The sequence below is a fragment of the Cupriavidus gilardii genome, from assembly GCF_013314895.1.
Lineage (GTDB): Bacteria > Pseudomonadota > Gammaproteobacteria > Burkholderiales > Burkholderiaceae > Cupriavidus > Cupriavidus gilardii_C.
Genome location: NZ_JABTYE010000006.1, coordinates 170,722 through 228,392, shown reverse-complemented (window position 1 = coordinate 228,392; position 57,671 = coordinate 170,722). Strand labels below are relative to the sequence as shown.

Sequence of the window (57,671 nt, the reverse complement as noted above, 5' to 3'; positions counted from 1 at the left end):
CACTGCGCTGCCCGGACGCAGGTTCTGCACGCCCTCGACCACCACGCGCGTGCCGGCCGGCACGCCTTCGACCACCGCCGCCGCGGCGGTCGCCGCCAGCATCTTGACCGGCATCGCCCGCACCTTGCCGTCGGCCTGCACCGCATAGACGAAGCGGCCTTCCGGTCCGGTGACCACCGACTGCGGCGGCACGGACACCACGCCCGTCAGCGTCTGCACCACCGCCTCGACCCGCGCATAGGTGCCGGGCCACAGGCGCTGGGCCTCGTTGTCGAATTGCGCCTTGACGCGGATGGTGCCGTACTGCGGATCGACGGTGTTGTCGACGAAGGTGATGCGGCCCTGCACCGGTTCGGGATTGCCGTCGTTGGGCTGCGCAGTCACCGGCACCGGACCGCTGCGCAGCGCGTCGCGCAGCGCGGCGAGCTGGCGTTCGGGCAGCGTGAAGGTGACCGCGATCGGCTGAATCTGCGCGATCGTCACCATCGGCTGCGCCGCGGTCGGCAAGACCAGCGAACCGGGAAAGACGTTGATCACGCCGGTGCGGCCGCCGATGGTGGCGCGGATCGCGCCGTAGCTGACCGCGACGCGGCTCGCCTCGATCGCGGCCTGGTCGGCTCGCACCGTCGCCTCCAGCGCATCGACCTTGGCGCGCGCGGTATCGACCGCGCTGCGCGAGATGAAGTTGCGCGCGACCAGTTCCTCGCTGCGCGCCAGGGAGCGGCGGGCGTCGGCCAGATCGGCCTGGTCGCGCAGCAGCTGGGCGCGGGCGCGGGCCAGATTGGCCTCGTCCATGCGGGTATCGAGCGAGAACAGCAGATCGCCGGGCTTGACGGTCTGGCCTTCGCGGATATGGACGGTGCGGACGGTGCTGGAGACCTGCGGGCGGATCTCGACGGTCGACAGCGCGGTCACGTTGCCGTTGACGCTGACCTGCAGCGGCACGTCGCCCTGTCGTGCCAGCGCGGTGGTCACCGCCACCGGCGCCGGGCCCTGCGCCTGCGGCCTGGCGGCGAACCACGTCTTCCATACGTACCAGCCGGCGACCGCCAGCAACGCCAACAATGCCAGCGCCAGCCAGGGCGACACACGACTTCTGCCGGTACCCATGGCCTGGCTCCAGTTGCTTTCGACGAAGCCTTTGGCCTGGTCGATACCCTTCGATTTCATGCGAGGACCCTCTGCTGCCCCGCGCTGGTGCGCGGGTTCGCTCCCTTTTTTCGTCGTGCCCACCCGGACGACCGCCGCCGGCTTCTGGGAACCGGTGGGCGGCCGGCCGCCCCCAGTGGTACCGCCTTGGCGCCGTATCTGGCAAGCGTTGGCAGACGCGTCTGTATTACAAACGATTACAGGAGAGGGGCCGTCTTTGTATCAGGGATCAAACATTAGCAGAAAACGGGCCCGGGCGGCCGGGGCCGGGGGTGCGGCCGGGGGTCGGCCCAGGAGGCGTCCGATCCCGGGCCGTGCGAAGCGCCACGCGGCGCCTTGCAGCAGCAGGGCGCGCTCAGGCCTGCTGCGGCGCCTGCCGGCGCAGCCAGCGGCAACCGAGGGCGCGGGCGCGCGCCGACAGCAGCAGGGCGCCGAGCATCAGCGCGGCCGCGCCCCAATGCAGCGCCTGCGCGCCGGTGGTGGCGTAGATCGCCGCGCCGACCATCGCGCCGATCGCCTGGCCCAGATAGATCGACGAGGAATTGAGCGAGATCGAGACCGCCGCCCGCTCCGGCGCCAGCGCGACCAGCCGCGCCTGCTGCGCGCTGTTGGTGGCGAAGCCGCCGATGCCCCACAGCATGAAGATCAGCACCAGTGCGATCGGGCCGAGCCCGGTCAACGGCCACAGCAGCATCGCCGCCAGCGAGGTGCCCAGCGCGACGTGGACCACGCGGGCCGGCGTGGCGCGGTCCATGCGCGCGGCCGCCACCACGTTGCCCAGCACGCCGCAGGCGCCGTAGGCCAGGAACATCAGGCTCAGCGCGCCGCCGCTGACGCCGTGGACGTCGCGCAGCATCGGCGCGATATAGGTGAACATGGTGAACATGCCGGCCGACGACACCATCGTCACGCCGACCACCATCAACAGCGGCGTATGGCGCAGCACCGCGCCCCAGGCCGCGCGCCCGACCGGCGCCACCATCAGCCCGCGCGGCAGCACCCGCCACAGCGCGATCGCCACGCCCAGCGCCATCACGCCGACCACGCCCATGCTGACGCGCCAGCCCAGCGTCGTGCTGATCCAGGTGCCCATCGGCACGCCGACCACGCTGGCCACGCTCCAGCCGAGGAAAACGAAGCTGATCGCGCGGCCGCGCAGCTTCGCATCGACCAGCAGCGGCAGCGTGGCGGCAGCCTGCGGAGTATAGATGGCGGCGCCGATCGCCGTGACGAAACGCAGCACGACCAGCGCGCCGAAGTTCGGCGCCAGCGCCGAGGCCAGATGCAGCGCGCCATAGAGCGCGAGGGCGCCCACCAGCAGCAGGCGGCGGTCAATGCGCGAACCGAGCGTGGCGAACAGCGGCGCGCCGACGCAGCAGGCCAGCGCAAAGGCCGAGACCAGCTGGCCGGCGGTGGCGGCGCTCAAATGGAAATCGCCGGCGATGTCGTTCAGCATGCCGGTGACGATCATCGCGCCGGTGCCGATGACGAAATTGCCGACGCAAAGCGTCAGAAGCCTGGGATCCATGATGGGACGCGAGGGGAGATGGCGGCAGGGGACCGCCCGCGAATCCCGGCAGTGTAGCGGTTTTGCGCCGATCGGGTCGGGCGCCGCCGCGGCCGCGGAGATCGCCCCGGACCGAGGCCGAGAACGGCGCCTAACGCGTCAGCGCGGGCGTCAGCGCCTTCGGATTGACCACGCTGCCGTGCTCGCCGGACAGCACGTCGAGGATGTTCTGGAACGCGGTGCGGAAGTACAGCTCGTAGCTGTCGCGCTCGACATAGCCCAGATGCGGCGTGCAGATGCAGTTCTCCATCCGCAGCAGCGCGTGGCCCTGCAGGATCGGCTCGGACTCGAACACGTCGACCGCCGCCATGCCGGGCCGGCCGCGGTTGAGCGCCGCCACCAGCGCGTTTTCCTCGACCAGCTCGGCGCGGCTGGTGTTGACGAACAGCGCGGTCGGCTTCATCGAGGTCAGGTCGGCCAGCTTGACGATATGGCGGGTCTCGTCGTTCAGCCGCAGCAGCAGCGACAGCACGTCGCTGTCGGCGAACAGCTGCTCCTTCGATTCGGCCACCGCGAAGCCGTCCTCGCGCGCGGCCGTCTGCGAGGCCTCGCGGCCCCAGACCAGCACGTTCATGCCGAAGGCGCGGCCATAGCCGGCCACCAGGCGGCCGATCTTGCCGTAGCCCCAGATGCCGAGCGTCTGGCCCTTGAGCACCTGGCCGAGCCCGAAATTGGGCGGCATCGTGGTCGATTTCAGACCCGACTGCTGCCAGGCGCCGTGCTTCAGGCTGGCAACGTACTGCGGAATCCGCCGCTGCGCCGCCATGATCAGCGCCCAGGTCAGCTCGGCCGGCGCGACCGGCGAACCGACCCCTTCGAGCACCACCACGCCGCGGTCGGTGCAGGCGTCCACGTCGATATGGCTGCCCGCGCCGCCGACCCGGCCGGTCTGGCTGATGATCTTCAGCTTCGGCAGCTTCTCCAGCAGCTGGCGCGTGATGCGGGTGCGCTCGCGGATCAGCACCACGGCTTCGACATCGGACAGGCGCGCCGCCAGCTGGCCCACGCCCTTGACGGTGTTGTTGAACACCTTGACGTCATGGCCCTGCAGCAGCTGGAAGCAGGCCAGCTTGCGCACGGCATCCTGGTAGTCGTCGAGAACGGCAATTTTCATCGTCGGATTCGGTGAGCGGTTCGGTGAGCGGTTCGGTGAACTACGGTGAGCGGCCCGATGACCGATGGCGGTGCAATTGACGCCGCAACCCGGTTGGTACGCGTGCCCACAGACCGGCATGCGCGCGGCCAGTAAGGTTGGCCACCAAAGTGCTGCGACAAGCCATGGCGACACGGCGTTCCGACCGGTTTTCGCGCCGCCCGCTTGCTGCAGAGCAAAAAACGGAGGACGACAGCGGTGGTATCCTTGCCGCCTTCGGTGACGTCCCGGATTGTCGGTCGAGCCTGGCTCCCGCAACCGGGTTGTCGCCGGACAAAGCTTGACTGGCACCCGCTGCGACACGTCCGCGGGAAAACCGCCACTGTAGCGCAGCCGCAAGGCCCGCCGCGATCGATTCCCGACTGGATCGCGCCGGACTTGTAACGGGATGTGACGGTCCCGAGCGAGCGTGGTCCACACCGACCACCGTGCGGGCGCCATGCGGGCAGAACGCCCGCCCCACATGCGGAACCGCTTTCACAAGAAGTGGTCCCTCAAGCATGCGGCCATGGCAGGCGTTCTCGTCGATTCCGCGTTTCATCCGGTTTTTCAGAGCGCGGCCCCGGGCCAGGCTTTGCCAAAGATTTCTTTTTTGCTTTGGAGTACCACCATGAACCACCCCACCATGCAAGGCACGCCGGCGCTGAACGTTCCGGCCTGGGTCAAGCACCAGAAGCTGGTCGCCTGGGTCGCCGAGATCGCCGCGCTGACCAAGCCCGACAGCATCTACTGGTGCGACGGCTCCCAGGAGGAATACGACCGCCTGTGCGAGCAGATGGTCGCCGCCGGCACGATGAAGCGGCTGAACCCCGCCAAGCGCAAGAACTCCTTCCTCGCCCTGTCGGACCCGTCCGATGTCGCGCGCGTCGAGGACCGTACCTTCATCTGCTCGCAGAAGGAGGAAGACGCCGGCCCGACCAACAACTGGATGCCGCCGGCCGAGATGCGCCAGACCCTGAGCGGGCTGTTCGATGGCTGCATGCGCGGCCGCACGCTGTACGTGGTGCCGTTCTCGATGGGGCCTCTCGGTTCGCCGATCGCCCACATCGGCGTGGAGCTGTCCGACAGCCCGTACGTCGCCGTCAACATGCGGATCATGACCCGCATGGGCCGCGCCGTGTATGACGTGCTGGGCGCCGACGGCGAGTTCGTGCCGTGCGTGCACACCGTCGGCAAGCCGCTGGCCGCCGGCGAGAAGGACGTGCCGTGGCCGTGCAACCCGACCAAGTACATCGTCCATTTCCCCGAGACCCGCGAGATCTGGTCGTTCGGCTCGGGCTATGGCGGCAACGCGCTGCTGGGCAAGAAGTGCTTCGCGCTGCGGATTGCCTCGACCATGGGCCGCGACGAGGGCTGGCTGGCCGAACACATGCTGATCCTCGGCGTGACCTCGCCCGAGGGCAAGAAGTACCACGTCGCGGCGGCGTTCCCGTCGGCCTGCGGCAAGACCAACTTCGCGATGCTGATCCCGCCCAAGGGCTTCGAAGGCTGGAAGGTCACCACGATCGGCGACGACATCGCCTGGATCAAGCCGGGCAAGGACGGCCGCCTGTATGCGATCAACCCGGAAGCCGGCTACTTCGGCGTGGCCCCGGGCACCAGCGAGAAGACCAACTTCAACGCGATGGCGACGCTGAAGGAAAACGTGATCTTCACCAACGTCGCGCTGACCGATGACGGCGACGTCTGGTGGGAAGGCATGACCCGCGAAGCGCCGGCCCATCTGATCGACTGGCAGGGCAAGGACTGGACGCCCGAGATCGCGAAGCAGACCGGTGCCAAGGCGGCGCACCCGAACGCGCGCTTCACCGCACCGGCCTCGCAGTGCCCCTCGATCGACGCCAACTGGGACAACCCGGCCGGCGTGCCGATCGACGCCTTCATCTTCGGCGGCCGCCGCTCGACCACGGTGCCGCTGGTGACAGAAGCCCGCAACTGGACCGAAGGCGTCTACATGGCCGCCACCATGGGTTCGGAAACCACCGCCGCGGCCGCCGGCCAGCAGGGCGTGGTGCGCCGCGACCCGTTCGCGATGCTGCCGTTCTGCGGCTACAACATGAGCGACTACTTCGGCCACTGGCTGGAACTGGGCAACAAGCTCGAGGCTGCCGGCGCCAAGCTGCCGAAGATCTACTGCGTCAACTGGTTCCGCAAGGACGAGGCCGGCAACTTCGTGTGGCCGGGCTTCGGCGAGAACATGCGCGTGCTGTCGTGGATGATCGACCGCGTCGAAGGCCGCGGCCAGGGCACCGAGCACGTGTTCGGCACCTCGCCGCGCTACGAGGATCTGCGCTGGGAAGGCCTGGACTTCTCGCCCGAGCAGTTCCAGAAGGTCACCTCGATCGACCGCGCCGCCTGGGAACAGGAACTGGCGCTGCACGAGGAGCTGTTCACCCAGCTCAAGCACCATCTGCCGCAGGCGCTGTCCGAAACCAAGGACGCGCTGGCCAAGCGGCTGGCGGCTTGATGCGGTAGACGCCTGACTTTCGCGCTTGCCTTCGGGCAGGCGTCATCCGAAATGACGAAGCCCTCGCTATTGCGAGGGCTTTCTTTTTGTCTTCTACGCCTGTCGGAACATGGATTAGCCCCGGCCGTCGCGATCGGCATAGCCGCCTTCCTTCTGGCTTCGGATGGCCACCACGAGAACCATGTCCATGGCTTCTACATAGTGATACGCGGCAATGTAGCCATGCGAGCCCCGCCCGATCACAAGTTCGCGTATATCGTCATCGACTGGCCGCCCCATCAGCGGACTGTGTGTCAGCACTTGCAGCGCCTGGACGATTTCGCCAATTCGCGCCTCGGGATTCGGGACGTGATGGCGGTCGAGGTGAGCAACGATCCGATCGAAGTCATCCGTCACCTCGGATGCAAGTTCGACGCGAGTCATTGCTATCGGACCAGCTTCCTGGGCAGCGGGCGTGGTGGCAGTTTCCCTGCGGCCCGTTGTTCCATATAAGCGCGCATGTCCTCCCACGCAATGGTCTTGCCGGTGGCGATTATGTTGGCCAAGCGCTTCCGCGCTTCGTCGTGAAATTCGGCACGACGTTCTTCCTGGGCAGTCTTTTCTGAAATGGCTTGGAGTATGAAGTTGTGCGGCGTCGTACCCGCACGTTCCGCGGCGCGTGCAATTCGAGCTTTCATTTCTTCGGACAAACGAATGGTGGTAGTCGACATGGCAGCCTCCGTTGGTTTTCCGACTGTAGCACAGACGTGCTACTCGACGAAGGAAGCGGGGCGCCAAGGGGTGAAGCCTATGGAAGGGCACGCACTATGGCTATCCAGAAACGCCGACGTTATGACTTTTCGGCCCCTTCCCCCAACTGCTCCACCGCATACTTGACCAACCCCGCGCGCCCCTCGATGCCGAGCTTGCGTTTGAGGTTGAGCCGATGCGTCTCCACCGTGCGCACCGACACGCCAAGGGACGCCGCGATTTCCTTGTTGGCCAGGCCGCGGCCGATGCCGTTCAGGATGTCGCGTTCGCGCGGCGTCAGTGCATCGAGCGGATGGGCGGCCGGGCCTTCCTCGATCATGCGGCGGGCGATGCGGGCACTGTAGAAGACGCGGCCCGCCAGCACCGCGTCGATTGCGGCCAGCAGTTCGTCGGCCGGGGCGTCCTTCAGCACGTAGCCGCGCGCGCCGGCGCGCATCGCCTGCCGCACGTATTCGAGGTTGTCGTGCATCGACAGCATCAGCACAGCGATCTCGGGATGGCGCTGGTGCAGCGCGTCGGCCAGCGCGATGCCGCCCATGCCGCGCATGCCGATATCGGTGATCACCAGGTCCGGCAGCGCATCGGGCCGGCAGCGCGCCAGCCAGGCCAGCGCCGCTTCGCCGTCGTCGGCCTCGCCGACCACGGTCAGCCCCGGCTGCAGTGCCAGATGCATGCGCATGCCGTCGCGCACCAGCGTGTGGTCGTCGACCAGCAGCACACGCGCGGGACGGTAGGGTTCGGAGTAGGAGCTCATCGGGACAGCGGGGAAGAGTGGGACGGGGCGGCCGGCGGCGCCTCCGCCGTGCTGGCCGGCGCCGGCGTCTCCGGCGTCTCCGGCGTCTCCGGCGTCTCCGGCGTCTCCGGCATCTGCAGCGTTTCGGGGGCGAAGGCCGAGGCCGGCAGATAGGCGCGGATGCGCGTGCCGCCGGGCGCGGAGTCGATATCGAACTCGCCGCCCAGGCTGGCGATGCGCTCGCGCAGATTGCGCAGGCCGATGCCGCCGCGCGGGTCGCGCTGCACGCGCTCGAGATCGAAGCCGCTGCCGTCGTCCTGCACCACCAGCGCGACGCCGGACTCGGCATAGGACAGCGTCAGTTCGACGCGCCGCGCATTGGCGTGGCGCTCGACATTGGTCAGCGCCTCCTGCGCGATGCGGTACAGCGCGGTGGCCCCCTCGTCCGACAGCGGCCGCGGCACGCCGTGGCAATCGATATCGATGCGCAGCCCGCTCGCGCCCTGCATCTCGCGGGCCAGATGCTGCAGCGCGGCCTGCAGGCCCAGGTCGTCGAGCAGCGCCGGCCGCAGGTTGCGCGCGACGCGCCGCACCTCGTTGAACACCGTCTCCAGCCGGTTCAGCGCCATGCCTAGCACCGGCGCCACCGCCGCGCCCTCGGTCGGCGCCTGCGCCAGCCGGTTCAGCGCGGTCTCCAGCACCAGCTTGACCGACACCAGCAGCTGGCTGACGCCGTCATGCAGTTCGCGCGACAGCCGCGCGCGTTCGTCCTCCTGCGAGCGCACCACGCGCTGCGCCAGCTGGCGCAGCTTGGCGTCGGCCTCGCGATGCTCGCTGATGTTCAGCGCCAGCCCGCCCGCGCCCACCAGCAGGATGCTGATCGCGGCGATCGCGCCGATCCACGCCAGCGTCGCGCGGATATCGGTCTCGGCGCGCGTGTCGAGCTCGCGCAGCGTCGCCTCGACATCGTCCAGATAGATGCCGGTGCCAAGCATCCAGCCCCATTCCGGCACCGCCACCACGTAGCCGAGCTTGGGTGCCAACTGCCGGGTCGACGGCTTCTCCCAGCGATAGCGCACCGCGCCGCCGCCTGCGCGCGCCGCCGCGATCAGCTGCTGGATCGGCAGCGCGCCCTCGGGATCGCGCAGATCCCACAGATCCCTGCCGATCAGGTCCGGCTGGCGCGGGTGCATCAGGTTGCGGCCCTGCAGGTCGTACAGGAAGAAATAGCCGTCGGGACCGTAGTCCAGCCCCGCCAGCGCCTGCATCGCGGCCTGGCGCGTGGCCTCGTCGTTGCGGCCGGACTTCACCAGCGGCGCGATCGCACTCTGCGCCAGCTGTACGTAGTGGCGCAGCTCGGTTTCCTTGCTTTGCAGATAGGCCGCCTCGACCAGCGCGCGCTCGTGGCGGACCAGCGCGGTGGCCTGATAGTGCACGGCCAGCGCGATGCCGAGCATGGCGATCGCCAGCGGCGCGACCGCGAGCAGCAGGATCTTCTGGCGGAGTTTCATCGTGACCAGGGTAAACACGGATGCCTGGGAAGCGGCCTCTGACCGTCCCGTTGCGTAGTACTACGCAGGATCGCTGCGTAGTTACGCGCTTGTGCCTCGATTGGCGGGTGTCAATACTACACGCCGACGCGCGACCGGCTCCGAGAGCCAGCGCCGCGTCATTCGCAACGGGATGCGCCAGTGCCCAGCACCGGCGTATCGCCCCGCCTGCCAGACAAGATCCGGACCGGAAGTCGAGGGACCGGGCGCCGCTGACATCTGGAGACAGCTTGCCCCCGATCGCCCGCCATTCGCCGCCCGACGGCGCGCGTGCCGCCGTGCGCGCCCCTCGGTCCACCGGCCTTGTTCCCCCGCGGGCTTTGTTCCATGTGGTCTGAGGAGACCTTCACTATGAATCGCATCGGGCAACACCTGATGTGGCTGGCCGTCGCCGTGCTCGGCGCGTTCGCCTTCGCCACCGTTGCACTGTCGCGCGGCGAAGCCGTCAGTGCCTTGTGGATCGTGGTCGCCGCGATCTGCATCTATCTGATCGCTTACCGCTACTACAGCCGCTTCATCGCCGACAAGGTGATGCAGCTGGACCCCAAACGGATGACGCCGGCCTGGCGCCATAACGACGGCCTGGACTACGTGCCGACCAACAAGGCGGTGCTGTTCGGCCACCACTTCGCCGCGATCGCCGGCGCCGGGCCGCTGGTCGGACCGGTGCTCGCCGCGCAGATGGGCTACATGCCCGGCATGCTGTGGATCCTGGCCGGCGTGGTGTTCGCCGGCGCGGTGCAGGACTTCATGGTGCTGTTCATCTCGACCCGCCGCGACGGCCGCTCGCTGGGCGATCTGGTCAAGGCCGAGATGGGTACGGTGCCCGGCATGATCGCGCTGTTCGGCTGCTTCATGATCATGATCATCATCCTCGCGGTGCTGGCGCTGATCGTGGTCAAGGCGCTGGCCGATTCGCCGTGGGGCACGTTTACCGTGGCGGTGACGATCCCGATCGCGATCTTCATGGGCATCTACACGCGGTACATCCGCCCGGGCCGCATCGGCGAGGTGTCGGTGATCGGCTTCGTGCTGCTGATGCTGGCCATCGTCGGCGGCCAGTACGTGCACGAGAGCGCCACGCTGGCGCCGCTGTTCACCTTCGACGGCAAGGCGCTGACCTGGATGCTGATCGGCTACGGTTTCGTCGCCGCGGTGCTGCCGGTGTGGCTGCTGCTGGCCCCGCGCGACTACCTGTCGACCTTCCTGAAGATCGGCACCATCATCGCGCTGGCGGTCGGCATCCTGATCGTCGCGCCGGAACTGAAGATGCCGGCCTTCACGCAGTTCGCCGAAGGCGGCGGTCCGGTGTGGTCGGGCAACCTGTTCCCGTTCCTGTTCATCACCATCGCCTGCGGCGCGGTGTCGGGCTTCCACGCGCTGATCTCGTCGGGCACCACGCCCAAGCTGCTGGAGAACGAGACCCACGCCCGCTTCATCGGCTACGGCGCGATGCTGGCCGAGTCGTTCGTCGCGATCATGGCGCTGGTGGCGGCCTCGGTGATCGAGCCGGGGGTGTACTTCGCGATGAACAGCCCGGCGGCGGCGATCGGCACTACGCCGGAAGCGGTCGCGGCGGCGGTATCGAACTGGGGCTTCGTGATCACGCCCGACGTGCTGGTGCAGACCGCCAAGGACGTCGGCGAAAACACCATCATCTCGCGCGCCGGCGGCGCCCCGACGCTGGCGGTGGGCATCGCCCACATCCTGCACCAGGTGGTCGGCGGTCAGGCCATGATGGCGTTCTGGTACCACTTCGCCATCCTGTTCGAGGCGCTGTTCATCCTGACCGCCGTCGACGCGGGCACCCGCGCCGGCCGCTTCATGCTGCAGGATCTGCTGGGCAGCTTCGTGCCGTCGATGCGCCGTACCGACTCGCTGCCGGCCAACCTGATCGCGACCGCGCTGTGCGTCGGCGCCTGGGGCTACTTCCTGTACCAGGGCGTGGTCGATCCGCTGGGCGGCATCAACACGCTGTGGCCGCTGTTCGGCATCTCGAACCAGATGCTGGCCGCGGTGGCGCTGGTGCTCGGCACCTGCGTGCTGGTCAAGATGAAGCGCGGCCGCTATGCCTGGGTCACGCTGCTGCCGACCGTCTGGCTGCTGATCTGCACGCTGACCGCGGGCTGGCAGAAGCTGTTCCATGCCGACCCGAAGATCGGCTTCCTGTCGCACGCCAGCAAGTTCAGCGAGGCGATCGCCCAGGGCACGGTGCTGGCACCGGCCAAGACGATGGAGCAGATGCACCGCATCGTCTTCAACGACTACCTGGACGCCGGCCTGTGCGCGCTGTTCATGGCGGTGGTGCTGTCGATCGTCTACTACGGCCTGCGCACCGGTCTGCGCGCGGGCGCGCAGGCACGGCCGACGGCCCACGAGACGCCGTTCGAGCCGCTGCCCGCGGCGGCCTCGGCACAGCGCTGAGCGCCGTCTGTCTTGCCCGCCGTAAGGTCAACCCACGCAGAGGAAGGAACGCCATGCTGGATCCGCTGAACAAGATGGGCCAAATGGGCCGCTACCTGGGCCAGTCGCTGCGGCTGATGGTCGGGCTGCCCGACTACCAGACCTATGTGGCCCATATGGAAAGCACGCATCCGGACCGCGAGCCGATGAGCTACGAGGAGTTCTTCCGCGAGCGCCAGGAGGCGCGTTACGGCGGCGGGCAGGGCAAGTGCTGCTGAGCTGCCAAGCCTGCCGGGCGGCGGAAATCCGGTGTCGCTGATTCGAGGCCACCGGGTTCCGGCGTTCGGAAGGCGACAAGCTGTCAACATCTCAAAGGCTGCCCACGGGCAGCCTTTGTTGCGTTTCTGCAGCATTAATAAAGGCTTACAGGCGGTTACAGCAATGTCTGTGCCCAAAATCTACACTTGCATCACAGTTTGGCAACCAGAGGAAAAACACTATGTCTCGCCGACTCGTTCGCAATATGACCGTGGCCCTCGCCCTGGCGGCATCGACGACGCTGCCTGCATTCGCGAGCGACATGAATAACGCACTGGGTGGCGCCCTCGGCGGCGTCGCCGGTGCAGCCGTCGGAGGCGCACTGGGTGGTTCCACCGGCGCCGTGATCGGCGGCGCGGTGGGCGGTGGCGCCGGCGGCGCGATCAGCTCGAATCGCCGCGAGCGTACCGGCGCCATCCTGGGCGGCGCGCTCGGCGGCGGTGCGGGTACCGCGGCGGGCAACGCGATGGGCGGCCGTGGCGGCGGCCTGATCGGCGCGGCCCTGGGCGGCGGCGCTGGCGCGGCGCTGGGCGGCAACGTGTCGCGCAGCAACTCGTACGCCAACGACCGTGACCGCTACTACCGCGATCGCGGCTATCACAAGAGCAAGTACAAGAACAAGCACCGCCACCACCGCCGCGGCCATCGTGATTGGGACGATTGATCGCAGGGGTAGTGCACCCTGACAGCCAGTTCGACGGGCCGCGCAAGCGGCCCGTTTTTGTTTTGCGGCGGCCAACGTCCGGTTGTTCCACCTCCGCGCGCGACAGCGCCGGGCCGCCGTAAACGACGATGCCCGTGCCGAGGCACGGGCATCGGGGCCGCTGGGAAGCGGTCCTGGGGGAGGCAGACTTAGCGGGCGGCGCCTTCGGTGAAGACGTCGAACTTGCCCTGGCGGGCACCTTCGGTGAACACGTCGAACTGGCCCTGGCGTGCGCCTTCGCTGAACACGTCGAACTGGCCGGTCCTGGCGCCGTCGGTGTACGGGTCGAACTTGCCGGCCTTGGCGAAGGCGGGCGCGGCGGTCAGGGTGGCCACGAGAGCGGTGGCGGCGGCGGTCAGGGCAAAGCGGGAGATCGTCATGATGTGTCCTTTCTTCTGGTCGGGAGGACGTCCGCGGCGGCTTGGTTTCGCTGCAATGCGGCATCCGATGACTGCATATTAGGCATTTCCCTTATATGAATAAACGTTACCGCAAACAATGATTAGTTCTATAAAGAACAACAAAAACCCCAAGCTGTGGAAAAATGGGGAAGAAAAAAGGGAGACTGTGCAATGGATCGGCTGCAATCGATGCGCGTGTTCGCCAAGGTCGTCGAGCTGGGCAGCTTCGCCCGTGCGGCGCAGCAATTGGAAATGTCGAACGCGGTGGTGACCCGCTATGTCGCGGACCTGGAGAGCCATCTGGGTACGCGGCTGCTGAACCGGACCACCCGCAGCCTGTCGCTGACCGATGCGGGCGAAACCTATCTGCAGCGCTGCCAGCAGATCCTCGAGGACGTCGAGGAAGCCGAGTCGGTGGTGACGACCCGCAGCCAGTCGCTATCGGGCACGCTGCGGATCGTTACGCCGGTGATGTTCGGGCTGCATCTGTTGCCCGACATGCTGGCGCGCTTCCAGCAGATGTATCCCGACGTGGTGTTCGATGTGCTGCTGTCGGACCGCAGCATCGATATCGTCGAGGAGGGCCGGGACGTCGGCATCGTGCTGTCCGACCTGGGGCTGGGCTCGCATCTGGTGGCGCGGCCTCTGTTGTCCGCCGAGATCATCCTGTGTGCCTCGCCCGGCTATCTGCGCGCCCACGCGCCGCTGCGCCATGCCCATGAGCTGACGCAGCACCGCTGCATCGCCATGCGGCTGACCAATGCCGAGCATGCCTGGACGCTGTCCGGTCCGGAAGGGGAGGTGACCGTGCCGATCCGGCCCGGTCTGCTCTGCAGCAACGCCGAACTGGCGCACCAGGCGGCGCTGGCCAATCTCGGCATCGCGATGTTGTCGTCGTACCTGGCGCGGCCCAGTATCGAGGCCGGCCTGCTGGAGCACATCCTGCCGCAATACCAGCTGCCGCGCCGCGACATCAGCGTGGTCTATCCGAGCCGCAAGTTCCTGCCGACCAAGGCGCGGGCCTTCATCGACTTCCTGCTGGAAGAAGGGAAGAAGAAAAGCGCCGATGGGGCGGGTGGGGCCCCCGGCGCCGCGAGCGCGGCTGTGGCGGGCAACTAGGCGCACAGCCAGGCACGCAACGCTGCGGGCCGAGCGCCGAAGGAGGAAGTAGAACCGAGGACGCCGTGTGCCGTCCTCGGCCCTTCGGCCTCCCCTTCAGCCGATCCTTGGTCTTATTCGCTCGCGCTGGCCGCCGTCTTGGTACGGGCCGTCTTCTTGGCCGGCGTCTTGCTGGCCGCCTTGGCCGCGACCTTGGTGCCCGTCTTTGCCGCCGCGGTCTTGCTCGCCGGCTCCGCGGCGTTGGCGGCCGTCTTCGTGGCCGTCTTCGTAGCCGTCTTGGCGGCCGTCTTGCCAGCCGCCGTCTTGGCGCCAGGCTTCGGCTCGCGCACCTCGAACTCGAAGCCGATCTTGCCGTCCGGCTGCTTGACCAGATAGGCCTTGAAGTTGCGGCCGGTACGCGACGACTTGAAGCCGGTCAGCAGGTCGGTGCGGCCCTGGTCCAGCAGCTTGCCGATCTGCTCGCGCGAGATCTCCTGCTGCAGGATGATCTTGCCGGTGGTGAAGTCGCACGACTTGGGCGAGCCGACCGCGTTCTCGCAGACGTATTTCATGCCGTGCTCGAACACCGAGCCGCTGCACTTCGGGCAGGTGCCGACCGGCTCCTGGCCGCTGAAGTCGACCGGCTCGCCGTCGTTCTCGTCCTCGTTCTGGCCGAAGTCGAACTCCATCTTGTAGTTGCCGTCGTCGTCGCGCGCCAGCTTCAGGATCGCGGCGAAGGGGCGGCCCATCTTGCTGCGGAAGCCCTGCAGCGGCCCGATTTCCTTGTCGCGCAGCAGCGTCTCGACCTCGTCGATCTCGAACTGACGGCCGCCCGGGATCTTGCTGATCGAGAACTCGCACGCCGTGCAGGCAAAGCGCCGGTAATTCTCCTTGACCTGGCCCCCGCATTGCGGACACGGGGTCTGCAGCGTGGCGTAGTCGCCCGGAATGGTGTCGCTGTCGTATTCCTTGGCGCGCTTGACGATCTGCTGCGTCATCTGTGCGATCTCGCGCATGAATTCGTCGCGCTTGAGCCGGCCGCGCTCGATCTGCGCCAGCTTGTGTTCCCACTCGCCGGTCAGTTCGGCCTGCGTCAGTTCCTCGACGCCGAGGCCGCGCAGCAGCGTCATCAGCTGGAACGCCTTGGCGGTCGGGATCAGCTCGCGGCCTTCGCGCACCAGGTATTTCTCGGTCAGCAGGCCTTCGATGATGGCCGCGCGCGTCGCCGGCGTGCCCAGGCCCTTGCCGGCCATCGCCTCGCGCAGCGCGTCGTCGTCGACCAGCTTGCCGGCGCCTTCCATCGCCGACAGCAGCGTCGCTTCGTTGTAGCGCGCCGGCGGCTTGGTGGTCAGCCCGACCGGTTCGATCTTGTCGGTGCGGACCTTCTCGTCCTTGCCGACCTGCACCAGGTTGGCGTCGTCGCCCTGCGCCTCGCGGCCATAGACCACCAGCCAGCCCGGATTGACCAGCACCTTGCCTTCGGTCTTGAAGTGGTGGCCGGCGACCTCGGTGATCCGCGTGGTGATCTGGTACTCGGCCGCCGGGAAGAACACCGACAGGAAACGCCGCACCACCAGGTCGTACAGCTTCTGCTCGGGCTCCGACAGGTTCTTCGGCGCCTGCAGCGTCGGGATGATGGCGAAGTGATCGCTGATCTTGCTGTTGTCGAAGATCCGTTTGTTCGGCTTGACCCAGCCGCTGTTCAGGATCTTCTTGGCATGCCTCAGGTAGTTCGGCGAACTGTCCGCCAGCATGTCCAGCGTTTCCTTGACCGTGCCCATGTAGTCCTCGGGCAGCGCGCGCGAGTCGGTACGCGGGTAGGTCAGCACCTTGTGCTTTTCGTACAGCGCCTGGGCCAGGCCCAGCGTGTTCTTGGCCGAGAAGCCGAAGCGCGAGTTGGCCTCGCGCTGCAGGCTGGTCAGGTCGAACAGCGCCGGCGACAGCTGCGTCGAAGGCTTGGATTCCTCGCTGACCGTGCCCGGCTTGTCGCGGCACGCCGCGACGATGCTCTTGGCCTCGGCCTCGCTCCACAGCCGCGACTCGCGCGCCTCGGGATCGAACTCGTTCTTCTTGAACTTCGGGTCGAACCAGCGGCCCTCGTACAGCCCGGCAGCGGCGATGAATTCGGCCCGCACTTCCCAGTAGTCGCGCGGCACGAAGTGTTTGATCTTCTCCTCGCGCTCGACCACGATCGACAGTGTCGGCGTCTGCACCCGGCCCACCGTGGTCAGGAAGAAGCCGCCGCCCTTGCTGTTGAAGGCGGTCATCGCGCGGGTGCCGTTGATGCCGACCAGCCAGTCGGCCTCCGAGCGGCAGCGCGCGGCGTCGGCCAGCGGCAGCATCTCGGCGTCCTCGCGCAGGCTGGCGAAGCCGTCGCGGATCGCCTGCGGCGTCATCGATTGCAGCCACAGCCGCTGCACCGGCTGCTTGGCCTTGGCCTGCTGCACGATCAGGCGGAAGATCAGTTCACCTTCGCGCCCCGCGTCACAGGCGTTGATCAGGCGGGTGACGTCCTTGCGCTTGATCAGCCGGTTCAGCACCTTCAGGCGCGACTCGGTCTTGGCGATCGGACGCAGGTCGAAATGCGGCGGGATCACCGGCAGGTTGGCGAAGCTCCACTTGCCGCGCTTGACCTCGTATTCGTCGGGCGCGGCAATTTCCACCAGATGGCCGACCGCCGACGAGAGCACATATTCGTCGCTCTCGTAATACTCGTCATGCTTGGTAAAGCCCCCGAGCGCACGGGCGATATCGGCCGCGACCGATGGCTTTTCCGCGATGATGAGAGCTTTGGACATGAGTGGGAATCCTTGCCGGCCGCCCCTTGGCGGACCGCGTTTGGCACAGCACTAATATGTAAACAGCACACTTGAGGCCCCCGGGGGGCCATGAGGCGCCAATAATAAGCGGGGTATTGACAACGGTGCAAGGCGAGTTCCATCGCCGCCTTCGCGCCTTATCGTTGGCCCGGACGCTGTCCGGAGCCGGCCCCCGCGGGCTTCAAACGCCGCTTTCTTCCTGCTGTGACCGGCCGGATCCGTCAGGATTCAACCAGCCGAGCAGGTCCGGCGGCGGTTCTCCACCGGCCGGCATGGTCGCGCCGCGGCTCAGCAGTCGCGCCAGCGTGTCGGCGTGGGGCAGCAATGTGCCATAGAAACGCGGCGCACCGCCGGCGGCATCCTGCACCAGCACGGTCGGGAAGTTCTCGATATCGATGTCGCCCAGGGCGTCGGCATGCGTTTCGATATCGATCCAGACGAAGCAATCGTCCGGGTGGCGCTCTGCCAGGTCGCGCCAGACCGCCAGATAGTCACGACAGGTGCCGCACCACTCGGCGCACAGGCACGCCACCAGGCGACCGTCGGGGTGTGCCCGCAGCGCCGCCGCTATCGCGGCCGCATCGCGTTCGGGGAAGTAAACGGCCATCGGTCATCCAAACATGAGCCTTGCGTGCGCTCGACGTGGCCCGCAGTGGGCGCTTGATCAGGCACGAGGAACGGCGATTGTAGCGACTATGACCATCGGCCGTGCCGCGCCGGCCCCGGCGCTAGGTCAGACGCCGGTACCGATTGCCCGGCATTCGCTCGACCGCCCCTGCCAGTTCCAGATCCAGCAGCACGGCGGTGACGGCCTCCGGTGGCATCCCGGTACGGGCGCACAGCGTGTCGGGATCGACCGGATCGTACGCCAGCGCGGCGCCGAGCGCATCGGCGCGGTCGGGGGCCGGCGCAGACGTCGGCGGTGGCGGCATTCCGGCGGGGCTCAATGCGGCGCTCGAACGCCGACTCGCAGCGGGGCTCGCACCCGGGCTCGCACCCGGGCTCAAACCCGGGCTCAAACCCAGTTCATCGAACACGTCCTGCGGGCATTCCACCAGCTTCGCCCCTTGCTGGATCAGCCGGTGGCAGCCGGCTGCCAGTGGCGCGTGGATGGACCCGGGCACCGCGAACACCTCCCGGCCGAGCTCCGCGGCCAGCCGCGCAGTGATCAGAGAACCGGAACGCAACGCCGCCTCGACCACCAGCACGCCGCGCGACAGCGCCGCGATCAGCCGGTTGCGCTGCGGAAAATGGAGGCTGCGCGCAGGAGTACCCAGCGGTAGTTCGCCCAGCACCAGCCCGTCGGCTGCAATCCGCTGGGCCAGCGTCCGATGACAGGCCGGATAGCAGCGATCCAGCCCGGTCCCGACCACTGCGATGGTGCCGCCCGGGCCGTTCAGCCCGCCGGCATGCGCGGCCGCGTCGATCCCCAGCGCGAGGCCGGATACCACCGTAATCCCCGCACCGGAGAAGGCCGCGGCGAACCGCTCGGCATCGCGCCCGCCCTGCACGGTCGCGCTGCGCGCGCCGACCACGGCCAGCGCCGGGCTGCGCAGGCGCTCCAGCCGACCGAGCGCGTACAGCATCAGCGGCGGGTCGCTCAGGTCCAGCATGGCACGCGGGTACGCCGGATCCGCCAGGGTCAGCAGGTGGTGGCCGGGTTCGCGCAGCCACTGCAAGGTACGGTCGATCTGCGCCGACAGGGCCGAATCCGGCCGCGCCCGGATCGCGCCGACCATGGCGGCAGGTACCCAGCGCGCCAGCTCGGCCGTCCCCGCCGCGAGCACCTGTTGCGGCAACCCGAACTTGTCCAGCAGCAGCCGCGCGGTGCGGCGGCCGAGGCCCGGGACGGCATCGAGCCGCACCCACGCTGCGATCTCGTCGGGATCGATCGCAGCGACGGAAGCAGCGGCGACGGTGGCAGAGCATGGTTCCGGCATAGGGCAGTTCAGTGTGCTGTCCATTCCACTCCGACGTGTCCGGCCGGCAACGGCACCAGGACGCTGCCCGGCACCACCTCGCGGACGGAAGACACCACGGTGACGACCGCAAGACCGCCCGGCACGGCCGGACGCGACACCAGTTCGACCGTACCGAGATTGTGCGTCGGTGCGTCGGCCGGCAGCCGTGCCAGCCGGTCCCCGCCTCGCCGGTCCTGGCCTCGCCGGTCCTCCAGATTCGCGCCGGATGGGGGTGCGACCACGTGCCAGCGGCTGCCTACCGCGGCATCCAGAGGCATATCGAGCACATAAGCAAGATCGCCGGCCGCGCCGAACTGTCGCCCGTCCTGCAGCGCCACGATGGCCGGCTCGGCGCCGCACCGCAGCGCCACGATCAGTCCCGCCGTCGCCAGCACCCACCCGGCCGACAGCCGGGCCCACAGCCGCGGCAGCCGCCACAGCCGCCACAGCCGCCGCCGCGGCGCTATCAGAGGTTCTTTGGTAAGATCGCGCACTTTGTTGAGCCGGTTGGATGCCTTGGCCGGATTGACTGCAGATTTGCCCTGAAAACCCTGAAGCGCGCAGCGACCGCCGGCGCGCCTTGATTTTTTCCATTCGCGCCCCGATTTTGCTGACATGGCCCCTGCCGCGACAATGCGACAACGGCCCAATCGAAAGCAGCGGCAAGCGGCAGCGCAACGGCGTCGCGCATCAGCACCATGGCCAAACTCGACATCCTCACCTACCCGGATCCCCGCCTGCACATCGTGGCCAAGCCCGTCGCGCAGGTGGACGACCGCATCCGCCAGCTGGTCAAGGACATGGCGGAAACCATGTACGAAGCCCCCGGCATCGGCCTGGCGGCGACCCAGGTCGACGTGCACGAGCAGGTCATCGTGATCGACATCTCGGAGACCCGCGACGAGCTGCGCGTCTTCATCAATCCGGAGATCGTCTGGGCCAGCGACAACCGCAAGGTCTGGGAAGAGGGCTGCCTGTCGGTGCCCGAGGTCTATGACCGGGTCGAGCGCCCCGACCGTGTCCGCGTGCGCGCACTGGACGAGAACGGCGAGACGTTCGAGCTGGAGGCCGACGACCTGCTGGCGGTCTGCATCCAGCACGAGATGGACCATCTGAAGGGCAAGGTCTTCGTCGAATACCTGTCGCCGCTGAAGCTGAACCGGATCAAGTCCAAGCTGCAGAAGCGCGCGCGTACCCGCATGTAACCACGCGCCATCAGACGTCGGCCCCGCCGCAGCGGGTTTGCTATGCTGATGTCTCCCTTGCAGTCCCCGCACCGGCCGCCCTCGCGGCCGGTGTTGCCTTTCAGAGCTCAATCGTCCAGCCGGAGCGTTCCATGACCAGCCCCGCCACCCTGCGCGTCGCCTTTGCCGGCACGCCCGAATTCGCCCGCGTCGCGCTGGCGGCCATCGAGGAAGCCGGCTTTCCGGTGGTCGCGGTGCTGACGCAGCCGGACCGGCCCGCGGGACGCGGCATGCAGCTGCAGGCCAGTCCGGTCAAGCAGCATGCGCTGGCACAGGGGTTCGGCCCGATCCTGCAACCGCGCTCGCTGCGCCGCCACGGCAAGTATCCCGACGAAGCGGTCGGCGCGATCGACGCGCTGGCCGCGCAGGCGCCCGATGTGATGGTCGTGGCCGCCTATGGCCTGATCCTGCCGGCCGAGGTGCTGACGCTGCCGCGCCATGGCTGCCTGAACATCCATGCCTCGCTGTTGCCGCGCTGGCGCGGCGCGGCGCCGATTCACCGGGCCATCGAGGCCGGCGACGCGCAGACCGGCATCACGCTGATGCAGATGGACGAGGGGCTCGACACCGGCGCGATGATCGCGCGCGAAGCGGTGCCGATCGGCGAGGGCACCACCACCGGTACGCTGCACGACACCCTGGCGGCGCTTGGCGGCCGCATGATCGTGCAGGCGCTGCAGCGGCTGGCGGCGGAAGGCGCGCTGCCGGCCGAGCCACAGCCGGAGCAGGGCATCACCTATGCCGAGAAGATCGGCAAGGACGAGGCCAGGCTCGATCTGCGCCGCCCCGCGGTGGTACTGGCCCGGCAGATCCGCGCCTTCAATCCCTTCCCCGGCGCGAGCGTGCAGATCGGCGACGTCCCGATCAAATGCTGGCAGGCCGAGCCGCTGGCACGCGCGCTCGAGCATGGCAACGCTGCGGCGGGTACGGTGCTGTCGGCCGACGCGCACGGCGTGGTGATCGCCTGCGGCGAAGGCGCGCTGCGCATCACGGAACTGCAGAAGGCGGGCGGCAAGCGCCTGTCCGCGCAGGCCTTCCTGCAGGGCACGCCGCTGGCGGCCGGCACGCGCTGCGTGGTGCCCGGCGGCGCGGCATAATCTCGGCGACCCATTCCCGCGAGGACCGACCATCATGCTGGGCATCGTCGATCTGCCGTTGTTCATCGGCGCCGTGTTTCTGCTGAACGTGACGCCCGGCCCGGATACGGCCTATATCGTCGGCCGCACCGTGGCGCAGGGTCGCGCCGCGGGCGTGATGTCGGCGCTGGGCGTCAGCGCCGGCTGCTGCGTGCACGCGCTGGCCACCGCGTTCGGGCTGACCGCGGTGCTGGCGGCCTCGCCGGTGGCCTTCACGGTGATCAAGTATGCGGGCGGCGCCTATCTGGCCTGGCTCGGCCTGCGGCTGCTGTTGTCGAGCTGGCGCACGCCGGCCTCCGGCGGCCAGGGGCCCGCTGGCGCGCCTGCCACCGACCGCCGCAGCCTGCGTGCGCTGTTCATCCAGGGCTTCCTGACCAACGTGCTGAACCCGAAGGTGATCCTGTTCTTCGTGTCGTTCATCCCGCAATTCGTCGATCCGCGCGCCGGGCAGCAGACGCTCGCCTTCCTCGCGCTGGGCGCGATCATGGCGGCGATGTCGACGGTGTGGACGGTGGCGGTCGCATGGATGGCCGGCACGCTGACGCGCCGGGCCAGCGGAGCGCCGCGCCTGAAGTGCTGGCTCGACCGCGTGATCGGCGTGGCCTTCATCGGCCTCGGGGCGCGCCTGGCGATGACGCAGCGCTAGCGCCGCCGCCGGCAAAAAGCCTTGCCGGCATTGAATTTAGCGGCCCGGCCCCTATCTAACCGTCACCGCACGATCGCGCGCGGGCGCACCGAATGCGGCTGCAATAACCGGGCAGCCAGGGCGCCGCGGGCGCGCGACGGCGTTACCACGGAGACCACGGCAATGTTCAACTGGGTCAAGACCTTCATGCTGATGGCCGCCATCACGGCGCTGTTCATCGTCATCGGGGGCATGATCGGCGGCCGCAGCGGCATGATGTTCGCGCTGCTGATGGCGCTCGGCATGAATTTCTTCTCGTACTGGTTCTCGGACAAGATGGTCCTGCGCATGTACAACGCGCGGGAAGTCGATGCGGCCAGCGCCCCGCAGTTCTACGCCATGGTGCAGGAACTGGCGCAGCGCGCCGGCCTGCCGATGCCGCGCGTCTATCTGATCGACGAGGACGCGCCCAACGCCTTCGCCACCGGCCGCAATCCCGAGAACGCTGCCGTTGCGGCGACCACCGGCATCCTGCGCGTGCTGAGCAACCGCGAACTGCGCGGCGTGATGGCGCACGAGCTCGCGCACGTCAAGCATCGGGACATCCTGATCTCGACCGTCGCGGCCACCATGGCCGGTGCGATCGCCGCGCTGGCCAACTTCGCGATGTTCTTCGGCGGACGCGGGGAGGACGGCCGCCCCGCCAACCCGATCGCCGGCATCGCGATGGCGATCCTGGCGCCGCTGGCCGCCTCGCTGATCCAGATGGCGATCTCGCGGGCCCGCGAGTTCGAGGCCGACCGCGGCGGTGCCGAAATCAGCGGCGATCCGCAGGCGCTGGCGATGGCGCTGGACAAGATCGACCGCTATGCGCGCGGCATTCCGTTCCAGGCCGCCGAGGCGCATCCGGCCACCGCGCAGATGATGATCCTGAACCCGCTGTCGGGCGGCGGCATCGCCAATCTGTTCTCGACGCACCCGGCCACCGAGGAGCGCGTCGCGCGGCTGATGCAGATGGCGCAGACCGGCACGTATCCGGTCTGATTCCAGGCGGCACGCCGGCCCCATCGCGGTCGGTCTGCGCCGACAAGGTAAACTGCCCGCCTTGCTCCTAGCGAGCCGGCGGGCTTTTTGATGTCCGCGCGTATTTCCGCGTTTTATCTGTTCGTTTTTTCACGGTGTCCGATCCATGCGCTTGCCTCCCGATTCCCTTGCCTTTCAGATGCTCGCCGCCGCGGCCGCGGTGCGTGGCGTCAACGAGGGCAGCGCGCTGCCGCAGGCGATCGACGCCGCCTGCGCGCAGTACCGGCTCGAACGCAGCCGCGACGCCGGCGCGCGCGGCGCGCTGCAGGATCTGGCCTATCGCACGATGCGGCAGTTCGGCACGGTCCGTGCGCTGGTCACGCGCATGGTGTCGCGCCCGCCTGGCGCGCTGGTCGACTCGCTGCTCGCGGTCGCGCTGACGCTGCTGATCGAAGGGGAAGAGCAAGGGCAGGACGGCGGGCAGGGCGGCTATGCGGCCTTCACCGTGGTGGACCAGGCCGTCAACGCCGCCGCTTCCGATCCGAAATCCGCGCACGCGCGCGGCATGGTCAATGCGGTACTGCGGCGCTTTTTGCGCGAGCGCGAGGCGCTGCTGGCCGAAGTGCGCCGCGACGAGGAAGCGCGCTGGAACCTGCCGGCCTGGTGGCTGCGCCTGCTGCGCGAGGCCTATCCCGACCGTTGGCAGACGCTGGCCGGCAGCGCGAACGAGCGCCCGCCGATGACGCTGCGGGTCAATACCGCGCGCGTTTCGCTCGACGACTATCTGGCCCGCCTCGCCGCCGCCGGCATCGCCGCCGAGCGCGTCGGCGCCCAGGCGGTGCGCCTGGCGCGCGCGCTGCCGGTCGCGCAAGTGCCCGGCTTCGACAGCGGCGAGGTCTCGGTGCAGGACGCCGGCGCGCAGCTCGCCGCGCCGTTGCTCGAGATCGCCGACGGTCAGCGCGTGCTCGACGCCTGCGCCGCGCCGGGCGGCAAGACTGGCCATCTGCTCGAACTGGCCGATGTGGAACTGACCGCGGTCGAGAGCGATGCCGCGCGCGCCCAGCGCATCGACGAGAATCTCGCGCGGCTGCATCGGCGCGCGCAGGTGGTGATCGGCGACGCGAGCCGGCCGCAGGCATGGTGGGACGGCAAGCCATACGACCGCATCCTGGCCGATGTTCCATGCTCGGCCTCGGGCAGCGTGCGCCGCCATCCCGATATCCGCTGGCTGCGCCGCGAAAGCGATCTGGGCAAGCTCGTCAACGAGCAGCGCCGCATCGTCTCGCAGCTGTGGCCGCTGCTGAAACCGGGAGGCATTCTGGTGTATGTGACTTGTTCTATTTTCCCAACGGAGGGCGAGGAGCAGGCGCGCTGGTTTGGTGACCAGCTACCAGATGCGATACGATTGCAGGCGCCCGGCCAGCTGCTGCCCGGCAGCATCCCAAATGGCGTGGCTGATGGCGGGACCGGCAGCCACGATGGCCTGCCGTCGGACCACGACGGTTTCTTCTACGCCCGCTTCCAGAAACGCCTCTGATCCGATGCTCGCACCGCTTCGCTTGTCCGTCCTCCGTGCCCATGACGACAAGGCGTGCGGATCCGCAGCAGACCGTGCCGATATTGGCCTGGCCTCGCTGCGCCGGCTGGCGTGGCTGCTGCTGATGGTGGTGGTCCTGTGCGCGAGCGCGTTGTCGCCGCGTGCCGGGCAGGCACAGAACATCGACATACGCGAGGCACGCATCGAATATCAGGACGGCGGCTTCGAGCTGAACGCAGGCTTCGACTTCGAGTTGTCGCCGGCATTGGAGGACGCCTTGCACAAGGGCATCCCCTTGTATTTCGCGGTGGATTTCCAGCTGAGCCGCCCGCGCTGGTACTGGTTCGACGAGAAGCCGGTCAGCACCAGCCGCAGCGTCCGCCTGACCTTCCATCCGCTGACGCGGCAGTACCGGGTCTCGACCGGCGGACTGCAGCTGCCCTTTATGCGTCTGAAGGGCGCGCTCGATTTCATCAAGCAGGTGCGTGGCTGGCGCGTGTTCGAGCGCGGCGACGTCAAGCTCGGCGCCCCCTACCAGGCCGAGGTCCGCATGCGGCTGGACCTGTCGCAGCTGCCCAAGCCGTTTCAGATCAACGCGGTCAATACGCGCGACTGGAATCTGTCGTCCGATTGGCGGCGCTTTGCATATACGCCGGTGGCCGAGGCTCCGCCGGCACCGCCGCCCGCACCCGCCGCCCCGGCTGCCCCCGCTTCGCCGCCCGCGCCGACACCCGCACCGGCGAACGGACATGCCGCCTCGCCCGCGAACGCTTCGCCGGCGGCCGCCGCGCCCGCACCGGGACAGGCGTCTGGCCCGGCCTCGGTGCCGCCATCGCTGCCCGGTTCCGCCCCGGCCAGCGCACCGAACCCCGCCTCCGCGCCCAATGCCACACCGGCCTCGGCCCCGGGCATCGGCAACGCCCGTCCGCCGTCGCCGGCGTTGGGACGCACGGTCGCCAGCATGCTGGCGCCGGTCTCGCTGTCGTCGCTGGTCGCCGTACCATGATCTCGCCGCTCTACAGCGTGCTCGACAGCCGGCTTCGCCGGGTACTGAGCCGCGTGGTCGCCGGCACCATCGTCTTTCTGGCGCTGGTGCTGGTGATGCTGTTGGCGGCCGCGTCGGCCAACACCGAATTCTTCGACCGCTACTTCACGCTGCTGTACAAGATCAATCTGGTGATCGGCGTGCTGATGGTGCTGATCATCGGCGCGTTGGCGGTGGCACTGTGGGTGCGCTATCGCCGCGGCAAGTTCGGCACGCGGCTGATGACCAAGCTGGCGCTGTTCTTCGGCATCGTTGGCGTGCTGCCGGGCGTGCTGATCTATCTGGTGTCGCTGCAGTTCGTCTCGCGCAGCATCGAATCGTGGTTCGACGTGCGTGTCGAGACCGCGCTCGAGGCGGGCCTGAACCTGGGCCGCTCGACCATCGACAGCGCGCTGGCCGATCTGCAGGCCAAGGCGCGCCAGATGAGCGATCAGATCATCAGCGCGAGCGAGCCGACGAACTCGCTGCAGCTGAATCGGCTGCGCGAGCAATACGGCGTGCAGGAGGCGTCGATCTTCACCGGCGGCGGGCGCGTGATCGCCTCCGCGTCGAGCAACTACGCGATGCTGGTGCCGAGCCTGCCGTCCGGCGTATTGGTCGAGCAGGCGCGTCTTGCGGGCGGCTATGCGGCGGTCGAGGGCGGCACCGATCCCGGCACCGACGGCGGCAGCGATGGCCATCCGCAGCCCGAGCGCGCCGACGCCACTCACCTGTACCGGCTGCGCGTGATCATTCCGCTCGGACCCGCTGCACCGGCCGACGAATCCTCGCTGGGCGCCCCGCCGCGTCCGGCAGGCAAGGATCGCTGGGCGGGCTCGGGCCTGTCGCTGGAGCGTCGCGCCGAGGACTATCCATCGTCGGGCTTCGGCCTGATCGGCGATACGGTGCGCGAGGAACGCTATCTGCAGATCGTGCATCCGGTCCCGGCCGTGCTCGCGCGCAATGCCGACGAGGTCCAGCGCGCCTATCAGGACTATCAGGAAAAGGCGCTGGGCCGCACCGGTCTGCGCAAGATGTATATCGGCACGCTGACGCTGACGCTGTTCCTCGCGGTGTTCATCGCCGTGATGCTCGCGCTGCTGCTCGGCGGGCAGCTGGCGCGGCCGCTGCTGATGCTGCTGCAGGGAACCAAGGAAGTGGCCGAAGGCGATCTGTCGCCCAAGCGCGAGCTCAAGAGCCGCGATGAGCTCGGCATGCTGACCCAGCAGTTCAACATGATGACGCGCCAGCTGGCGGAGGCGCGCCTGGCCGTGGAGCAGAATCGCGCCGCGCTCGAGCAATCGAAGGCCTTCCTCGAAAGCGTGCTGCAGAACCTGACCGCCGGCGTGCTGGTGATGGACCGGCGCTTCTCGCTGGTGACCGCCAATCCCGGCGCCGAACGCATCTTCGGGCAGCCGCTCGGGCCGACCATCGGCCATCCTGTCGAGGCCATCCCCGGCATGGCGGCATTCGGCGAAATCGTGCGGCAGGCCTTCTCGGAGCAGAGCACCAGCGAGGTGCTGGGCGGCGCCGCGCACTGGCAGAAGCAGATCGAACTGCCGCACGGCGACGAGGAACAGCCGCTGACGCTGCTGGTGCGCGGCGCGCGACTGCCGGGCGGCGACCATATCAGCGATCATTCCGAACCCGGCTACGTGGTCGTGTTCGACGATATTTCCGATGTGATTTCGGCTCAACGGTCGGTCGCATGGGGCGAAGTGGCCCGGCGCCTCGCGCACGAAATCAAGAACCCGCTGACGCCGATCCAGCTGTCGGCCGAGCGGCTGCAGATGAAGCTCGCGCCCAAGCTCGAAGGCAACGATGCCGACGTGCTAAAGCGCGGCGCCACCACGATCGTTAACCAAGTAGCCGCGATGAAGCGCATGGTCGACGATTTCCGCGATTACGCCCGCACGCCGCCGGCCATGCTGCAGACGCTGCAGCTCAATGCGCTGGTGGCCGAGGTGCTGCATCTGTACGGCATCGACGATCCCGGCCTGCACGAGCATCCCGTGATTCACCCGTCGCTGGCCGACGATCTGCCCGATATCAAGGGCGACCCGACCCAGCTTCGGCAGGTGATACACAATCTGCTGCAGAATGCGCAGGATGCGGTCGCGGAGAACCTGGCGGCGGGCCGTCCGGCGCCTTGTATCGCTCTGCACACCGAGACTGTAGAATACAAAGATGCCTCCGGCGAAAGCCGTCAGGCTGTCAAGCTGACCATCGCTGACAATGGTCCGGGGTTCGCCCCGCGCATCCTCAGCCGCGCGTTCGAGCCATACGTGACGACCAAGGCCAAGGGGACGGGTCTGGGTCTTGCGATGGTGAAGAAGATCATTGACGAACATGGGGCGCGCATCGAACTGCGCAACCGCATGGAAGGCGCCGAGGTCGCCGGCGCACAGATATCGATCCTGTTCGCCAAGCTGGCATAGTGATGCATGATGATGCGGTCCGACCCGGAACGCCGCGGAGGGGTTAAGAGGAAAGTATGGCAACCATCCTCGTAGTCGACGACGAAATGGGTATCCGTGAACTGCTCTCGGAAATCCTCAGCGACGAAGGCCATGTAGTCGAAGTAGCCGAAAACGCGCAACAAGCCCGTGAATACCGTGCCGGCAATACGCCCGACCTGGTGCTGCTCGATATCTGGATGCCGGACACCGACGGTGTGACGCTGCTCAAGGAATGGTCCTCGCAGGGCCAGCTGACGATGCCCGTGATCATGATGTCCGGGCACGCGACCATCGATACCGCGGTGGAAGCGACCAAGATCGGCGCGCTCAATTTCCTGGAAAAACCGATCGCGCTGCAGAAGCTGCTGTCCGCGGTGGAGCAGGGCCTCGCACGCGGCCAGGAACGTCCGCGCGCGGCCGCCGCGCCCGCGGCACCGGCGGCCGAGCCCGCCGCTCGCGCCGCCGAAACCGCGCCGGCCGAAGCCGCGGCCAACGGCACGCCGCAGCGCGTGCCCGAAGCCGAAATGCAGTTTTCCTTCGACATGCCGCTGCGCGAGGCGCGCGACATGTTCGAGCGCGCCTACTTCGAATACCACCTGCTGCGCGAACACGGCAGCATGACGCGCGTGGCCGAAAAGACGGGCCTGGAGCGTACCCACCTGTATCGCAAGCTCAAGCAGCTTGGCGTCGAGCTGAGCCGAAACAAGCCGGAGCCGGCCGAGCAATAAGGACGACGATTCCAGGCGGCAGGGGGTTGACCAGTCCCATGCCCGCTGTTATAGTTTCGCTTCTTTGGCCCGGTAGCTCAGTCGGTAGAGCAGAGGATTGAAAATCCTTGTGTCGGCGGTTCGATTCCGTCCCAGGCCACCAGGTTGAAAGGAAAAACGGACGCTTCGGCGTCCGTTTTTCTTTGGTGCGTTCGCTACCGTCGACACCATGCCATGTGGCTGCGGCGATGCAACGCCCCGCCCGCTGACCGCCTCGCGATCTCCGCGATACCTCCGCGCCTTTGTCGTCCCGTCCTCGCCATGCAACAACGTGCATCGTGATGACCCTCGCCGCTGGCAAAGCTTACAAGCATTGGTACGTCTTACGCTGCCGCTAGGGTTTTCCGCCTCGGCGCCCGCAGACCCGTACCCATCGCAGCACCGGCGGCCATGTATTGGAACGCCGATTGCATATTGACGACCGACTCCCGATGACGGGAGTTCATGTCAGCGCTACGGGGACTTAGCGCATCGCTGGAGGAAAACAACATGAGAAAGACGGCTTCTATCGCAACCCTGGCCTTTGCCCTGGGACTGGCCGGATGTACCGCCGCGGGCAGCGGCACCGGGGCCGGGTCCGGCTCGGTCTCGGGATCGGGCGCCGTGACGCCGACCGACTCCTCGCGGACCGGCACGGGCACGGCCACCGGCACAAGCGGCAGCGCGACGGGCAGCTCGAGCGGATCCGCTACGGGCACGAGCGGCACGCGTTAAGCGCCGCTACCCACTTGCGACTGCCTGTCGCGTCAGCGGGCCCATTGGCGATGTCGATGCGGCCCGCTTGGTTTTTTCGAGCAGCACTGCGTCCGATTCCTTCCAGGGAGCGTTGCCATGCCGACCGCCGCTGCCATCTCCGCCGATACCGCCCATCCCCGCGCGTTCGAATGGGCCGGCTACACGCTCGGCTTCGCGATGAGCGGCTTCTTCGACGGCATCCTGCTGCATCAGATCCTGCAGTGGCACCATCTGCTGTCCGGCATCGAACGCGGTGCGCTCGGCGACCTGCGCGTGCAGGTGATGGCCGATGGCGTGTTCCACGCGCTGATGTACGTGATCGCCGCGATCGGCCTGTGGCTGCTGTATCGAAGCCGCGATGCCTTCGCCGTCCCGCATGCGCCGCGACGTCTGCTGGCGAACTTCTGGATCGGCTTCGGCGTCTGGCACGTGGTCGATGCCGTGCTGTCGCACTGGATCACCGGCATCCATCGCATCCGCATGGACTCGCCCAATCCCCTGCTGTGGGATCTGCTGTGGCTGTTCCTGTTCGGCATCATCCCGCTGATCGTCGGCATCCGCATGCGGAAGACGAACAGGCCGGCCGGGCCCCGCTCCGGCGCAGGCCCACGCGGCCCCGGCATCGCGACGAGCTGGGTCGCCGCCATGCTGGTCGGCGGCTCGCTGCTCGGCGCCGCGCTGAACCTGTTCCCGGTCCGCGCGGCACTGGCCGACACCACCACCGTCGTGATGCGCCCCGGCGTCGCGCCCGCGCATCTGTTTACCGCGCTCGAAGGCACCGACGCCCGTATCGTCTGGACCGACCAGCGCGGCGGCGTCTGGGTGCTCAGCGGCGCCGAGACGGTCGACCGCCTGCTCTTGTACCGGCATGGCGCGATGTACGTCAGCGGGACGGTCGCGCCGGCAGGGTGTTCGGCCTGGGTCCGTTAACACGCGCGAACGCTGGAACACCTAGGGCCACCGACGCGACTTTCCGCACGCCGCCCGCTCGGGGCTGTGCGGATTCCCATCCATGTCTGCCGCGATGCAGACATTGTCTCCGCGCAAAAGCGCTTGTCTTTCAGAGGCTTAGTCTCCGCCGCACAATCCCGCCCGCAATGGCACGCCCATTGCAACGCAGGCGCCTCGCAAGCTGCCGCGACAGACGGCAGACGCGCTGACCGCTCCCGTGCGGAGCGTGGAAAAGGCAATGCCGGCGACGCCGGCCAAACAGGAGACAACGATGCGGCAAACAGCAGCACGGTGGAAGCGGCCGTCCTTGGGGACTGGCGCAATGGTGGCGGCCTTGCTGGTCGCCGGATGCGGCGGCGGTGACGATGGCGGCGGCAATCTGCAGCCGCAGAGCGCCGAGAACGCGCCGGGCCTGGGCCTCGGACACAGGGCCACGGTCGAGGCGACCGTGCTGTCTTCCGCGCCCGAGCGCGTGACCGGCGGCGATGCGCTGATCCGCTTGAGCGCCAGCGAGCGCGCGCCCGGCAAGAAGTTCAAGGTCAGCGTCAACGGCGTCGATGTCAGCGATGCCTTCACGCCGACCGGCGATGGCGAGGCGCTCGGCATCGTCAGCGGACTCAAGCTCGGCGAGAACACGCTGGAGGTCAAGCACGGCCCGGCGCGCACCACGCTGACGCTGACCAACTATCCGATCACCGGCCCCGTCTTCTCCGGCCCGCACGAAAAGCCCTACATCTGCGCGACGCAGAACTTCACGCTGCCGGACGGCAGCAAGCTCGGCGCGCCGCTCGATGAAAACTGCTCGGTCGAACGCCGCGTGCATTACGTCTATCGCTCCACCGCCAACAGCTTCAAGCCGTTGCCGACGCCGGTCACCGCGTATCCGGGGGATCTGGCCAGCACCACCAACAACGCGGGTGCGACGGTGCCGTACATCGTCCGCGTCGAGACCGGCACCATCAATCGCGCGATCTACCAGACCGCGATCCTGCACGATCCGATGAAGGACGCCGAGCCGACCCCGCTGGCGCCGCCTTCGGGCTGGAACCGCAAGGTCGTCTATCCGCTGGGCGGCGGTTGCCAGGGCGGCTGGTACATGCAGGGCACGCCGGTGGCGGTGCTGAACCACAATCACCTGCGCAAGGGCTATGCAGTGGTCAGCGCCTCGCTCAATACCTTCGGCAACAACTGCAACGACCTGCTGTCGTCCGAGACCATCGCGATGGTCAAGGAACGGCTGATCGAAAACTACGGCGTGCCGTTCTTCACGATCGGCACCGGCGGCTCGGGCGGGGCCTACCAGAGCCACCAGACCGGCGACAACTATCCGGGCCTGTTCGACGGCATCATCGTGACCTCGGTGTTCCCGGACGTGACCTCGTCGACGATCTTCAAGCTGCACGACTCGCGCCTGCTGCATCTGTACTTCACGCAGTCGGCTCCGGGCCAATACAGCGATGCGCAGCGCTCGGCGATCTCGGGCTATCTGAAGCCGGGCAATATCGCGGCGATGAGCAGCAGCGCAGGCCGTCTCGATCCGGTGGTGTCGTTCCCGGCGGGCTTCCCGGCCGACCAGAAATACCATCCGGTCAACAACCCGACCGGCGTGCGTGCCACGGTCTACGACCATACGGTCAACGTCTACGGCAAGGACGCGCGCGGCTTCGCCAAGCGGCCGATCGACAATGTCGGCGTGCAGTACGGCCTGAAGGCGCTGAACGACGGCATGATCACGGCCGACCAGTTCATCGACCTGAACGAGAAGATCGGCGGCGTCGACGTGGACTTCAAGAAGATTGCGCAGCGCACCGTCGGCGATCTCGACGCGATCGCACGCGCGTACCAGTCGGGTCGCATCACCTCGACCGGCGGCGGCCTCGCGACCACGCCGATCATCGATCAGCGCGACTATTTCGACGACCGCGTCAACGGCGACATCCACAACAAGATCCATAGCTACTCGGTGCGCGCGCGGCTGATCGCGGCCAACGGGCATGCGGACAATCAGGTCATCGTCGGACCGGGCACCATCCGCGACGACAACTTCGACCAGATGGACCGCTGGCTGACGGCGATGCTGCGCGACACCGGCCCGGGCAGCAAGGCCGAAAAGGTGGTGCGCAACAAGCCGGCGGACCTTGTCGATGCGTGCTGGGACGCAGGCGGCAACAAGATCGTGGAGCCGCAGACCGCGCACGGCCCGGGCCAGTGCAATACCTTGTACCCGGCCGGCACCACGCCGCGCATGGTCGCCGGCGGTCCGCTGGCCGACGATATCGTCAAGTGCCAGCTCAAGCCGATCGATCCGGCCGACTACAGGGTGATGATGACCCCGACGCAACTGGCGCGGCTGCAGTCGGTCTTCCCGACCGGCGTGTGCGACTGGTCTCGTCCGGGCGTCGAGCAGCAGCCGTTGAAGGGCACCTGGCTGTCGTTCGGTCCGTCGCCGGTCAACCTGCTGTTCGATGTGACACAACCCTGATCGGCCTTGCGCCAACGAGGCTGCCCTGATTGGGTTGCGCTGACGGGCTCGCGCCGATGCATCGACGATCCGATGCATCGGCGCGCCTGATGTTTACGCCGATTGACGCGCTGGGGTGCGGCTTTGCCTAATGGCCGGTCGTTGGCGCATGCCGCCGGTGTCATCCATCGATATGACCGACTCCTCCGCGACTTCTGCTGCGACGCAGGCGATAGCGCCCTCGGCCTGGCCGCGCGGGCGGGCCCGTCGCGCGGCCGCGATCGCGGCGGTCTGCGCGGTGATGGCGGTGGGCGTCACCATCGCCTATCTGTGGGGCGAGCGCGTCGGCATCCGCGCGCAGCGCGATGGCACCGCGCACCGCATCGAGGCCTATATCGGCGGGCTGCGCAGCGAGATGCGCCGCTACGAGTATCTGCCCGCAGTGGTCGCGCTGAACCACGACGTGCAGCGGCTGCTGCGCGAACCGGCAACGCCCGGCCTGCCGATGGCGGCCAACCGCTTCCTGGCCGAGGTCAACGCCGCCGCCAAATCGACGGCGATCTATGTGATGGACGCCCACGGCCTGACGCTGGCTGCGAGCAACTGGAACGAGGCGGCCAGCTTCGTCGGCATCAACTTCTCGTACCGGCCGTATTTCCGCGACGCGATGCAGTGCAAGCCCGGCCGCTTCTATGGCATCGGCACGGTCAGCCGCGAACCGGGCTACTACTTCTCGCAGCCGATCGTCCGCGACGGCGCGATGCTGGGCGTGGCCGCCGTCAAGGTCAATCTGGACAAGATCGACGAGCCGTGGATCGCCAATGACGACCGCATCCTGGTGGTCGACGCCAACGGCATCGTGTTCCTGAGCTCGCAGCCGGACTGGCGCTTCAAGTCGCTGCGCGAGCTGCCCAGCGAAACGCGCTGGCAGCTCGCCACCACGCGGCAGTACTCGACCGTCGATTCGCTCGATCCGATCGGCTTTCGCGAGCAGCGCCGCTTCGCGGCCGATATCAGCGTGGTGCAGATGCCGGATGGCGACGAGTTTCTGGCGCAGAGCCGCCGCATCGCCGACACCGACTGGCGGCTGATCGTGCTGTCCGACATGGAGCCGATCCGCACGCTGGCGCGCAACAGCGCGGTGATTGCCGCCTTCGCGCTCGGCTTCCTGCTGCTGCTGATCCTGTACGTGCTGCAGCGTCGCCGCGCGGCCGCGCAGAACCGCTCGGCCAAGGAAGCGCTGCAGCGCGCGCACGACGAACTCGAGCGCAAGGTGGCGATGCGCACGCAGGCGCTGTCCGGTTCGAACCTGAAGCTGCAGAAGGAGATCGCCGAGCGCAAGCGCGCCGAACAGGTGCTGAAGGCGGCGATGGACGAGCTGGTGCAGGCCAGCAAGATGGCGGCGCTCGGCCAGATGTCGGCCGGCATCACGCACGAGCTGAACCAGCCGCTGGCGGCGCTGCGCACGCTGTCGGCCAACACCATCGTGTTCTTCCGCCGCGGCCAGACCGAGGCGGTCGAGACCAACCTGAACGTGATCTGCCAGATGGTCGAGCGGATGGGCAAGATCACCGCGCAGCTGAAGAAATTCGCACGCAAGACGCCGGTGCAATCGGTGCCCACGCCGGTCGGCACGGTGATCGCCGACGCGCTGTTTCTGCTGGACTCGCGCATTCGCGCCGATGGCGCAGAACTGATCGTATCGGTGCCCGAGCCGTCGCCGCTGGCGCTGTGCGAAGGCAACCGGCTCGAGCAGGTGCTGGTCAATCTGCTGTCGAACGCGCTCGATGCGATGAAGGACGCCAGCGCCGACGCGGCCGAGGACGCTACCGAGGACCCCGCAGCCCGCGTGCTCGAGATCCGCGTGCACGCGGACCCGCAGTGGGTCACGATCGAGGTGGCCGACCGCGGCTGCGGCATCGACGACGACGTGATGCCGCGGCTGTTCGAGCCGTTTTTCACCACCAAGGAGCAGGGCGTGGGCCTCGGCCTCGGGCTGGCGATCTCCGCCGGCATCGTGCGCGAGTTCGGCGGCACGCTGCGCGCGGAGAATCGCCGCGGGAACCTCGATACCGCCGTCGGTACCGCAGTCGATACCGCCGTCGATACCGCCACCGATGCCGCCCCCGATGCCGAGGACGCGGGCAGCAACGACGAGATCGCCGGCGCCCGCTTCATCATCCAACTGCCAGCCGCACAGGAGAATCATGCCGATGCGAACTGATCTGTCGGTCCTCTACGTCGAAGACGATGCCGCGGTGCGGCTGGGCAGCACCCAGTCGCTGCAGATCGCCGGCCTGTCGGTGGAAGCGTTCGGCTCGGCCGAACAAGTGCTGCATCGCCTCACGCCAGGCTTTGCCGGCGTGCTGGTCACCGATGTGCGGCTGCCCGGCATCAACGGGCTGGCGCTGCTCGACAAGGCGCTGGAAATCGATGCCGCGCTGCCCGTGATCCTTGTCACCGGTCACGGCGACATCTCGATGGCGGTGCAGGCGATGCGCCGCGGCGCCTACGATTTCGTCGAGAAGCCGTATTCGCCGGGCGAGCTGACCGAGGTCGTGCAACGGGCGATGGACAAGCGCGCGCTGACGCTCGAGGTCGAGGCGCTGCGCCGGCAGCTGGCCGACACGCAGGCGATCGAGGCCAAGTTGATCGGCCGCTCTGCGGCAGTCGAACGGCTGCGCAAGCTGATTCTCGATCTGGCGTGCACCGACGCCGATGTGCTGATCCTCGGCGAGACCGGGACCGGCAAGGAGCTGGTGGCGCGCTGCCTGCACGAGTACGGGCCGCGCCGGCAGGGCAACTTCGCCGCGCTCAATTGCGGCGGCGTACCCGAGTCGCTGTTCGAGAGCGAGGTGTTCGGCCACGAGTCGGGCGCGTTCACCGGCGCGGCGCGGCGGCGGGTCGGCAAGATCGAATACGCGCAGCGCGGCTCGCTGTTTCTCGACGAGATCGAGACCATGCCGATGTCGCTGCAGATCAAGCTGCTGCGCACGCTGCAGGAGCGGCAGTTCGAGCGGCTGGGGTCCAACACGCTGCTGCCGATGGACTGCCGCGTGATCGCCGCGACCAAGGTCGATCTGCTGGCGCTGTCGGCGGAGCAGCGCTTCCGCGCCGATCTGTACTATCGACTCAATGTCGCGGTGATCGACATCCCGCCGCTGCGCGAACGGCGCGAGGACATTCCGCTGCTGTTCTCGCACTTCCTGCTGCAGGCGGCGCTGCGCTACGAGCGGCCGGTGCCCGAGGTCTCGCCGCAGCATATGCGCGAGTTGATGATGCATCCGTGGCCTGGCAACGTGCGCGAGCTGCGCAATGCTGCCGATCGCTTCGTGCTGGGACTGTCCGGCGGCAGCAGCGGCGTGCCGGCAGCCAATGGCCAGGGCAATGGCACCAGCAGCGGCAGCACCAGCGAGCCGCGTTCGCTGGACGAGCAGGTCGCCGTGTTCGAACGGCATCTGATCGAGGAGGCGCTGCGCGCGGCGTCGGGACGCACCGCCGCGGCGAGCGATCTGCTGCGCGTGCCGAAGAAAACGCTGTACGACAAGATCAAGCGGCTCGGCGTCAATCTCGAGGCATTCCGCTCGGCGGCGGCGACCGATTGAATTCCGATATCGTCTTGCATGTCGCCAGTTCGATCCAGTCTTGCTAGACTGCGTGCGCGCATGCGACGCGGGGATTGGACAAGGCTGGAAGTCATGCGCACTTCGGTGCCGGGCCTGGCTGCCGCCGGTGCCGTCTCAGTGGTAACACGACGTGAAAAAAGACAGGACTGCCAGGCGGCGTCTTTGTCGCGAGAGCGGCAAAGACGCCGGTTCTGACGGGGCCCGTCCACATCGCCGGTGTCCACATCGCCGGTGTCCACATCGCCGGTGTCCACATCGGGGCGTCCACATCGATGTGTCCACATTCATCCGCCCGCAAATCCCCCCGCATTCCCCGCATTCCTCCCTTCTCGCGCAGCGCCGAGCGCCTACACTGTAGTGACCGTTTTTTGCGGTTCTTACCATCGCTGCACCATGGCCCATATCACCTTTGCGCCGGCGATCCAGCGCCATGTCCCCACCCCTGACCGCCACCTGCCCGCGGCCTCCGTGCGCGCCGCGCTCGATGCGGTGTTCGCCGAACAGCCGGAACTGCGCGGCTACATCCTCGATGACCAGAACCAGTTGCGCCGGCATGTGACCGTCTTTATCGACGGCACCATGATCCGCGACCGGCAACGGCTCAGCGATGCGTTGCGCGAGGACAGCAAGGTCTACGTGGTGCAGGCGCTTTCCGGCGGATAGCAGACAGCGGGGGAGCGGGACACCGGGAGCGGTCAATGCATCGGCATGTCGCGCTTGGACGTTTCACGCTTCGACAGCCAACGCGCCGACGGCCACGCGACCGGCGGCCAATCGATACCAGGAGACCTGAACGATGAACGACCGACTTCTCGTGGCCACACGCAAGGGCCTGTTCGAGATCGAACGCCAGCCGCAGGGGCAATGGCAGCAAACCCAGGCGCATTTTCTCGGCGAGCCCGTCAACATGGTGTTGTCCGACCCGCGCGATGGCACGCTCTATGCCGCCCTGAATCTGGGCCACTTCGGCGTCAAGCTGTGGCGCCGCGCGCGCGGCGAGTCCGAGTGGGCCGCTTGCGCGGTGCCGGTCTATCCGCCGCAGCCGGAAGAGCAGACCGCGGCGCTGGCCAATGCCGCAGCCAACGCGCCGGCCGACCCCGACGCGCCCAGGCCGGTGCCCTGGTCGCTGCAGCAGCTGTGGGTGCTGGAGGCGGGCGGTGCCGACGAGCCCGGCGTGTTGTGGGCCGGCACCATCCCCGGCGGCCTGTTCCGCTCGGACGATCGCGGCGCCAGCTGGGCGTTGAACCGGCCGATGTGGGACCGTCCCGAGCGCGCCGAATGGTTCGGCGGCGGCTACGACTATCCGGGCATCCATTCGATCTGCGTCGATCCGCGCGACAGCCGCCATGTGTCGATCGCGATCTCGTGCGGCGGCGTCTGGCAAACCCGCAACGGCGGCGACAGCTGGGAAGCCACCACGCGCGGCATGAAGGCGGGCTATATGCCGCCCGAGCGCAGTGAGGATCCCAATATCCAGGACCCGCACTACATGGTGCAATGCCCGGCCCGCCCCGATGCGCTGTGGGTGCAGCATCACGACGGCATCTTCCGCTCCGAGGACGGCGGCGCCAGCTGGCGGCGCATCGAAGGCAAGCCATCGAAGTTCGGCTTCGCGGTCGCGGTGCATCCGCGCGATCCCGAGACCGCGTGGTTCGTGCCCGCGACCAAGGACGAATGCCGCGTGCCGGTCGACGGCAAGCTCGTGGTGTCCCGCACGCGCGACGGCGGCCGCAGCTTCGAGGTCTTCAGTGAAGGCCTGCCGCCGCCGCCGGCCTACGACCTGATCTATCGGCACGGCCTGGCGGTCGACGACAGCGGCGAACGGCTGGCGATGGGCTCGACTACCGGCGGGCTGTGGGTGTCGGAGAACGGCGGCGAACGCTGGACCTGCGTGTCGGCGCATCTGCCGCCGGTCTATTGCGTGCGCTTCGGCTAGCGGGCCGCACGGACGCGCGCCGCGCAAGTACTGCCGCGCGGCGCATTCGATACCGCGAGTCAGGACACAACTGCGCCGGCGCGCATTGACGGCGCGCGGGGCGGACGGAACACTGCGCGCTCCGCGCCGGGCAGCAGCATCAACAGCAGCATCAGCACCAGCAAGAAGCCGTGCACGGATCCGTGTCCACCTTCGCCTCCGTTCGATGTCCATCCGCCGTCCTCACGCCAAAATTCGCGCCGAAATTCGCGCCGAAATTCGCGCCGAAGATCACGCCGAAATTCACGTGGGAACTCACGCCGCCGCCGGTCCTGAAGCGCCCGTCCCGCTGGCGCGCCGGCTGGTCGCCGAGGCCCTGGGCACGGCGCTGCTGATCGCAGTGGTGATCGGCTCGGGGCTGCGTGCCGAGCGGCTTGCGGCCGGCAATGTCGCGCTCGCCCTGCTCGCCAACTCTCTCGCGAGCGGCGCGGGCCTCGCCGCGCTGCTGCTGACCTTCGGCGGCATTTCCGGAGGCCATCTGAATCCGGCGGTCACGCTGTCGGCCTGGCTGCGCGGCATGCTGCCGGCACGCGAGGCGCTGCGCTATGTCGCCGCGCAGGCGCTGGGCGCAGTCGCCGGCGTGATCGCGGTCCATCTGATGTTCGGCGAGCCGCTGCTGGCATGGTCGGCTCAGGTGCGCACCGGCGCGCCACTGTGGTGGAGCGAATTCCTGGCGACCTTCGGCCTGATCGGCGTGGCGATGGGCACCGCGCGCGCCCGGCCCGCGCTGCTGCCGTTCGCGGTGGCCGGCTATATCGGCGCGGGCTACTGGTTCACCGCCTCGACCTCGTTCGCCAATCCGGCGCTGACTCTGGCGTGCGCGCTGACGGCGACGTTCACCGGCATCCGCGCGATCGATGTGCCGGGCTTCATGCTGGCGCAATGCGCCGGTGCGCTGACGGCGACGCTGCTGTTCCATTGGCTGCTGCGGCAGGCACCGGGCGAGAGCGCGGCGCCGACCAGTATCGGCCTCGCTGCAGGAAGCGCCGAAGGCGGGACTACCAGCGGCCGCACCAACAGCGCTGCCCCTACCAGCGCCGATTGAGCTGGATCCCGAAGATCGAACCCGTGGCCTGCGACGCCCACGCATCGGCCGGCGGCGCGAAGCTGATGCCGTCGACGTCGCTGGCGCGGCTGTAGGTATAGAAGGCGCGCAGATTGGCGTTGCCGGCGGCCTTGCCGAACGTCAGCGTCGGCGCCACCGTCAAGGCGGTACGCTGCCCGCTGACGCCGAAGCCCGACGAGATCTGGTCGTGCGCGACCTCGAAACTCAGCCGAAAGCGCTCGGTCGGCGCGTAAGCCGGGCGTACCCGCGTGGTCATCCATTGCAGCGTGCCCAGCGCCGAGCGATCGTATTGCAGGCTCGATTCGACTGAGCCGATCAGGCCCGCGCGGCCCTTCCATTCCATCGATTCGGCCACCCGCACGCGCGACAGCGTGTCGCCCATGCCGGAGTAGCCGGTCATCGCGGTGCGGCTGCCGGTGCCGTATTGCAGGCCGAAGCGGTTGGTGCCGGCCAGCACGCCCTTCTGCTCGTGCATCGCCGACGCCCACCAGGCGTTGCCGGCGGCATCGGCCAGCGCGTCCGCCTCGACACGCGTAAAGCCCAACTGCAGCGTGCCCTTGTCGTTGACGCCGATCGGCGCGGTGCGCACCGAGTGATAGCTGGGCAGATGCTGCCCATTGGTGTCGTTGCGCGCGGTGTACTGGTAGCTCAGGCCGACGCCGGCGAGCTTGGCGTCGTCGACGCCGAAACGCAGCGCGCTGGAGGTCGGCGGCAGCAGGCCCGACGACATCAGGAACGGCGACGTATCGCGCCGCCCGGCCCACATGGTCGCGCCGTCGAGCGCGGCGATGCCCTTGACCGCGGTATAGAACTGCGGGATCAGCTGGTACGGGTCGACCGGGGCAGGGCGCCCGTCGATGGTGGTGGTGTTGGTGCCGCGCGCCTGGGCGACCACCTCGATCGCGCCGCCGCCGTCGAGCGTATACAGCTGCTCGCGCAGCTTGACCTCGCCGCTGCTCTGGCAGGCCACGCCCAGGCCGATGCCGGTCGACAGGCTGCCGCCCGGGCAGGCGCGCATCGCATGGGAGTTGTCCTCGTAGGCGGCGCGCCCGCTGTAGGACAGGCTCCAGACGCTCTCCTCGGCCGGCTCGGTGCTCGGCAGGTTGGAGGCGAACACCGGCGGGGCATCGCCGGGCGTCGCCGCATCGCCGCCCGCCAAGGCCCGCGTGTCGGGCACGAACTCGGGCATGAATTCGCCCAGCCGGTTCGGGAACAGCACCACCGGCGGCGGTGCCGGCGGCAGCGGCTCCGGCGGGCCGACCAGGCCCGGGTCGAGTTCGGCCAGCGCAGTCTGTTCCGGGGTATCGGCGGGGGGCAGGTTCAGCGTTTCGGTGGCAGCGGCGTCCGATGCGGTGGTCGGTGCAGTGGTCGGTGCAGTGGTCGGGGCGGCTTGCGCTTCCCGCTGCAGCAGGCCGGCGAGCGGATCCGCGGCGTCGGCCGGCGGGACAGCGGGCGCCGGCCGGTTCGACGGTGCATTGGCGGGCCAGGTCGACAGCTGCACCACCGCGGGCACCTCGGCGGCCGGCGCCAGCACCGGCGGCGCGATCGGCTCCGGCGCCGCCGGCGTCTGCGCGCAGGCGGCGATGCCCCATGCCCCCAGTGCGGCCAGATACAGCCAGCGCGGACGCGGCAGTACGGACGAACGGGCGGACCGGTTCGGCAAACGACGGCGAGAGGAAGACGACGCGGACAACGACATGCGGTGACAACAGGACGGCAACGGTGCGCAACGGCGAGCCCCCTGGGCTCGGCCGTGCCGGACCGACGGTTTTATCAGTCGGGCTGATTGGACAGCAAGAGCGGTTACAAAATCCATCGCCTGTGCACTGCAGGTGACGGCAAGGTGGCGGCAGCGTGCGTTCGGCGACGGATGCCTGCGCCACCAACGGTCGATGGCGGTCGACGACGATGGCCCCGCCAAGGCGCGTCATACCGCACTTTCCTAGCGAAAACCCGGAGCCTGGCGCGGCCCCGTGCCGAATTGGGCACCGCTATAATCGATCAGCCTGCTGGAACGGGTATGAGCGGGCGATCAAAGGGGTGAATCCGGGCCTGTTATCGGCGCGAACTGCCACGTCGGCGGGTGCGCCGGTAACAGGCCCGTTGTTGCGCGCTGCCGTACCACGGCCTGCCGCGCCTTCCCGGCCAGCGCTGGCGTCGACGCACGCTCTGCCTTCGGCCGGATCAAAATTCGAAAACGAGGAGAGTAGTCGATGGAACGTCGTTCCTTTCTGTTGAAAGCGTCGGCCGTGGCCGCCACCGGTGCCCTGGCCGCCTGCGGCAAGCAAGAGCAGGCCGCCGCCCCGGCGCCGGCCAGCGCGCCCGGAACGCCCGCCGCGCCTGCCGTGGTCGGCAGCAATCCGGCCGTCGAATGGCGCCTGGCGTCGAGCTTTCCGAAGTCGCTCGACACCATCTACGGCGGCGCCGAGACGCTGTCCAACCGGGTCAAGGAACTGACCGACGGCAAGTTCAACATCAAGGTGTTCGCCGCCGGCGAAATCGTGCCGGGTCTGCAGGTGCTCGACGCTGTGCAGAACAACACCGTGCAGATCGGCCACACCGCCGGCTACTACTACTTCGGCAAGAACCCGACGCTGTGCTTCGACACCACGATTCCGTTCGGCCTGACCGCGCGCCAGCAGAACGCGTGGATGGTGCAGGGCAACGGCATGAAGCTGATGCGCGAGTTCTTCAAGGAATACAACGTCGTCAACTTCCTGGGCGGCAACACCAACGCGCAGATGGGCGGCTGGTTCCGCAAGGAAATCCGCACCGTCGCCGACCTGCAGGGCCTGAAGTACCGCGTCGCCGGTTTCGCCGGCGTGGTGCTGTCGCGCCTGGGCGTGGTGCCGCAGCAGATCGCCGGCGGCGACATCTACCCGGCGCTGGAGAAGGGCACCATCGACGCCGCCGAATGGGTCGGCCCGTATGACGACGAGAAGCTGGGCTTCTACAAGGTCGCGCCGTTCTACTACTACCCGGGCTGGTGGGAAGGCAGCGCGCAGCTGTCGTTCTACGCCTCGGCCACCGAGTTCGAAAAGCTGCCGGCGCTGTACAAGCGCGCGCTGGAGACGGCGACCTTCGAAGCGCACACCACGATGATGGCCAAGTACGACACCGTCAACCCGCAAGCGCTGGCGCGCCTGCTGGAGAACGGCGTCAAGCTGCGCCCGTTCTCGCGCGAGATCATGGAGGCGTGCTTCAAGGCGACCCAGGACGCCTACGCCGAGGAAAGCGGCAAGAACCCGTCGTTCAAGAAGATCTTTGACGACTGGCGCGTGTTCCGCAACAACCAGGCCGCCTGGTTCAACGTCGCCGAGCAGGCCTTCGCGCAGTTCAGCTTCGCCCGCAAGCTGTAAACCCTGCAGGCGCCGCGGGCCGCTTCACGCTGCCTGCAAGGCTCGGTCCGCACCGGTAGAATCCTCGGCTTCTGAGAGGATTCTCCGATGCAGACCGGCATACTCTACGCCCTGCTGGCGTACATCATCTGGGGCCTGCTGCCCCTGTACATCAAGTCCCTTCACGGCATCGCGCCCCTCGAGATCCTGCTGCACCGGATGGTGTGGTCGCTGGTCTTCCTCGGCGCCATCCTCGCGATCCGCCGGCACTGGGGCTGGCTGCGCACGGTCTGGTCCGATCGCCGCCTGCTGCTCGGCTTCGTCGCCAGCGCGGCGCTGCTGTGCGGCAACTGGTTCCTCTATATCTGGGCCGTGTCCAACGACCGCGTGGTCGATGCGAGCCTGGGCTACTTCATCAATCCGCTGTTCAGCGTGCTGCTCGGCGTGGTATTTCTGCGCGAGCGATTGCGGCCGGCGCAATGGGCCTCGATCGCACTGGCCGGGGCCGGCGTGGGATGGCTGACCTTTGCGGCCGGCCATCTGCCCTGGATTGCGCTGGCGCTGGCGGCCACCTTCGGCGGCTATGGGCTGCTGCGCAAGACCGCCGCACTGGGTACGCTCGAAGGGCTGTCGCTCGAAACGCTGCTGCTGTTCCCGTTCGCCATCGCCGCGCTGGGCTGGATGTTCTCGACCGGCCAGGCCGGCTTCCCCGATGCGAGCCCGGGCGTGCAGTTCCTGGTGGCGATGGCCGGGCCGGTCACCGCGGTGCCGCTGCTGTTCTTTGCCGCGGCGGCGCGCCGCATCCCGCTGTCGCTGCTTGGCCTGCTGCAGTACACCGGTCCGACGCTGCAGCTGCTGCTGGGCGTCTGGCTGTATCACGAGCCGTTCCCCGCCGACAAGCAGCTGGGCTACGCGATGATCTGGGTGTCGCTGGCCCTCTATGCGCTGGAAGGTTTCTGGATGTCGCGGCGCCGACCGCCCGCAGTAGCGGTGGACTGAACCATCGACGGCATCGATGAAACGATTTATCAGAACAGCATCATCATTCGTCGGCACCATGATTTTGCCGGTTGAAGGGGTGCCGCCAAAGGTCGGCAATCCCGGCATGCTGGGCCGGACATCGCGCTTTCATCGATGCAACGGATGTCAGCGGCGATCTGGCTGCCGCGTTTGATTGGTGGCACGAATAACCGAACGCCCATGTCCAGCCCGTCGGTCCCGTCGCTGCGCAAGATCATTCATTGCGACTGCGATGCCTTCTACGCCTCGGTCGAGATGCGCGACGACCCGTCGCTGCGCGGCCGGCCGATGGCGGTCGGCGGCTTGCCGGACCGGCGCGGCGTGATCGCGACCTGCAACTACGAGGCGCGCGCCTATGGCGTGCGCTCGGCGATGTCGTCGGCGCAGGCGGTCAAGCGCTGTCCCGAGCTGCTGATCCTGCGGCCGGCGATGGACAAGTACAAGGAAGCGTCGCGCCGGATCTTCGGCATCTACCGCGAATACACCGAGCTGGTCGAGCCGCTGTCGCTGGACGAGGCCTATCTGGACGTCAGCGATTGCCGCCGGCACCAGGGCAGCGCGACGCGCATCGCCGAGGAGATCCGCCGGCGCGTGCGCGAGGAGGTCGGCGTCACGGTCTCGGCCGGCGTCGGCCCCAGCAAGTTCATCGCCAAGATCGCCAGCGACTGGAACAAGCCCGACGGGCTGTTCGTGGTGCGGCCCGAAGCGGTCGACGCCTTCGTCGCGGCCTTGCCGGTCGAGCGCATCCACGGCGTCGGCCGTGTCACCGCGGCCAAGCTCAACCGCCTCGGCGTGAAAACGTGCGCGGATCTGCGGGCCTGGACGCCGGACCTGTTTCATCGACACTTCGGCAGCTTCGGCGGGCGCCTCTACAACCTGTGCCGCGGCATCGACGAGCGGCGGGTGTCGCCCGAGCGCGAGCGCAAGTCGATCAGCGTCGAGGAAACCTATGCCGACGATCTGCCCGATCTGCCAGCGTGCCTGGCCGAGCTCGAACCGCTGATCGCGCAGCTGGAGGCCCGCATCGCGCGCGCCGGTGCCCAGCACCTGATCCACAAGCTCACGGTCAAGCTGCGCTTCTCGGATTTCCGCCAGACCACGGTCGAATGCCGCGGGCAGATGCCGGACCGTGCCGTCTACGCGCGGCTGCTGGCCGCGGGCCATGCGCGGCGGGGGCTGCCGGTACGGCTGCTGGGCGTGGGCGTGGCGACCAGCGATCCGGATACCGCGCAGCTGGATCTGTTCCGGGATCTGGCGGATGTCGGCGCAGATTGCGACGACGGCGAGGAGGAGGGCGAGGGCGCCGAGCGGGACTGGAGCGAAGGCGCCTGACGTCACCGGTCCGTCCCGCCAGCCCGCCTTGCGCGCCTTGGGGGCAACTGCCTTACGGCAACTGGTTGCGCATCAGCACCAGCCAGGGCGCATGCGAATTGGTGAAGCCGTCCACCAGGCCGGAGTCGCCCAGTTCGATCAGCTCCATCGACACCGACTGCTGCAGATTGCCGCCGATGGTCTTGACCACGCGGGCGGTGGCGTCGACCTCGACCACGATATCGCAGTGCATCGGCGTGGTGCCGAAGCCGATCTCGTCCACGCTCGTCAGGTATTTGTCGCGGCCCCGTCCGGCGCACAGGATGTCGCCCGGCCGCGGCATGGCAGGCAGCGGCTGAAGCCGGAAGGCCGGCGCAGGCAGGACGCCGTCGCGCGCGTCCACCACATACATCGAATGCGATTGCCCGGTCAGAAACTGGCGCTCGTTCAGCCCGGCCTGGCGCAACACCCACGAAATGAACACCGCCGACCAGGCCCACCGTCCCTCGGTGATCTGCTGGCAATCGACCTCCTTGCCGACGATTGCCCAATAGCGCTGCGCGAGCGCGCAACCCTGCGGGGTCGCCTCCATGCCGGTGCCGTCGGGAAAACCGGCGCAACCGGGCGCGGCGGTGGTGCCGAAGCTCTCGTCGGTGTCGGCCGATGAGGCCTGCAACGATCCGTTCTGAATGATCTCTTCGATGCTGTCGGGCAAAGCCGGGGGCGGCACTGGCAGCGGACTGCTGATCACGCAGGCCGTGTCGTCGCGCCCGATGCGGATGGTCTGGCCGCCCCAGCGCTGCCATTCCTGCAGCGCGATCTGCACGATGCGCTGGCGCGGCGTCGCACCCGGCATCGGCGCCGGCGGTTGCGCCTGGGCCTGCGGCAACGCAGTCGCCTGTGGCCGCGCGGTCGGCGGCGGCGACGGTGGCGCCGAGGGCGGCTGCGTCGCACAGGCGGTCAACAGGCAGGCGACCGCGACGCCGGACAGCGCCGCAAAGCGGTCGCGCAACGCGGTCAACGCACGTCCCGGTAAACCTGCCGGACGCTGTGGAAAATCATGTGAGAAACGATGTGAATAACGCTGTGGAAATCCGGGTGGCAAGGCGCGCATCGACATGACCTGAAAACGGCGGGCGGCGACGAAGAACGGACGCGCAATGGCGCGGAAAGGCCCGTGAAATGCTGGAAAAAACGCGGGAAAGAACGCGGAACCGGCATGCCGCGCGAGCCTTCGCGGCACCGCGTCGGGCGCCGCACGGCCCAGGGGCCGATGCCGGTGGAAAAACGGGGAAAAGCCCTGCGGCTTCGTTGTGGATAACATTTCCCGCCCAGTGCCCCACGCTCGCCTTGCGGCGACTGGCGGCGGCACGGCGGGACCATGCAGAACCGGGCTGGTCGGTACCGCCCGACAGCTTACTGATTGACGGCGTCCTTGAACTTCTGGCCGGCCTTGAACTTGACCGTCTTGGCGGCTTCGACCTTGATCTCTTCGCCGGTACGCGGGTTGCGGGCCATGCGCTCGCCACGCTCGCCCTGGCTGAACGTGCCAAAGCCGATCAGGCTCAGGGTGTCGCCCTTGGCGACGGCGTCCATGATGGCATTCAGGGTCACGTTCAGCGCCTGTTCGGCCTTGGCCTTGGTCAGACCATCCACACCCGCGGCGATCGCGTCGATCAGTTCGGTTTTCGTCATGCTTCACTCCGTATCGAGTTGAAAAAACACATTGCCTTCCCGCCCGCCCGGTGTGCCGGACGTGGCCCCGGAAAAGGCGCTGCGGGCCACATCATACCGTGTCACGCCAACCGGTCCCCGCGCGACATTGTTACAGCAAGCCTTGGCTGGACAAGGCCCGCGGGGGTTGGAACGGGGGGCGGGACGGTTTACGGGCGCTATACGAGGCCGTATACGAGGCCGTATACGAGGCCGTATACGCCGTCTGACGCCACCGGACTGCCCGGGACGTGCCATGTGCCGTCCAGGGCGTTAACCGGGCTCTGAGAGGCTCTCAGGCGCTGTTGGCGCTTTCCGGGGCGCTCGGGGACGTTCGGGGGCGGTCCCGGATGCATCCGAACGGGATGCTTCCGAACGTTCCGAACGTATACGCACCTCGTTTGTCGGCAGTCAGGCTGGAAGGTTCGCGCGTATACCCGGCGTTTGCCTTCGGGCGACCCATCGGCTGCCCGGTTGACGCGACAGCGGTATACGCATACGCGCGGCCGATCGAAGCACGCTTCCGGTGTTTCGATCGACGTATACCGTCCCGATCGAGGTACACATGGTCTGCCGGTTTACCTCGTCCTGCCGTTTTCCCTTCGCTGCCGATGGCGGGTCGTCATCCCTTTGGTTTAAATAGTTCTTTTGATGTATACGGATAGTAGTAGTAGGTAAACCCTTCCCCTTTCTGTGGACAAGTCGGTAAACGCCAAACGCATCAAGGGTTTACCGAATGCAGAACCATCGGGACGAAATCCCGGGGCTGGTGGATGACTCCACCGTTTGGTGGAGGGACCCGCCAACAGTGCTAGGACTTATGCCTGAGGCATCCCCATGCCAACCCCAGGCGGCCCACATCAATTCCGCGTGCTTATCCACAGAAGAAGGCCCGGTTGTCCACAGCGGGAGGCGACGAACGCCGGTCTTCGCGGGGTATACGTCCCGCGCTTGATGGACCGCTTCTTGCACGTTCCGGCGTTTACCGGTTGGCGCCCTTGGGCGCCCTTGCCGACCGGGCATCAGGTATACGCCGCGGCACGTGCCGTCACGCACCGTCACGCGGCGCGGGTATCATCCCGCATCGCCTGGCCGGCAAGCCGCGGCCAGGGGCACACGATCAGCACAGGACCAGCAGACAGACCGAACGACGGTAAACAGGATGGATATGGCCGAACAGTCGAAGCGCAAACAGGACAGCAAGGGGGAGAAGATCGACAAGGCAGCGAAGGGCGCCAGGGCGGAGAAGGCCGACAAGGACAAGAAGCCGAAGACCGCCAAGGACCGCATCGAGGTCCGCCAGTCCGGCGTGCACGGCAAGGGGGTCTATGCGATCGCGCCGATCGCCGCGGGCGAACGGATCATCGAATACAAGGGCGAGCGGATCTCGTGGGAGACCGCGCTGGAGCGCCATCCGCACGATCCCGACGATCCGAACCACACGTTCTATTTCAGCCTGGAGGGCGGCGACGTGCTCGACGCCAAGTACGGCGGCAACCGTTCGCGCTGGATCAACCATGCCTGCGAACCGAACTGCGAGGCGCGCGAGAAGAAGGGCCGCGTGTTCATCCACGCGCTGCGCGACATCGAGGCGGGCGAGGAGCTGTTCTACGACTACGGGCTGGTGATCGACGCCCGCTACACGAAGAAGTTGAAGAAGGAGTTCGAGTGCCGCTGCGGCAGCCCGAACTGCCGCGGCACCATGCTGGCGCCGAAAGGCAAGCGCTGAAAGGTCGGCGCTCCAAGGTCGGCGCCGAACGGTCGGCGCCGAACGGTAGACAGCGGAACGGCTTGCCCCGGTTGCGCTAGCCCGCGCCCGGCGCCTCGCAGGGGATCCGGATCACGAAGCGCATGCTGGCGCGCGACTGGCCGTCGCTGCGCTGCCCCTCGGTATCCGGGACGTCCTCGATGCTGATGCTGCCGTGATGCAGGCTGATGATCTCGTGCACGATCGCCAGGCCCAGTCCGGCGCCGCCCGGCGTGGCCTCGGGACTGCGGCCGGGAACATGGTCGCCGCGGAAAAAGCGCTTGAACACTTCCTCGCGCCGGGCCGGCGCAATGCCGGGCCCGTTGTCCTCGACCATCACCACCGCCATGCCGCGATGGCCGATCGCCTCGCCACCGGCGCGCACCGTGATGCGGCCGCCGGGCGGCACGTACTTGACCGCGTTGTCGATCAGGTTGTTCAGCGCCTCGCGCAGCAGCAGCCGGTTGCCGCGCACCATCGACGGCGCGGCCCCGGTGAAGGTCGGCCCCGGCAGCGTTTCGAAGCCCAGGTCGATATGGCGCGCCAGCGCCTGCGGCACCCACTCGGCGCCGGTCTCGAAGGCCAGCGTGGCCAGATCGAAATGCTCGATGGGCCCGAGCCGCTCCAGCGACAGGCCGGGCTCGGCGCGCGCCAGCGACAGCAGCTGATTGGACAGCCGCACCGCGCGGTCCGCCGCCGACTGCAGCTCGCGCAGCGCGTGCCGGGCCACCTCCGGGTTCTCCGCCTCGACTGCACGGTCGGCATGCAGCTTGACCGCCGTCAGCGGGGTGCGCAGCTGATGGGCGGCATCGGCGATGAACTTGCGCTGGGCGTCGAGCGCGTCGCGCAGCCGCGCCAGCAGCGCGTTGAGCGCGCGGATCAGCGGCTCGACCTCGGCCGGCACCTGCGTCTCGTCCAGCGAGGCCAGCGAGCGCGCGGTCTGCCGGTTCAGCTTGTCGGTCAGGATCTGCAGCGGTACCAGCTCTTCCTTCAGCACGTGCGACAGGATCAGGCTGCCGACCAGCAGCAGCAGGATCAGCGGCACCGACACCGACAGCAGGATCTCGTTGGCGGCGGTCTCGCGCCGGTCCAGCAGCTCGGCCACTTCGACCACGATCGGGCCGCGCGACGGGACGCCGGCGGCCTGCGGTGCGCTGGCCGCGCCGTTTGGCACCTGGCTGGCCACGCTGTCGGCCATATCGGCCATGTCCGCGGCGGCGTCGATGTCGCCGTCGGCCGGCGCCGTCTGCACCGGATCCAGATGCACCGGCAGCCGGACCGCGCGCACCTGGCGGCCGCTGAACCAGGCATAGAACAGCCGCGCGTCGTGCAGCGTGGTCTGGCCGGTGCCGTAGCCCAGCCAGGTATCCATGCCGCCGATCAGTCCGTCGGGTCCGTGGATCCGCCAGTAGATGCGGTCGCTGCCCTCGGCCTCGACCAGGGTCTGCGCGATCGCGGGGATATCGTGTTCGAGCCGGGGACCGGCGATGCGGATCTGCTGCGCGATATTGTTGGCCACGCCGTACAGCGCGCGGTCGAATACCTGTGTGGTGTAGTGCGCCGCGAGCCAGTAGGACAGCGAGCCGCTGGCGAGCACCAGCGCGAACAGCGGCGTGGCCAGCGCACGCAGCAGATGGACGCGCAGGCTCTGGGTCGAGGCCAGCCGCACCTGCTGGGCGCCGCCGCTGCCGCCGCTCCCCCCGGTGCCGCCGGCACTGCCCGGGCTGCCGTGGCCGCCGTGGCCGCCGGATGGGCCCTCGCCGCGCGCGCTGCGCAGAGGCGCCTGGAGCCGCCGCACGCCGGGCCTCGCGCTAGCTCTGGCCGCGGCTTTGCAGCAGGTAGCCGAAGCCGCGCACCGTCACGATCTCGACGTCGCTGTCCTCGAGCTTCTTGCGCACGCGATGGACATAGACTTCGATCGCGGTATCGCCGACGGTGTCGCCCCCATCGCCGGCCGGATGGGCGAAAGTGGCCAGATGATCCTGCAGCTGGGCCTTGCTGACCACGCGCCCCTGCCGCTGCAGCAGCAGCTCGAGCACCGCGAACTCGCGCGGCGACAGTTCCAGCGGCTTGCCGTCGAGGAACATGCGTCGGTCGCTGCCCGACAGCCGCAGCCGGCCCAGCCGCACGTCGCGGTCGGGCGCGGCCTCGCCATGCTGGCTGCGGCGCAGCAGCACGCGCACGCGCGCTTCCAGCTCGGGAAAGGCAAACGGTTTGACCAGATAGTCGTCGGCGCCGGCGTTCAGGCCCGACAGCTTGTCTTCGAGTTCGTCGCGCGCGGTCAGGATCAGCACCGGGGTGGTGCGGTTGCGCGCGCGGTAGCGCGACAGCAGGGTCATGCCGTCGATGCCGGGCAGGCCCAGGTCGAGGATCACCAGGTCGTGCTGCTCCTTGAGCAGATGCTCGGTGGCATAGACCCCGTCATGGACGACGCGCACCTGGTGGCCCGCCTGGAACAGGCCGGCTTCGACGCCGCTGGCGATCTGGCGGTCGTCTTCGATCAACAGGATGCGCATGGGCGAAAGGTTCGGCTGGGTCGGCAGGAATGCAGCGGGGAGCGCCGGGGGGAGCGCGCTTGACGTCGCGCTTCGGGTGCCGGGCGCCCGCCTTGGCCGCCGATTGTACCCCGCATGGCGCGGGGCTTCCTTTCGATTGGCTTGCGATCAGGGGCCGGGTCCGGCCCCGAGGACATCGCTATCCGCTACGCCTGATGGGCGTTGCCGTACGCCGGTGGTTCAGCGCCTGGCCAGCGTGGCGGCGGCCTGCTCGATAAAGCGGGCCAGGTCGATATCGCGCTGGGTCAGGCCGTTCGCGTCATGGGTCGACAGCGTGATGTCCACGCGGTTGTAGACGTTGAACCATTCGGGATGGTGGTCGGCCTTCTCGGCCTGCATCGCCACGCGCGTCATGAAGGCAAAGGCGGCGTTGAAGTCGGCGAAGGTGAAGCGCTTGTGGATCGCATCGCGATCGGCGACCGCGGTCCAGCCGGGCAGCGACGCCAGCAGCGGCGCGCGTTCCTGTTCGGACAGCGGGGAAAGAGCGGGTGAGGTCATGATGGCAAGGCCCGTAAAGTGGGGAATCGGAACAAGGCAGAGCCGGCCTGCCCGACCATTGCGGTCGGACACGCCGGCATTGTTTCATAAAGACCGGCGCGCGGCGGCTTCAGATATCGTCGCTGTCGCTCCAGCCCTCGCGATTGCCCACCTGCAGCACCAGATCGCCGTCGGCGACGTCGCCCGCGCCCAGCGTCGGCTGTTGGCGCAGTTCGGCGTACAGCGGCGTGAAGTCCGGACGGGTCGCGTCGAACAGCTGTTCGAAGCTGTCGATCACGAAATAGGTCTTCTGGAAGGTGTCGATGCGGTAGCGGGTGCGCATGATCCGGCGGACGTCGAAGCCGATCCGATTCGGGCTGGCCGAGTCCAGGCTGTAGATCGACTCGCCCTGGCTCGAGACGATGCCGGCGCCGTAGATGCGCAGGCCGTCGGGCGTGCGGATCAGGCCGAATTCGACGGTGTACCAGTACAGCCGCGCCAGCATGTCGAGCGCGCCCATGCCGGCCGCCTTCAGGCCGCCCTGGCCGTAGGCCTGCATGTAGTCGGCGAAGACCGGGTTGATCAGCAGCGGCACATGGCCGAACACGTCGTGGAAGCAGTCCGGCTCCTGCAGGTAATCGAGTTGCTCGGGCTTGCGCATCCACCAGCTGGCCGGAAAGCGCCGGTTGGCCAGATGCTCGAAGAACACCTCGTCGGGCACCAGGCCTGGCACCGCCACCACCTGCCAGCCGGTCGCGGCCATCAGCTTGTCGTTCAGGCGCGCGAAGTCGGGCACCCGGTCGGCGTCCATGCCCAGCGTGTCGAGCCCGCGCAGGAACTCGTCGCAGACCCGGCCGCGCAGCATCGAGGCCTGGCGCGCGTACAGCTGGCGCCAGACGGCGTGGTCCGCCTCGGTGTAGCGGTGCAGCGGCTGCGCGATGGTGAAGTCAGGGTTCAGATCCGGGTCGGACAGCAGCCCCGCTTCGAACTGTTCCTTCAGCTTGTCGGTCAGCGTGCCGGTGAAGGCGGGGCTTCCCGCGTCTTCCTGGTCAGGGGTCTGGTCGAGGATCGCTTCCATCTGGCTTGTCTCCGGCGATTCGGTGCGGGCCATGCCCGGTGTCGTTTGCGGTATTGCTGCACGCGGTCGATTGCACATGCGGGATTTCTGCAAAGTCTACCGAGATGGCGCTGCAAGGAGCCCGCAAAAACGGCTTGGATTGCCGTTCCGATGCGGGTAATCTGCATCAAACGCAAAACCGATGCAGGATCTTTGTATGCTGAGCCTCGACAACTTCGATCTGGCCCTGCTGGCCGCCTTGCAGGCCGACGGCCGCAGCACGCACCAGCAACTGGCCGAGCAGGTCCACCTGTCGCCCAGCCAGGTCGGCCGGCGCATCGCCCGGCTCGAGGCCGACGGCGTGATCGCCGGTTACCGGGTGGTGTTGTCGCCCCCCGCGCTCGGCCTGGGCGTGCTGGTCTTCACCAGCGTCAAGCTGGCCCACCACGGCGACACCGCGATCGAACGCTTCAAGGAGGAGATCCTGCTGCTCGAAGAAGTGCAGGAGTGCTACTCGGTCGCCGGCGAGGCGGACTATCTGCTGCGCATCGTCGTCACGGACCTGCCGGCACTGGCCGATTTCACCATGCGCAAGCTGATGCGCGTGCCCGGCGTCGAGAGCGTGCGTTCCAACATCGTGCTGACCGCGCTCAAGCGCGAAGGGGCCCTGCCGCTGTCGCATCTGCGCTGAGCGGGCATCGTATTGCGTGCTGTCCTGCGTGCTGTCCTGCGCGCTGTCTTGCGCGCAGACGGCTCGCATGTCACTCTCGCCAGGTGCCCGCTGATGCACCAAGGCGGAGCCGACCATGCGGAGAGGGACGAGATGCGAGACCGGGCCACGGGCTTTGGCGGGGAAGGCGTGCGGGGTAGGGCGGAGAATCGGGTGGCAGCGGCCCATGACGGCGGTGGCAGCCGGACAGGCTCGCGCGGGTTTGCCGCCGGCATCGGGGCCGGCCTGTTCGCGCTTGCCGCGCTCGCCATGGACGCGGCGCTGGCCGCCCAGCTTGCCCGCGTATCGCCGGAAGGCCAGGTGTCCAAAGTCCGCCAGGTCGCGCTGCGCTTCGATCAGCCGATGGTGCCGCTGGGCGATCTGCGCGCCGCGGCGCCGGCTGCGGTGCAGTGCACCGGTGCCGCGCCCGCCGATCTGCGCGGCGAGGGCCGCTGGATCGACGAGCGCAACTGGGTGTTCGACTTCGCGCACGACCTGCCGCCGGGCGTGTCCTGCACGATCCGGCTGCAGTCGGCCCTGAAGAGCCAGGCCGGCCAGGCCTATCGCGGCAAGCCCGAATATCGCTTCCAGACCGGCGGACCGATCGTCGTGTCCAGCCGGCCCGGCGGCGGCGAGATCGAGGAGGACCAGATCTTCGCGCTGCGCTTCAATGGCCCGGCTACGCCGGCCTCGCTGCGCGACCATGCCTGGTGTCAGGCGCAGGGTCTCGGCGAGCGTATCCCGGTGCGGCTGGTGTCCGGCGCCGACCGCGACGCGGTGCTGGCCGCGCTGCGCTGGAAACCGCGCGGGCCCGACACCATCCATCTGCTGGCCTGCCAGCAGCGGCTGCCGGCCGGCGCGAAGATGCAGCTGATCCTCGAGCCGGGCATCGCCACGCCCTCCGGCATCGCGAGCCGCGAAGGGCGGCGCTTCGACTATCAGGTGCGCGAGCCGTTTACCGCCAGCTTCAGCTGCGAGCGCGAGAACGCGCAGGCGCCCTGCACGCCGCTGCGGCCGATCACGCTGGAGTTCTCCGCGCCGATCGCGCGCCGCGCGGCCGAATCCGTGGTGCTGCGCACGCCGACGGGACCGGTGGCGCCGAAGCTGGAGGCGAACCTGGCCGCCGATGCCACGGTCACCTCGCTGCGTTTCGAGCCGCCCTTCGCCGAGAACGCGAAGATGACGCTGGAGTTGCCGTCCGGCCTGAAGGACGAGACCGGCCGTGCGCTGGGCAACGCCGACCTGTTCCCGCTGGCGATCGCCACCGCGCGTATGCCGCCGCTGGCCAAGTTCGCCGCGGCACCGTTCGGCGTGATCGAGCGCTTCGGCGAGGTGCCGAAGTCCGGCAAGCCGACCGACAAGCCGACCGACAAGGCGACCGACAAGGCGACGGATTACCCGCCGCTGCTGCCGGTCACGCTGCGCTATGTCGAGCGTGAACTCAAAGTGCTCGGCGTGCGCGCCGAGGCCGGCACCGTCAGCCGGGTACGGGTCGACGACGATGCCGCCGTGCTGCGCTGGCTGGCACTGGTGCGGCGCATGCACGAGACCAGCTGGACCCGCGCCGAGCTCGACGCGATCCTGGCCGGCAAGCCGCCGTCGGCCGCGCGCATCCCGCGCAATGCGCCGCAGGTGCAGACCCGCGCCGTCTCGCTGCTGGCCGGCGTGCCGGGCGTGCGCCAGCTTGCCGTGCCGGCCTCGGTGGGCGAAGGCGCCAGCCGGCCGTTCGAGGTGGTCGGCATTCCGCTGCCCGAAGCCGGCTTTCATGTGGTCGAGATCGCCTCGCCCGACCTGGGCGCCGCGCTGCTCGGGAAGCCCGCGCCGATGTATGTCCGTACCGCAGCACTGGTCACCAATCTGGGCGTGCACTTCAAGGCCGGGCGCGACAACGCGATGGTCTGGGTCACCACGCTCGATGGCGGCAAGCCGGTGCGCGAGGCCAACGTTGCGGTACGCGACTGCAGCGGCAAGCTGATCGCCAGCGGCCGCACCGACGCGGCGGGCATCGCGCGCTTCGGCCGGCTCGGCGACGGTGGCGAAGACAGCGGCGGGGATGGCGGCAGCGGTGCCAGCCGCTATTGCGAAGACACCGGCCTGTCGGGCTACTTCGTCTCGGCGCGCATCGTCGCCGCGCATCCCCAGGCGCGCGGCCAGGCCGACATGGCGTTCGTGATGTCGGACTGGAACCGCGGCATCGAAAGCTGGCGCTTCCATGTGCCGACCGACACCAGCCCGACGCCGACCATGCGCGCGCATACCGTGTTCGACCGCACGCTGCTGTCGGCCGGCGAGACCGTCTCGATGAAGCACTATTTGCGCGTCGAGACCTCGAACGGCCTCGCGCTGCCCCCGAGCGGCGCCGGGGAGTCCGGACAGTTGCCGAACAAGCTGGTGATCCGCCACGAGGGCAGCGGCCAGACCTACGAGCAGCCGCTGCAATGGCGCACCACCGCCTCGGGCGGACGCAGCGCCGACAGCCGCTTCGCGTTGCCGCCGGCCGCCAGGCTCGGCCGCTACACGGTCGAGCTCGCCGATGCCCGCCAGCGCAGTTACGACAGCGGCGCCTTCCGCGTCGAGGCCTTCCGCCTGCCGGTGCTGACGGGTACGGTACGCGCGGCGACGGCCGGCGGCGCACAGGCGCTGGTCGCGCCCAAGTCGCTGCCGCTCGATGTCGAGGTGCATTACGTGTCCGGCGGCGCCGCGGCGGGTTTGCCGGTGCACGTGTCCGCGCTGCTGCGCGAGCGCATGCCGCGCTTTGCCGATGCCGACGGCTACAGCTTCGCCGCGCCGCGCGCAGCCGACGAGCAGCGGGACGAGTCGGACGAGGTCGAGGAGCAGGATCGGGCCGCTGCGCCGGACGGCCAGACGCTGATCGCCGACAAGCGCGCGCTGACGCTGGACGCCAATGGCGGCGGCCGGTTGACGCTCGACACGCTGCCGGCGGTCACCGCCCCACGCGATCTGCTGGTCGAAGCCGCGTTCGCCGATCCCAATGGCGAGATCCAGACGTTGCGGCAGACGCTGCCGCTATGGCCGGCCGCCGTGGTCGCCGGCATTCGTGCCGACGACTGGGTCGCGGTCAAGCGGCAGGCGACGGTGCAGGGCATCGCGCTCGATATCGACGGCAAGCCGCGCGCCGGCGTGCCGATGGAGGTGCATGCGCGCGCTCGGATCACGAGCTCCGCGCGCAAGCGCGTGGTTGGCGGCTTCTATCGCTACGACAACCGCACCGAGGTGCGCGAACTGGGCAAGGTCTGCGAGGCGAAGACCGATGCGCGCGGGCGCATGCGGTGCGCGGTGACGCTGGAACAAGCCGGCGAGGTGGAACTGATCGCGCGTGCCCGCGACGATGCCGGCCGTATCTCGGAAGCGGCCACCAGCGTCTGGGTCACCGGTCAGGGTGAGCTTTGGTTTGGCGGCGAGAACCACGACCGCATCGACCTGCTGCCGGAGCGGCCGTCGTATGCCCCCGGCGATACCGCACGCTTTCAGGTGCGGATGCCGTTCCGCCAGGCCACCGCGCTGGTCGCCGTCGAGCGCGAGGGCATTCTCGAGACCAGCGTGGTGACGCTGGCCGGCAAGGATCCGACCGTCAGCGTCAAGATCAAGCCGGAATGGGGGCCGAACGTCTACGTGTCGGTGCTGGCGCTGCGCGGGCGGCTGCACGAGGTGCCCTGGTATTCGTTCTTCACCTGGGGCTGGCGCGAACCGCGCGAATGGTGGCGGGCCTTCCGCAGCGAGGGACGCGAATACGTCGCGCCGACGCCGCTGGTCGATCTGTCCAGGCCGGCGTTCCGGCTCGGTCTCGCCGAGATCCGGGTCGGCAACGAGGCGCACCGGCTCGACGTCAAGGTCGCCACCGACCGCGCCAGCTACCCGGTGCGCGGCCAGGCGAAGGTGACGGTGCAGGTCACGCTGCCCGACGGCAAGCCGGCCGCCAACGGCGAGGTCGCGCTGGCGGCGGTCGACGAGGCGCTGCTCGAACTGATGCCCAATACCAGCTGGAACCTGCTCGAGGCGATGCTGCAGCGGCGCAGCTACGG

At 68.3% G+C, this 57,671-nt stretch carries 45 protein-coding genes, 1 tRNA gene and 1 pseudogene (2 of these 47 only partly in view); 27 read left to right on the top strand and 20 right to left on the bottom strand.

Translation table 11 applies throughout. The features are described 5' to 3' along the window. The 3 genes from HTY53_RS08530 to HTY53_RS08520 form a co-directional block, all read right to left on the bottom strand. Positions 1–1,170 carry the 5' portion of an efflux RND transporter periplasmic adaptor subunit gene (locus HTY53_RS08530; RefSeq protein ID WP_174106055.1) on the bottom strand. 48 nt of this gene lie to the left of the window's left edge, so 1,170 of the gene's 1,218 nt are visible here — the first part of the coding sequence; its start codon is at positions 1,168–1,170; its stop codon lies beyond the left edge, outside the window. A gap of 334 nt (positions 1,171–1,504) precedes the next feature. Beyond that, complete coding sequence (locus HTY53_RS08525) at positions 1,505–2,677, bottom strand: MFS transporter (protein WP_174106054.1); 1,173 nt, start codon at positions 2,675–2,677, stop codon at positions 1,505–1,507. A 130-nt stretch (positions 2,678–2,807) separates the two neighbouring features. Next, positions 2,808–3,830 carry a D-2-hydroxyacid dehydrogenase family protein gene (locus HTY53_RS08520; RefSeq protein ID WP_174106053.1) on the bottom strand — a complete coding sequence of 341 codons (1,023 nt, stop codon included), beginning with the start codon at positions 3,828–3,830 and terminating at the stop codon, positions 2,808–2,810. A 649-nt stretch (positions 3,831–4,479) separates the two neighbouring features. On the opposite strand from HTY53_RS08520, the gene HTY53_RS08515 reads away from it, so the two are divergent. Beyond that, on the top strand, positions 4,480–6,336 hold the full coding sequence (locus HTY53_RS08515) for a phosphoenolpyruvate carboxykinase (GTP) (protein WP_174106052.1): 1,857 nt from the start codon (positions 4,480–4,482) through the stop codon (positions 6,334–6,336). Between the two features lie 114 nt (positions 6,337–6,450). Here the strand turns inward: HTY53_RS08515 and HTY53_RS08510 are convergent, their stop codons facing one another. The 4 genes from HTY53_RS08510 to HTY53_RS08495 form a co-directional block, all read right to left on the bottom strand. Then, positions 6,451–6,759: a type II toxin-antitoxin system RelE/ParE family toxin gene (locus tag HTY53_RS08510; RefSeq protein ID WP_174106051.1), complete on the bottom strand. Its 309-nt coding sequence runs from the start codon at positions 6,757–6,759 to the stop codon at positions 6,451–6,453. Positions 6,760–6,761: 2 nt separating this feature from the next. Then, entirely contained in the window at positions 6,762–7,046 is a 285-nt protein-coding gene (locus tag HTY53_RS08505; RefSeq protein ID WP_174106050.1) for a CopG family ribbon-helix-helix protein, read from the bottom strand. 119 nt (positions 7,047–7,165) lie between these two features. Further along, positions 7,166–7,840 carry a response regulator gene (locus HTY53_RS08500; RefSeq protein ID WP_174106049.1) on the bottom strand — a complete coding sequence of 225 codons (675 nt, stop codon included), beginning with the start codon at positions 7,838–7,840 and terminating at the stop codon, positions 7,166–7,168. Further along, the gene (locus HTY53_RS08495) at positions 7,837–9,330 is read right to left on the bottom strand and encodes a cache domain-containing protein (protein WP_174106048.1); all 1,494 of its coding nucleotides are present in this window, start codon (positions 9,328–9,330) and stop codon (positions 7,837–7,839) included. Before HTY53_RS08495 ends, HTY53_RS08500 begins: the two co-directional genes overlap by 4 nt. 390 nt (positions 9,331–9,720) lie before the next feature. Here HTY53_RS08495 and HTY53_RS08490 point away from each other — a divergent pair, with 390 nt between their 5' ends. The 3 genes from HTY53_RS08490 to HTY53_RS08480 all read left to right on the top strand — a co-directional run bounded on the left by HTY53_RS08490 (position 9,721) and on the right by HTY53_RS08480 (position 12,754). Beyond that, positions 9,721–11,793, top strand: coding sequence for a carbon starvation CstA family protein (locus HTY53_RS08490; RefSeq protein ID WP_174106047.1), 2,073 nt, complete (start codon positions 9,721–9,723; stop codon positions 11,791–11,793). Between the two features lie 53 nt (positions 11,794–11,846). After that, positions 11,847–12,050, top strand: a complete 204-nt coding sequence (locus HTY53_RS08485) for a YbdD/YjiX family protein (RefSeq protein WP_006579436.1) — start codon at positions 11,847–11,849, stop codon at positions 12,048–12,050. Between the two features lie 221 nt (positions 12,051–12,271). Next, positions 12,272–12,754, top strand: a complete 483-nt coding sequence (locus HTY53_RS08480) for a hypothetical protein (protein ID WP_174106046.1) — start codon at positions 12,272–12,274, stop codon at positions 12,752–12,754. Between the two features lie 188 nt (positions 12,755–12,942). Here the strand turns inward: HTY53_RS08480 and HTY53_RS08475 are convergent, their stop codons facing one another. Beyond that, positions 12,943–13,173 carry a hypothetical protein gene (locus HTY53_RS08475; protein WP_174106045.1) on the bottom strand — a complete coding sequence of 77 codons (231 nt, stop codon included), beginning with the start codon at positions 13,171–13,173 and terminating at the stop codon, positions 12,943–12,945. A 192-nt stretch (positions 13,174–13,365) separates the two neighbouring features. Between HTY53_RS08475 and HTY53_RS08470 the strand changes: the two genes are divergently transcribed. Then, positions 13,366–14,313, top strand: a complete 948-nt coding sequence (locus HTY53_RS08470) for a LysR family transcriptional regulator (RefSeq protein WP_174106044.1) — start codon at positions 13,366–13,368, stop codon at positions 14,311–14,313. Between the two features lie 113 nt (positions 14,314–14,426). On the opposite strand, the gene HTY53_RS08465 is transcribed toward HTY53_RS08470, so the two are convergent. The 4 genes from HTY53_RS08465 to HTY53_RS08450 form a co-directional block, all read right to left on the bottom strand. Then, the gene (locus tag HTY53_RS08465; protein ID WP_174106043.1) at positions 14,427–17,090 is read right to left on the bottom strand and encodes a DNA topoisomerase III; all 2,664 of its coding nucleotides are present in this window, start codon (positions 17,088–17,090) and stop codon (positions 14,427–14,429) included. A gap of 202 nt (positions 17,091–17,292) precedes the next feature. Continuing rightward, positions 17,293–17,718 carry a thioredoxin family protein gene (locus HTY53_RS08460; protein ID WP_174106042.1) on the bottom strand — a complete coding sequence of 142 codons (426 nt, stop codon included), beginning with the start codon at positions 17,716–17,718 and terminating at the stop codon, positions 17,293–17,295. 121 nt (positions 17,719–17,839) lie between these two features. Further along, positions 17,840–19,051, bottom strand: a complete 1,212-nt coding sequence (gene dprA, locus HTY53_RS08455; protein WP_174106110.1) for a DNA-processing protein DprA — start codon at positions 19,049–19,051, stop codon at positions 17,840–17,842. An 8-nt stretch (positions 19,052–19,059) separates the two neighbouring features. Next, positions 19,060–19,689, bottom strand: coding sequence for a hypothetical protein (locus HTY53_RS08450; RefSeq protein ID WP_174106041.1), 630 nt, complete (start codon positions 19,687–19,689; stop codon positions 19,060–19,062). An 81-nt stretch (positions 19,690–19,770) separates the two neighbouring features. Between HTY53_RS08450 and def the strand changes: the two genes are divergently transcribed. From def to HTY53_RS08405, 9 genes and pseudogenes are all read left to right on the top strand, one after another. After that, positions 19,771–20,277, top strand: a complete 507-nt coding sequence (def, locus tag HTY53_RS08445) for a peptide deformylase (RefSeq protein ID WP_149317433.1) — start codon at positions 19,771–19,773, stop codon at positions 20,275–20,277. 131 nt (positions 20,278–20,408) lie between these two features. Continuing rightward, on the top strand, positions 20,409–21,413 hold the full coding sequence (gene fmt, locus HTY53_RS08440) for a methionyl-tRNA formyltransferase (RefSeq protein ID WP_174106040.1): 1,005 nt from the start codon (positions 20,409–20,411) through the stop codon (positions 21,411–21,413). A gap of 34 nt (positions 21,414–21,447) precedes the next feature. Continuing rightward, positions 21,448–22,098 carry a LysE family translocator gene (locus HTY53_RS08435; protein ID WP_174106039.1) on the top strand — a complete coding sequence of 217 codons (651 nt, stop codon included), beginning with the start codon at positions 21,448–21,450 and terminating at the stop codon, positions 22,096–22,098. A 162-nt stretch (positions 22,099–22,260) separates the two neighbouring features. After that, entirely contained in the window at positions 22,261–23,121 is an 861-nt protein-coding gene (gene htpX / locus HTY53_RS08430) for a zinc metalloprotease HtpX (protein ID WP_174106038.1), read from the top strand. A 145-nt stretch (positions 23,122–23,266) separates the two neighbouring features. Beyond that, the gene (rsmB, locus tag HTY53_RS08425; protein ID WP_174106037.1) at positions 23,267–24,637 is read left to right on the top strand and encodes a 16S rRNA (cytosine(967)-C(5))-methyltransferase RsmB; all 1,371 of its coding nucleotides are present in this window, start codon (positions 23,267–23,269) and stop codon (positions 24,635–24,637) included. A gap of 4 nt (positions 24,638–24,641) precedes the next feature. Further along, a pseudogene (locus tag HTY53_RS24755) lies at positions 24,642–25,475 on the top strand (DUF4390 domain-containing protein); the annotation flags it as partial. A gap of 164 nt (positions 25,476–25,639) precedes the next feature. Beyond that, positions 25,640–28,099 (top strand): sensor histidine kinase, encoded by a 2,460-nt coding sequence (locus HTY53_RS08415; protein ID WP_174106035.1) that lies wholly within the window; start codon positions 25,640–25,642, stop codon positions 28,097–28,099. Between the two features lie 56 nt (positions 28,100–28,155). After that, positions 28,156–28,848: a response regulator gene (locus HTY53_RS08410; RefSeq protein ID WP_174106034.1), complete on the top strand. Its 693-nt coding sequence runs from the start codon at positions 28,156–28,158 to the stop codon at positions 28,846–28,848. Between the two features lie 66 nt (positions 28,849–28,914). Beyond that, positions 28,915–28,990 (top strand) — tRNA-Phe (locus HTY53_RS08405). A 220-nt stretch (positions 28,991–29,210) separates the two neighbouring features. On the opposite strand, the gene HTY53_RS08400 is transcribed toward HTY53_RS08405, so the two are convergent. After that, positions 29,211–29,594, bottom strand: coding sequence for a hypothetical protein (locus HTY53_RS08400; protein WP_174106033.1), 384 nt, complete (start codon positions 29,592–29,594; stop codon positions 29,211–29,213). Between the two features lie 124 nt (positions 29,595–29,718). On the opposite strand from HTY53_RS08400, the gene HTY53_RS08395 reads away from it, so the two are divergent. The 7 genes from HTY53_RS08395 to HTY53_RS08365 all read left to right on the top strand — a co-directional run bounded on the left by HTY53_RS08395 (position 29,719) and on the right by HTY53_RS08365 (position 39,680). Beyond that, positions 29,719–30,552, top strand: a complete 834-nt coding sequence (locus HTY53_RS08395; RefSeq protein ID WP_174106032.1) for a DUF2243 domain-containing protein — start codon at positions 29,719–29,721, stop codon at positions 30,550–30,552. 343 nt (positions 30,553–30,895) lie between these two features. Beyond that, positions 30,896–33,055, top strand: a complete 2,160-nt coding sequence (locus HTY53_RS08390; protein WP_254599861.1) for a DUF6351 family protein — start codon at positions 30,896–30,898, stop codon at positions 33,053–33,055. 172 nt (positions 33,056–33,227) lie between these two features. After that, entirely contained in the window at positions 33,228–35,258 is a 2,031-nt protein-coding gene (locus HTY53_RS08385) for a sensor histidine kinase (protein WP_174106031.1), read from the top strand. Then, positions 35,242–36,639 (top strand): sigma-54-dependent transcriptional regulator, encoded by a 1,398-nt coding sequence (locus HTY53_RS08380; RefSeq protein ID WP_174106030.1) that lies wholly within the window; start codon positions 35,242–35,244, stop codon positions 36,637–36,639. Before HTY53_RS08385 ends, HTY53_RS08380 begins: the two co-directional genes overlap by 17 nt. 414 nt (positions 36,640–37,053) lie before the next feature. Further along, positions 37,054–37,323 carry a MoaD/ThiS family protein gene (locus HTY53_RS08375; protein WP_006579802.1) on the top strand — a complete coding sequence of 90 codons (270 nt, stop codon included), beginning with the start codon at positions 37,054–37,056 and terminating at the stop codon, positions 37,321–37,323. Positions 37,324–37,456: 133 nt separating this feature from the next. Next, positions 37,457–38,596: a WD40/YVTN/BNR-like repeat-containing protein gene (locus HTY53_RS08370; RefSeq protein ID WP_174106029.1), complete on the top strand. Its 1,140-nt coding sequence runs from the start codon at positions 37,457–37,459 to the stop codon at positions 38,594–38,596. 286 nt (positions 38,597–38,882) lie between these two features. Continuing rightward, entirely contained in the window at positions 38,883–39,680 is a 798-nt protein-coding gene (locus tag HTY53_RS08365; RefSeq protein WP_368040947.1) for an aquaporin, read from the top strand. Here HTY53_RS08365 and HTY53_RS08360 read toward each other — a convergent pair. Then, entirely contained in the window at positions 39,664–41,214 is a 1,551-nt protein-coding gene (locus HTY53_RS08360; protein ID WP_438820937.1) for a carbohydrate porin, read from the bottom strand. The genes HTY53_RS08365 and HTY53_RS08360 overlap by 17 nt on opposite strands. Before the next feature lie 700 nt (positions 41,215–41,914). On the opposite strand from HTY53_RS08360, the gene HTY53_RS08355 reads away from it, so the two are divergent. The 3 genes from HTY53_RS08355 to dinB all read left to right on the top strand — a co-directional run bounded on the left by HTY53_RS08355 (position 41,915) and on the right by dinB (position 45,391). After that, positions 41,915–43,060 carry a TRAP transporter substrate-binding protein gene (locus HTY53_RS08355; RefSeq protein ID WP_174106026.1) on the top strand — a complete coding sequence of 382 codons (1,146 nt, stop codon included), beginning with the start codon at positions 41,915–41,917 and terminating at the stop codon, positions 43,058–43,060. 87 nt (positions 43,061–43,147) lie between these two features. After that, positions 43,148–44,038: an EamA family transporter RarD gene (rarD, locus tag HTY53_RS08350; protein ID WP_174106025.1), complete on the top strand. Its 891-nt coding sequence runs from the start codon at positions 43,148–43,150 to the stop codon at positions 44,036–44,038. 201 nt (positions 44,039–44,239) lie between these two features. After that, a complete protein-coding gene (dinB, locus tag HTY53_RS08345; RefSeq protein WP_174106024.1) occupies positions 44,240–45,391 on the top strand; it encodes a DNA polymerase IV in 1,152 nt (383 codons plus the stop codon). Between the two features lie 52 nt (positions 45,392–45,443). On the opposite strand, the gene HTY53_RS08340 is transcribed toward dinB, so the two are convergent. Further along, positions 45,444–46,490: a DUF2272 domain-containing protein gene (locus HTY53_RS08340; RefSeq protein WP_174106023.1), complete on the bottom strand. Its 1,047-nt coding sequence runs from the start codon at positions 46,488–46,490 to the stop codon at positions 45,444–45,446. 296 nt (positions 46,491–46,786) lie between these two features. Beyond that, the gene (locus HTY53_RS08335; protein ID WP_006579334.1) at positions 46,787–47,065 is read right to left on the bottom strand and encodes an HU family DNA-binding protein; all 279 of its coding nucleotides are present in this window, start codon (positions 47,063–47,065) and stop codon (positions 46,787–46,789) included. 1,186 nt (positions 47,066–48,251) lie between these two features. On the opposite strand from HTY53_RS08335, the gene HTY53_RS08330 reads away from it, so the two are divergent. Then, positions 48,252–48,812: an SET domain-containing protein gene (locus tag HTY53_RS08330; RefSeq protein WP_174106022.1), complete on the top strand. Its 561-nt coding sequence runs from the start codon at positions 48,252–48,254 to the stop codon at positions 48,810–48,812. Positions 48,813–48,888: 76 nt separating this feature from the next. On the opposite strand, the gene HTY53_RS08325 is transcribed toward HTY53_RS08330, so the two are convergent. From HTY53_RS08325 to phhA, 4 genes are all read right to left on the bottom strand, one after another. Beyond that, the gene (locus HTY53_RS08325) at positions 48,889–50,607 is read right to left on the bottom strand and encodes a sensor histidine kinase (RefSeq protein ID WP_174106108.1); all 1,719 of its coding nucleotides are present in this window, start codon (positions 50,605–50,607) and stop codon (positions 48,889–48,891) included. A gap of 34 nt (positions 50,608–50,641) precedes the next feature. Continuing rightward, a complete protein-coding gene (locus HTY53_RS08320) occupies positions 50,642–51,346 on the bottom strand; it encodes a response regulator transcription factor (RefSeq protein WP_174106021.1) in 705 nt (234 codons plus the stop codon). A gap of 219 nt (positions 51,347–51,565) precedes the next feature. Further along, on the bottom strand, positions 51,566–51,883 hold the full coding sequence (locus HTY53_RS08315) for a 4a-hydroxytetrahydrobiopterin dehydratase (RefSeq protein ID WP_174106020.1): 318 nt from the start codon (positions 51,881–51,883) through the stop codon (positions 51,566–51,568). A 109-nt stretch (positions 51,884–51,992) separates the two neighbouring features. Further along, positions 51,993–52,940, bottom strand: coding sequence for a phenylalanine 4-monooxygenase (gene phhA / locus HTY53_RS08310; RefSeq protein WP_174106107.1), 948 nt, complete (start codon positions 52,938–52,940; stop codon positions 51,993–51,995). A 196-nt stretch (positions 52,941–53,136) separates the two neighbouring features. Here phhA and HTY53_RS08305 point away from each other — a divergent pair, with 196 nt between their 5' ends. Together HTY53_RS08305 and HTY53_RS08300 are read left to right on the top strand one after the other, a co-directional pair. Then, the gene (locus HTY53_RS08305) at positions 53,137–53,610 is read left to right on the top strand and encodes an Lrp/AsnC family transcriptional regulator (RefSeq protein ID WP_174106019.1); all 474 of its coding nucleotides are present in this window, start codon (positions 53,137–53,139) and stop codon (positions 53,608–53,610) included. Positions 53,611–53,898: 288 nt separating this feature from the next. Then, a protein-coding gene (locus HTY53_RS08300; RefSeq protein ID WP_174106106.1) for an alpha-2-macroglobulin family protein crosses the window boundary here: on the top strand, positions 53,899–57,671 show its 5' portion. The gene runs 2,395 nt beyond the window's last position; the window shows 3,773 of its 6,168 coding nt (coding positions 1–3,773); its start codon is at positions 53,899–53,901; its stop codon lies off the right edge, out of view.

Excerpts from the sequence above, each read along its gene's own strand:
- HTY53_RS08355 (WP_174106026.1), top strand. The coding sequence starts at position 41,915 with ATGGAACGTCGTTCCTTTCTGTTGAAAGCGTCGGCCGTGGCCGCCACC.
- HTY53_RS08460 (WP_174106042.1), bottom strand. The coding sequence starts at position 17,718 with ATGGCCGTTTACTTCCCCGAACGCGATGCGGCCGCGATAGCGGCGGCG.
- HTY53_RS08525 (WP_174106054.1), bottom strand. The coding sequence starts at position 2,677 with ATGGATCCCAGGCTTCTGACGCTTTGCGTCGGCAATTTCGTCATCGGC.
- HTY53_RS08505 (WP_174106050.1), bottom strand. The coding sequence starts at position 7,046 with ATGTCGACTACCACCATTCGTTTGTCCGAAGAAATGAAAGCTCGAATT.
- HTY53_RS08480 (WP_174106046.1), top strand. The coding sequence starts at position 12,272 with ATGTCTCGCCGACTCGTTCGCAATATGACCGTGGCCCTCGCCCTGGCG.
- HTY53_RS08500 (WP_174106049.1), bottom strand. The coding sequence starts at position 7,840 with ATGAGCTCCTACTCCGAACCCTACCGTCCCGCGCGTGTGCTGCTGGTC.
- HTY53_RS08320 (WP_174106021.1), bottom strand. The coding sequence starts at position 51,346 with ATGCGCATCCTGTTGATCGAAGACGACCGCCAGATCGCCAGCGGCGTC.
- HTY53_RS08330 (WP_174106022.1), top strand. The coding sequence starts at position 48,252 with ATGGCCGAACAGTCGAAGCGCAAACAGGACAGCAAGGGGGAGAAGATC.
- HTY53_RS08490 (WP_174106047.1), top strand. The coding sequence starts at position 9,721 with ATGAATCGCATCGGGCAACACCTGATGTGGCTGGCCGTCGCCGTGCTC.
- HTY53_RS08390 (WP_254599861.1), top strand. The coding sequence starts at position 30,896 with ATGGTGGCGGCCTTGCTGGTCGCCGGATGCGGCGGCGGTGACGATGGC.
- HTY53_RS08395 (WP_174106032.1), top strand. The coding sequence starts at position 29,719 with ATGCCGACCGCCGCTGCCATCTCCGCCGATACCGCCCATCCCCGCGCG.
- rsmB (WP_174106037.1), top strand. The coding sequence starts at position 23,267 with ATGCGCTTGCCTCCCGATTCCCTTGCCTTTCAGATGCTCGCCGCCGCG.
- HTY53_RS08385 (WP_174106031.1), top strand. The coding sequence starts at position 33,228 with ATGACCGACTCCTCCGCGACTTCTGCTGCGACGCAGGCGATAGCGCCC.
- HTY53_RS08375 (WP_006579802.1), top strand. The coding sequence starts at position 37,054 with ATGGCCCATATCACCTTTGCGCCGGCGATCCAGCGCCATGTCCCCACC.
- phhA (WP_174106107.1), bottom strand. The coding sequence starts at position 52,940 with ATGGAAGCGATCCTCGACCAGACCCCTGACCAGGAAGACGCGGGAAGC.
- HTY53_RS08410 (WP_174106034.1), top strand. The coding sequence starts at position 28,156 with ATGGCAACCATCCTCGTAGTCGACGACGAAATGGGTATCCGTGAACTG.
- HTY53_RS08485 (WP_006579436.1), top strand. The coding sequence starts at position 11,847 with ATGCTGGATCCGCTGAACAAGATGGGCCAAATGGGCCGCTACCTGGGC.
- HTY53_RS08510 (WP_174106051.1), bottom strand. The coding sequence starts at position 6,759 with ATGACTCGCGTCGAACTTGCATCCGAGGTGACGGATGACTTCGATCGG.
- HTY53_RS08435 (WP_174106039.1), top strand. The coding sequence starts at position 21,448 with ATGCTGGGCATCGTCGATCTGCCGTTGTTCATCGGCGCCGTGTTTCTG.
- HTY53_RS08495 (WP_174106048.1), bottom strand. The coding sequence starts at position 9,330 with ATGAAACTCCGCCAGAAGATCCTGCTGCTCGCGGTCGCGCCGCTGGCG.
- htpX (WP_174106038.1), top strand. The coding sequence starts at position 22,261 with ATGTTCAACTGGGTCAAGACCTTCATGCTGATGGCCGCCATCACGGCG.
- HTY53_RS08340 (WP_174106023.1), bottom strand. The coding sequence starts at position 46,490 with ATGTCGATGCGCGCCTTGCCACCCGGATTTCCACAGCGTTATTCACAT.
- HTY53_RS08520 (WP_174106053.1), bottom strand. The coding sequence starts at position 3,830 with ATGAAAATTGCCGTTCTCGACGACTACCAGGATGCCGTGCGCAAGCTG.
- HTY53_RS08380 (WP_174106030.1), top strand. The coding sequence starts at position 35,242 with ATGCCGATGCGAACTGATCTGTCGGTCCTCTACGTCGAAGACGATGCC.
- dinB (WP_174106024.1), top strand. The coding sequence starts at position 44,240 with ATGTCCAGCCCGTCGGTCCCGTCGCTGCGCAAGATCATTCATTGCGAC.
- HTY53_RS08370 (WP_174106029.1), top strand. The coding sequence starts at position 37,457 with ATGAACGACCGACTTCTCGTGGCCACACGCAAGGGCCTGTTCGAGATC.
- HTY53_RS08315 (WP_174106020.1), bottom strand. The coding sequence starts at position 51,883 with ATGACCTCACCCGCTCTTTCCCCGCTGTCCGAACAGGAACGCGCGCCG.
- HTY53_RS08335 (WP_006579334.1), bottom strand. The coding sequence starts at position 47,065 with ATGACGAAAACCGAACTGATCGACGCGATCGCCGCGGGTGTGGATGGT.
- fmt (WP_174106040.1), top strand. The coding sequence starts at position 20,409 with ATGACCAGCCCCGCCACCCTGCGCGTCGCCTTTGCCGGCACGCCCGAA.
- HTY53_RS08450 (WP_174106041.1), bottom strand. The coding sequence starts at position 19,689 with ATGTCAGCAAAATCGGGGCGCGAATGGAAAAAATCAAGGCGCGCCGGC.
- HTY53_RS08415 (WP_174106035.1), top strand. The coding sequence starts at position 25,640 with ATGATCTCGCCGCTCTACAGCGTGCTCGACAGCCGGCTTCGCCGGGTA.
- HTY53_RS08475 (WP_174106045.1), bottom strand. The coding sequence starts at position 13,173 with ATGACGATCTCCCGCTTTGCCCTGACCGCCGCCGCCACCGCTCTCGTG.
- dprA (WP_174106110.1), bottom strand. The coding sequence starts at position 19,051 with ATGCCGGAACCATGCTCTGCCACCGTCGCCGCTGCTTCCGTCGCTGCG.
- rarD (WP_174106025.1), top strand. The coding sequence starts at position 43,148 with ATGCAGACCGGCATACTCTACGCCCTGCTGGCGTACATCATCTGGGGC.
- def (WP_149317433.1), top strand. The coding sequence starts at position 19,771 with ATGGCCAAACTCGACATCCTCACCTACCCGGATCCCCGCCTGCACATC.
- HTY53_RS08470 (WP_174106044.1), top strand. The coding sequence starts at position 13,366 with ATGGATCGGCTGCAATCGATGCGCGTGTTCGCCAAGGTCGTCGAGCTG.
- HTY53_RS08465 (WP_174106043.1), bottom strand. The coding sequence starts at position 17,090 with ATGTCCAAAGCTCTCATCATCGCGGAAAAGCCATCGGTCGCGGCCGAT.
- HTY53_RS08515 (WP_174106052.1), top strand. The coding sequence starts at position 4,480 with ATGAACCACCCCACCATGCAAGGCACGCCGGCGCTGAACGTTCCGGCC.
- HTY53_RS08305 (WP_174106019.1), top strand. The coding sequence starts at position 53,137 with ATGCTGAGCCTCGACAACTTCGATCTGGCCCTGCTGGCCGCCTTGCAG.